This window comes from Mycobacterium sp. TH-M82 (assembly GCF_057473605.1).
This window is the reverse complement of sequence record NZ_JBYCKY010000905.1, coordinates 1-51,480: the sequence shown is the minus strand read 5'-3', so window position 1 is coordinate 51,480 and position 51,480 is coordinate 1. Positions and strand designations below refer to the sequence as shown.

The window sequence follows — 51,480 nt, the reverse complement described above, 5'->3', positions numbered from 1 at the left end:
TGCAGCGAAGATTGACCAGAATCGCCGAGGTACTTTGACAGATACCCGGCGTGTCGCGTACCGGTGTCAAACTAGCTGCCCGCCGAAATCGCCACTCCCCCGGAGCAATTACGTCTCGGCATACCTGCGCGACCTGTTGTTAAACAACACTGGCCACCTTGTCAATCTTAAATGCATCTCGACAACAAAAAAACCACCACACAACAACGCTATAACGCCCCACACCACACCCCGTGCCGGGTGGGGCGTGGGGCCCGGGGGCTGCGGTGGGGAGTTCAGCCAGCGTCCCGAGCTTGGCCGAGTCTGGCGACCTAGGTCGCAATCGCACCGAGCTGGTCCGCCACCTCCCACTCACTCTTCGGCACCTCGTAGACGTGCAATCCGCCGCGATGGCTGGACTGCCAGAACCGCAGGTGAAACATCGACCCGTCGAGGGCCTCGATGACCTGCTCGTTGCTGCTCCATCCTCCCGTCGCCAGCGACAGCCGCACGACCGTCCGCAACTGAGCGTCTAGCCACTCGTCAACGGTCATCAGCGCCGGGGTCCACCACACCTGCTCGAGCAGGTCCACCAGCGCCCGCGGTGAGCCGTAGAAACCACGCATCACCGCAATCCCCCACGCGGTGGGGTAACCGTCGTCATCGACCAGGGCGTGATCCTCGGCAGCGGCGCTCATGCCAGAATCCCGCGGTCGTAGTCGGCCCACAAATCGCTGGCATGCTCCACAGCGGCGTCCTCCAATGCGGCCTCGACCGCCTTCGACTCAAGCCACTCAATCTGCCCTCGAAGCTCTGCGATCTGTTGACGCACGCACTGCGCATGGGCCCAGTTGTACGCACGCACCAAGTCAGCTTCGCTGCGCGACAACATCATTTGCGCCTCATCCAGGCTTAGCTGTTCGACGGCGACCGGCTCGTCATCATCGACATAGACGACCATTCTCACAATCCCCTTCGGGTGAGGTGGGCCCGCCCCCAACGGCTTGCCCGTACACCAGTAACACTATCAATCGGCACCGACAGAAAATTAGCTACGGAACCCGTTGCAGCACAGCGCTATAGCGTCCACTACCCCACCACTGTGCCGGGTGGGTGGTGGGGTCGCTGGGATCACTGAGCGTCGACGACGGCGATGCGGGCCGAGCCACCGGCCGCCTCAAGTTCGTGAGCGCGGCGCGCGGCGGCCACCCGATGCACCCGGCGCGGATAGACCCTGCCGTCGCGCTTAGTCCGGGCCTGCGGGTAGGTCCTCTCAAACGCGTCCTGGTCGTCAAACATCAGCACCACACTGACGCCATCGACCTCAGCCACCTCGAGCTGCTCGGCGCTGGCAGCGATGAAGTCGTCAACGGCCTGCAGTTCAGCCACCAGCCCTGCCGGCGGCGCCGCGGTGCTGCGCTCGAACTTGGCGTAACGCTTCGCATCCACACCGAGTAACCGAGCGGTCTCCTCCTTGAGCAGGCCCGCCGCCAGCCGGCGCACGGTGAGGTCACCGCGCTGCTCACCGCGGTACACCTCAACGACGCGGCCGTGCCGGCTCAACTGCCCGGCGGCCCGCCCCACGGCCACATGCTGCAGCGACAGCGGGTAGGCCGCCAGATCCCGCAGAGTGCGCGCGTCGGGATGGGCGTCTTCAAATTCGGCCTGGTCGACCACAGCCCTCAGCACCACGGTGCCTTCAGCCGGCGCCGCGGCGATAATGCGCGCGGCCTCGCCGGCGACAAACTCCTCCATCGCGATCAGCTCGTCGACGAGCTCCGGACCGACCTCCAAGGCACCAGTCTCCCGCGAACGGTATTTGCGCAGATCGACACGCAGCACCGGCACGAGGTCCTCGACGCGCAGACTCAACGCGTTGCGACGAGCGATCAAGTCTGACCACAGGTACGGCGGCTCGTCGATGTCGTCCTCCCGGATGCAGACAGCGGCGGGCGACACACCCGCCAAATCCACTTTCATGATTCCTTCTCCCCTCCGGAGATCTCGGGCCGGCCCCTTGCTGGCCTGCCCTTCCACGCCGATGCTACCAACGCCATGCGACGCTGGCGGTTATCCACCTCGCGCCTACTGCAGACTGGATGATGACTGGCATGCTCAACCCAGGCACGCCAACGGAGAGGAGGACGCGGGTGAAGAGGAACCGCCTGAACAGCTCAGTCTTCTTCGCAGTGATGGCTGCGCTATTTCTGGCACTCTTCGTGGTAAACGCCATCCATGGCACGTGGCTGGGCTTGATCAGTACGGGGGCCTGGCCGTGTTGATGGGGTACCGGGCATGGTCGGACAAGCGCCGCACGAACCAGCAATAGACCCACAACGCAACACCGACCGGTGCTCAACCCAGTGGACTTCCCCCGCGCGGCGGCGCCTGTAGGTTCTCGCTTTTCGTGTCCTATCGCGCTCCCCTGAGCTGCGGCGATGCGATTAGTCTTGTCTCTACGGTTTATCTCAAATTCGCGTCATTTATAGGCGAGCAAGATCGCCCTAAGTTCAAATCTCGAACTGCAGGGGCAATGCCACCGTCGGCATTCACCGGCGTCGGTGGGTACCAGCGCAGTTCGTAGTGCCAATCGATGCCTTCGGCGCCAAGTCGGTTTCCGGTCACGTTGCCGCTCTCGTCTCGTTCGGCGACGCGGACTCGATGCCAATGGGCGATCCGGATATGAGGCGGGAGCCTCCATCCAGCAATGCCCACATCTCCTGTGCGCTCGCCCGCTTGCCGGCGGTACTGTCGCAGCGCTGCGCCGGTCCGCCATCCCAGATTGCCGATTTCGGCGCGGCGGATCTGCTGCGGTCGAGAAATCTGCTCAGCGGGAGGCCAGTCGATTTCGGGATCACCCGCCGCGGAGTACAACAACAGCGACAACGACAACGGGATGAGGACCGGCAACTCCTCGCCATTGGAGTTCCCAGCCTCGTGCGCACCTTGAATCTGCACCCTGACCAGATCGGCCAGCGTCGTCGCTGCTGCAAGGTCGCCGCGGAGCGGGAAAGTCACGCTCTGGACTTGCGGGGTCGGGTCGCCCTCCTCCTTATACACCCACATGCACCGAACACCCTGCGCTGCAGGTATATTCGTGTAACCCGTTAATACGCCGCGGCCGTCGGCGCCTCGAAGCTTCATGTTGCCCACCGCAGGCGTCGGTCCCGAACCTGTCAAGTTCCGGTACTGACTGACCGTGCCGGCCACGACCATTCCGAGGTAGTGACACATGCGGCGCCCGTCGTGCAGTGACAGCGGGGTGGCAAGGCTGTAAGCGACGGCATCGAACGGGAACCGTGTCAACCAGTCCGGGACGAGCTCCACATCGGTCTTCGCGTTGATCAACGCGCCAGCGAACTCGTCGTCGACGCGCAACACCACAGGACTGTCGGACCACTTCTCGAAGATCATCCCGGCCACGTCTTGAGCCCACTGCGTGGCGGGGTTGCGTGCTGGTGGTCGGTTCGCCCACCACTGGAACGCGGCGATCACCGCGGCCGCATCATCAACCTTGATGTGCCGCTTGGTCCGCAGATCGCGACCTTTCTTCTTCACCACACCCCCATCCTCCCGCACGCCGAGCCGGACAACGCGAGAACACGCACATGGTCAACGCCGCACGAGCGAACCCGGCGCCCTCAAAGGTGATCAGCAGGCGGGAGAGAGGTGTGTCGTTTCCCCGTCGACATCGCCAAAGGACTCCTCGCCCTGTTAACCCTCGGGGCCGACGCCATCGTCCTGACAACCGCGCTAGGAGGAATCGGATGCTTCCTACGCCGGCGCAAACCGGCGATCTAATGCACCATCAATAGAGCTCGGCCACACAGCGTTAGCGCTCCGGCGGAGGCAATCGGCCGTGTCGCGCCGATCAAGCGTTTGCGGCATCCCTCCCCTACGGGGGATCATTGTCGACGTCCAACCATGCGCGAGAGGGGTGGGGGTCGTTGCCCACTGCCTACGGCGTCCGGGCCGACGTCGTCTGGCCCAGCGACCTGGCCTTGCCACCCAGGCCGCCAGCTCTCGTGTACCTGGACACGTTCGCCTGCATCAACCTGGCGAAAGTCGCGGTCGGGACCGCACCACCCGGCTACCGCGACCTGTTCGCGGTCTGTCGGCAGGCTCTGGCCGACGGCCGCGCGATGTTCCCGTTGTCGTCGACGCACATCCTGGAGATCTACAACATCGCCAGCGCCGCCCAGCGCCGGGACGTTGTAGCAGTGATGGAGGAGTTGTCCGACTTCAACTTCTTCCTGGGACGCCCCCAGATCATGGAGCTCGAGTTCGAGGCCGCGCTCAACGATCTGCCGACCATGACGGTCACCTCTCAAGGGCACATCCCGCTTGTGGGAACGCACATGCTGCATGCCTTCGGGCAGAAGGGCGGCATCGTCTTCGAGGGAACCACCGCGGAGGAAGCATCGTGGTGGGCTGAGAAGCTCTGTCAGGACATGGGAATACAGACAGGCGCTGATCCGATGGCAAGTCTGAATCGATGGGCGATGCGCCAACTGGTCACCGGACCCGACGACCACGAGGATCCTGCCTTACTCCAAGCCGGGTACAGCTTGGACGGCTGGCGCGACATGCTCAAGAAGCGGGCCGAGCGGGAGAACGACCTCGTCGGCAAGCTGGATGCGGATCCAGCGCTTCGGCAGTCCAAGTTGCGCGACGTGGTCAACGCCAATGAGCTTTACGCCGAGCTCGGACACCTGGTCGACCGCGCACAGAGAGCCACCGGGCTGTCACTGTCCCAGATCCTCGGGATACAGGATCCCCCGACACCCGAATGCCTCGCCAAAGTACGGAATTTCATCGACGGGATGCCCTCAACCCGCGTGGCCGCTTCGGTGAAGGAGCGATACCACAGCGATAGTCGCCATGAATGGACGACGAACGACATGCAGGACATCGATGCGCTGGCGATCGCAGTGCCCTACTGCGACGCGGTATTCATCGACAAGGCCGCGCGCAACCAGGTGGTTACCAGCCGCGAGCTGAACGTCTTCCAGCCTTTCCTTCCTCGCCGCCCGGCAGATTTGGTCGACTGGCTTACCGATCTGCCAACGCCGTAGGCGGCCTGGCTTTGGCGGGCAATCGTGACGTCGGTTGTTGGCGAAATCTGGTGCCGCTCGGGTTGCCGCCACTCTGATTCTGTTGGTCAATATTGACGCCATTGTGAGATGGGCGTGTCGTGGTGGCCGAGGCGGTAAGAGTCGGTTCCTGTCATTTGCCACGATAATGGGACCACCGCTTGGCCAGTATCTATGGACCACCTGTTTGGCTCATTGGGGATGATCGGTGGTCGTCGGGCTGGTGTCAACTGCCGGGTTTCTGGCGGCGTCGGTAGGACTGTCCTTCGATGATGAGTTCGTGTGCTGTCGAGGTGATTCTGTCGACAGCCGATTGGGCCAGCAGGGGGTCGGTCATGACGGCCAGCCATTCATCGGGGCTGCGGTTGGAGGTCAGCAGGGTCGAGGCCCGTTGGTGGCGGGCCACGACGAGCTCGTAGAAATCGGCGGTCGCGGTGGCGTCCATCGGCTGCAGGGCGAAATCGTCGATGATCAGCAGCCGGATTTGGGCCAGGCGGCGCATCTCGGCTTCGGTGCTGTTGTCGAGTCGGGATGCTTTGAGCCGCTTGAACATTGCATCGGCACGCAGCATCAGTGTGGGGATGCGGCGGCGCACGGCGATGTGACCCAGTGTCGTCGCCAGATGTGTTTTGCCCACCCCGACCGGTCCCAGCAGCAAAGCCCCGTGAGGGCCGTCGAGGAAGCGCAGGCTGGTCAGGTCGGTCCACAGGGTGCGGTCGTAGCGCACCGCGGCGGTGTCGTCCCAGGAATCCAGCCGCATTGCGGTGTCCAGGCCGGCGTCGCGGGCGCGGCGGGCCGCTGAGCTGTTGTCGCGGCGGCTGGCCTCATCGGCGAGGATCAGCTCCAAAAACGCCGCGTGGGATAGGTGCTGCTGGTGGGCCAAGGTGAGCCGCTCGGGCAGGGTGTCGAGCATCCGCCCGAGCTTGAGTTGGCGCATCACATTCTTCAGGTCAGTCGAGATCGGATCGCTGACAATGGGTTTGGTTGCCATGGTGATCACCGCCCCTGGGTTTCGTCGCTGCTGGTGGGGGCTGCGCCGCCGTCGATGATGCTGAGCCAGTCGGGCCGCTGCCGGCCGTGGGGGCGGTATTCACCCGGATCGCGGGCAAACCGGGCCGGTGCCAGCCCAGTGGCCGCCCGCGCCGCCTCGGCTGGGGTGTTCTCGGTGGCTTTTTGCAGCATGGCGGCGATCTTGGATACCGAGACCACGTCGAGTTCCAGGGCACGCCCGCAGGCGGTGTCCACTGGTGTCGCGCCGTAGCGTTTGACCAGCCCCAACAGTCGGTAGACCTGGCGCATCCGGGTCCACGGCAGCTGGTGGTCGAGCAGGCGTTCGGCGTAGATGCCGATATCAGCCCCGTAGCCGGCGGCGGTGGTGATCAGCCGGGTCAGGTCCCGCATGGCGTAGCCGGTCTTGTCGGCGGGCAGATCAGCCGGGTCGGTGGAGCGCCCGCCGGCGGGCTGGCGGGGATGGGTTTTGATCAGCTTGCCGCGGAAAAACGCCTTGACCAACTCACCATCGGCGCGAACCGAAACGGTTTGCCCGCGAAAGTGTTCGGGAATCGAGTACAAGGCTCGATCGACTTGGATGTGGTAGTCACGGTGCACCTTGGCTTGCGCGTAGATCGGCACCTGGTAGACCACGGTCGGGGCGGGCAGCAGCAGCGCAGCCTCACATTCGGCGAACACCACAGCAGGGCGCTGGCAGGTAGTGCCATGGATACGCTGCCCGGCCTTATCGGCACACCACACCTGGGCTCGGGCCTGGGCGTCGGCCAGGTCGGCGAAGTCCTCACCAGCGAAGAAGTTGCCCCGCACGTACTGGACCATGCGTTCCACTCGCGGTTTGTCGCACGGGTGTGCCACCCTGGCCGGGTCGGTGAAAAATCCGCGGGCTTGCGAGTACTCCGTCCACCCCACACTGAACTGCGGATCGGTCGAATCCGCCTTGGGCACAATCGGTGTCATGTTGTCTGGGATCAGCACTTTGAAGACACCTCCGTAGAATCGCCAGGCCGCCTCGCAGCCGGCGATGATCGCCTCCAGGGTCTGGCGCAACGTCAGCCACACGAACATGTGCCGCGAGTACACCGCAGTGAAGATCAACGCGTGCACCACCCGGTTGCGCCCAGATTCGGGATCGAAGACCTTGCCCATCTGACCGAAGTCGATCTGGCACTCCACACCGGGCTCACCGTCGGCAACCGGCACCGTGCCAGCGGACCCACGACCCCGGTAGGCGGTGCACTGCGTGCAGTACCGGTGCAGGGTCCGCTGCGGAACCATAATGCCTTGACGTGCCAACAGGTCACCGATCTTGACCACCGTCAGCCCCTTTTCCACCCACTTGACGATCTGATCGTGGTTGGCGCGCAACAACTCCCACATCGCACCGTGGCCATCTGGCCGGCCTGGCCGCACCGCCTCGATCACCGCCCCGATCAGCTCATCGGTAAGCTGCTCCAGATCGCCGTCACGGACCAACCCCGCCAACTCCGCGGCGTTCGTATAGTCGCGTGCGGTCTTGCGATCGACCCCTGCCAACGCAGCAACCCGGCGCAAGCCGGCCCCCGACATCCACACCCGCAACAGCTCGCGTACCTCGATCACCGAAACCTCCCGATACATTCAGCGGACCTCCTTCACATCGATCGACATGAAGCGATCCGACCCAGTAATCGAGCGACCCCCCGCGACGACACGCCGGTGGTCCCATAACTGGCAAACGGGTGGTCCAATGAAGCTGGCTAAACCCTGGTCAAAGTGGTCCCATCACCATGGCGGTCGACAGTTCCGGTCATCGAAGATGTTGCGGCCGAATATGAATCGGCCGACGATGGCTGCGCAGAGTCGTGAGTCGGTAAAGCCGCGATCCTGCCAACGACGTATTACTTGCCGGGTGTGGCGAAGACAAACAACGCCATGAAGGCGAGGTTGATGAAGAAGACAGCTTCGACCAGGCCCACAGTGATGAGGAAGGGCGCGAACATTCGTTGTTGGGCCTCGGGTTGGCGGGCCACGCCGGCGACTAGTTGAGCGCCGGCCATGCCGTCACCGATGCCGGCGCCGATCGCGCCTCCGGCCATCATCAAGCCTCCACCGGCAAGGGCTCCTGCGGTGATGATTGCGTGGACGAGTTCGGGGTCCGCGGCCATCGGTTACTCCTCTACGTGAATTGTTGGATCAGGGAACTAACTGATGAAACAACTTGTGCAGCACCGTCTTCAGCGCTTATCAGCACGCTGATTTGGCGGGCGTTATCCCTCAGCAGCGGATCGTTGACGGCGATGCGCATTGCCTCGGCAAGGCGTTGCGAGGTGAGTTTGCGCTGGTTGATGGTGGCCGCGCAGATCCCGAGTTCGGTGATGCGCCTGGCCCAGAACGGGCCATCACCATAGGCGGGTAAGGCGATGGTGGGCACTCCGGTGCGAATACCTGCCGCGGTGGTTCCCGCCCCGCAGTGGTGCGCCACGGCGGCAACCCGAGGAAACAGCCAGTCGTGTGGGGTGTCGCCGATGGTCAACATATGGTCCTCGGCGACATGTAGATTGGTCCAGCCAGCTTGCACGATGACCCGGACGTCGGCCAGTTGGGCCGCTCGGCGGATCGTGTCCGATAGCTGCTCGGCTCGCGCCGAGGTGGTCATCATGCTGCCGAGCCCGACAAACACCGGCGGTGGACCGGCAGCGAGGAACTCGGCGAGGTCAGCAGGCGGTTCCCAGATGCCGGCGCTCGCCGGCCACCAGTAACCAGTGACTTCCAATCCCGGGCGCCAGTCCGTAGGCCGGGGCGCCACCCTCGGTGAATACCCGTGCAGGACAGGCCATTGCGCAGTGGTGCGTTGTTGACGCAGCCGACGGGCGGAGGTGCGCGACAGCCCGAGCTGGCGGCGGAATTGCGCGACCACGCCGCCGTATAGGGAGTCCAGTAACCAGGCGCCTGCGTTGGCGGCAACCCGATTTCCGCACGACCCGGCCGACCAGGAACCCACAATCGACGGCGGGTACTGCGCGGTCGCTGACAGTGGCTGCAACCGGAGCCCAAGAGAGGGAATAGCTTTCGCTTCGGCGAGCGGGTGTCCAACCATTTCGGCGAACGGTGATAGCAGCAGGATGTCTGCGGGTTCGTCGGCGACGGCCGAGAGGATGTCGTTGCCCAGGGCGCGCATGCCTCTAGGCGAGGCGAATGCTGCCAAACCTTTGACGGGTGATACCTCGGCGCCATCGGCGGCAGGCTGCAAATCGGCCGGCAGCTCGCGAAACCCCAAACCGCAGCCGGAAATCATGTCCGCGAAGGGGGTGTAGGCGGCTATGGCGACCTCGTGTCCGGCCTGCTGTAGCGCCACGCCCACCCCGGTGAGGGGAGCGACATCGCCGCGGCTACCCACGGCGATGATGACAATCCGGCTCATCGGTTCACCGCCACGGCACGACCGAAGATGGCGACCAGGTCTTCACCGTACGCACGGGCGTCGAAGGCGGGATCGCGCAAGATATTCTCCACCGCGGCATTGACCGCGCCCCGGAGGGCGACCGCCATCGACGTGATCGGGAAATCGCCGAATTGTCCATCCTGTTGCCCCGCCGTCAAGATCGTCGTCGGGTCCAAGACAGCCAGTTCCTGTTGTAGCTCAGCCGTCACTTCGAGTTCCTCGAAACGGCGCCCGTCTGCCGGCTGGTAGCTCGTACCGAGCTGCGTGAGGGCCGCCAGGTGCGAACGGTGGGTATCGAAGTACGCGACGCTGCTTGTGATGTAGGCGGCGAGCTTGTTCGCCGCGGTTGACTGCGCATCGACGGCCGGTCCGACGAACGACAGCGCCGTGCGATACATCTCCTCGACGATCGCGTCGACCAAGTTGTCCTTGGTGCCGAAGTGATACAGCACCGCGCTCATCGCCACCCCAACCCGATCAGCGATCTTGCGGATCGACGCCTGAGCCCACCCGATTTCGGCGATCACCTCGATCGCGGCGGCCACAATCTGCGCCCGTCGCGCCGACTGGGTGAAGGTCGCCGGCTTCTGCAGATCTGATCGCATACTCTGATATTAGATCAAGCGATCAGCGCGCGAAAGCGTGCGCCCACGTACGCGGTTCCTCGGCCTTTACGTGCATGCCGCAGAGCGGTGCGCCAACCGGCCGCCATCTCACGGAATTCGCGACGCCCACATTCGCAAATACTCGACCGGGAAAACGGGCGCCGACGTCAGGATTCACGAACAAACGACGCTGAGATCGGCACACAGGGCCAGCGGCCGGCAATCGCGCCAACGCGAGTAGATAACAACCGCTGTGCCTCTTACCTTATGTCCCATATGCCTTTTGGGGACATTTCAGATGAATTGGCACTGCCACGAGGAGAGGAGGAGGAGGAGGAGGAGGAGGAGGCGCCGCCGCCAATAGCGCAGTCCGACAGCGGCTTTCACGTCCATTCAGTCAGCCGCGGTAGAGCACGACTGAGCCGGTCATATAGATCTGGCCAGCCTTTTTGCAGCCAGGCGATGTGTCCGTTGGACAGCTTGGAGGCGTCGATGATCGAGTCGACGCGGATTTGCTGTTCGGGGACTCCGAGTTCGGCGAGCTTGCGGTAGAGCGGGTTGGGCTCGATGTCGCGGCCGGCCAGGTACTCGAAGACATGCGAGCGTTGCCAGTCCCAGATCGGGCCATAGGTAATGGTGCCGTCCGCTCGGCGCACCACTCCGCCGACTTGCGCGCGTACATCTGACTGCGAACTGTGCTGTCGAGCCCGCGTTTCGGCGCCCAGACCGCGCCGGTACAGCATCCGTCGGCCGTGGGACTCCTCAGCGCGCACTCCCCACAGCGATCCGCGGCCGTAGCGGCGGTGCGCCTCGGCCGCGGGCCCGGTGATCATGATGTCGGCGAGCTGTCCGCGCAACCGACGATCGACTGCGTGATGGTCGAAACCACCGCCGGCGATCAGCACCGTCAGCAAATCTGGGTCAGCGGTGATCACGTGGTAGTTCAGCTGCCATTCCTGCGCCAGGTCCTCCAGATAACGCAGCGTCTCAGGGAACTGCAGCCCGCTGTCGAAGAACACCACTGGGATGTGCGGGTCGACCTGCCGAGCGAGGTCGACTACGACGGTGGAATCCTTGCCGCCACTCCAAGATACGAACCCGTCGTTCTCGTCGAGGTGTTCGGCGATGCGGTCGAGCAGATGCTGGTGGCCCTGGGCCCCGCGCCGGCGGGCGGCGATGCCGCGTAACGTGTGCAGGTCTAGTCCGGCCGGCGTCGTGGTCATCGTGCGTCGCTGACGGTGACGGTGCACCTCGGGAACAGCCGAGCGAGGTATTCGCGGACGTAGTCGATGCCCTCTGGGCCTTCGAGAATCGATTCCACGCTGGTGGTGTCGTCCCACCACCACCACTGTCCGTTGCGCTTGAATCCAAACGGCGGCGGCACGTTTGAGTCGATGTGGGTGCGGACGAAGGTGCGGGCCGCGCCGACGACGAACCACCAGTCGTTGCCGCCGAAGGTAATGGTGCCATCAGCGTCGGCGACGTCGGATAGTCTGCGCGGCAGCCTTACTCGGGCCAGGCACGGTTCGATGGCCGGCTTCCGCGGGCGGGTGAGCGAGCGGTAATGACCGTTGCGGCCGGGCTCGTCGGATCCAATGTCGGATCGGTTGGGGTGCACGATCCATTCGGTGGGGGTCATCACCGCTCCCTCAGTTGCAAGACGACGCGTTCGTTGAAGCCTCCGGATCGGGTTGCATAGGCGACGTGTTCGGCGGACGCTACGTCGAACTGCATTCCTCTCGGGAGGATATGGGTGGTGTCTTCCACGCTGTCGGAGCGACCCAAATACATCCCACGGCTCGTCACAACCTCGAACACCACATGCCGGGAGCTGTCGTGGCCCGGCGTCTCATGCAAGTTGTGTCGAGTGAGGGTGAACTGGTCGAACGCGATGCTCGCACCGGGCCGCAGGTTAGCCGGCAGGTCGGAGGGCTTGGTGATGTCGCCACGGTTATCGGGCAGCTTCACCGCAACGTAGACGCGGTGGGTGCGGTCGTTGAGGCGTTCATACGCCTGGATCGCCCTGTCGAGGCGCTGCACCTTCGCCCGATCAGTGTCCGCCAGTTGTTGGACGTCACCCGCCGAGCGGTGCAGCTTCTCGTTGATGCGCCGCCACTCAGTGGGGTCTTCGCTGGTCAGCATGCTCGCGATCGCGGCGTGCTGCGACGCCGGCGCGGCGGCCATCACCTGGTTCTTGACCGCCGAGCGGATCTTGCGCTGGCGACCGCTCAGCCTTTCCCGGAACTCCTCGCGGGGCGGCAGTTCGCCGCGCAGGCGCCCGGACTCGATATGGCTCCTATCTCGAGGCGTGGCGCGATCACGGTCGCGAGCCGCCCGGGTCAGTGAGGTGTCCGCGTCGCGCAGTTCGTCGGTGATCTGGTTGGCCAGGCGCTGGAAGCCACGCTCTGTCATCGCATCCTCGGCCACCTCGCGGGCGGCCTTCACGTCGCGCGCGGAGATCGGGCCACCTTCGACATCGACGACGACGGGTTGTTCCCGGTTCGGTCTGGCGGTCTTGGCACCCACGCGGTCTCAAACTTCCCTAGCTCGACGATCAAGGGCAGTGTATGGGCCAACCTGGACACCAAGCGGGATTGCTGCGCGCGCCAGACCGAAAAGAGGGAGGCGGCCCCGGATGGACTGATAATCAGCCTTCCGGAGCCGCCTCAGGTGAAACCCTCACCCGACCCCTGTGTGCGTTTCGTGTCGCTCACGATACCAACCGATCCGGCCGTATCGTGGCGCCAGCATGCTTTCCGATCCCGCCGCCGCGGCATGGGTTGCCGCCGGTCGACCCGCCGTGGACGCGCCGTCGCCGGTAGATGGCCGCTGCGGGCGCTGCGGCGAAGAGGGGCCGACCGTGCTGAGCTCGCGCATCATTTCTGAGAAGTTCACCGGTTTCGACGCCTGGCCATTCGGATCCCGCCGGCTCTGTGTGCCATGCGCCTGGGCCTACAGCACCCCTCCCACCACACAACTGGCTTTACTGGTCACTGCGACGACCGTGACGGAGTACTCCACCGGTGCCGCATTGGCTGACGCGCTCGCTGGCGGCGCCTTGCCGACCTCTCAAGCCGCGATCCTTCCGACCGCTCGACGCCGCCACATCCTGCCGACCGCCCAATGGGGACATCTCGCCACCGATGGTCTCGTCGTGCCCTGGGATGCCGCTGCGGCGACCCGGCTGACCGACCTGATCTGGCTGCGCACCACCGTGGGCGCAACCTGGACCCAGCTGAGCCATCCGGCGCCTCCCTCGCGGTTACTGCGCGCTCAGCCGTCCAGCCATTGGGGGCGCATCCTGGCTGCCTGGACAGCACTGCAGATATGGCGCACCGTCCCGCCACTGTGGGCAGCAGCTCGCGCCCTCACCACCATGCCGACGCCTCAGCCCTAACCCGCGCGCCGAGCGATCACCACCCGGTGACTGCCGGGCCATTTACGCTTCACCCATGACGGCAGCTCCCACTCCCACCCAGGCGTGGCGTGCCCTGGTTCCCGAACTGCCCCCCTTCGACGAACCCGCCCCGGACGCCGAAACGAAAGAAGCCGCCCGGCCCAGTCCCGCCGACACCGCTGAACGGCTGCTGCTGCTACTGCACTACAGCATCGACTGGGAGAGAAGCTGGCTCGCCGACCCGCGATACCGCAAAACCTACTGGGACGAGCTGCTGCCCGGTCGAGTTCGCCGTGCCGCCTACCGCGCCGACACCCTGGATCGCTGGTGGTCTGATGTGTCCATACAGCTCGAGGTCTGCGCGCCCCGGCAGCGGGATCGACGCCTCGAGCTAGCCATGCTGCTACGCCAACCGTCGCTACCCGTCATCGCCGTGCTACGTGACAGTCTGCCGGCACTGCTGCTGCGAGTGCGCATCATCGCCGAAGCTGTTGCCGAACAACGGAAAGCGGCCCGCGGGTGAGCTTGATCAGCGTTCACTTCGACATCGACGTCTTGGCCCGATCCTCGATCGTGCACCGCGAGGACTACAGCGCCATCGGCACCGACAATTTCGCCTTGTTCCGCCGAGAAAAAATCATCACCCCTACCGGTGAAGTGATACTTGTCCCGATCGTGTCGGGCAGCGGCTTCCGCGGCATCTTGCGCCGCATCGGAGAGTCACTGACCGCCGCCGTGCTCAACTACGAAGACACCGCCCTGCCCATCCCGGCAGCACACCTACTCACCAACGGCGGCCGGCTGGCCAAATCCGCGCGGCCCCTTACTGACGAGCAAGAACGCCGCCTCAAGGCTCTACTGCCCCAGGTCGCGGTATTCGGCGGGGCGGCGTCGGGCCGCATCATGTCGGGGCTACTGGACGTCGGCAAGGTGCTGCCCGAGATCGCCGAACTCTCCCACATCCTGCCCCGCCCACCGCGATCCAAAGCCTTGTCTGCCGTGCTTGGCGTCGCAGAAGAATCGTTTAGCCACCTGTCCGATCACCGCACCACCACCGCCTGGCCTCCCAGCACGGACTCGGATGAAAACAGCAGTCCGCTCGGACGATTCGGGGTGGAGACGCTGCCGGCCGGAACCCGACTTCAGACCTGGGTTCGACTCACCAACGCCACCCCCATCCAAGCAGCATTTCTGCTTTCCGTCCTGGACGAATTCGCCACCCGAGGACACCTCGGCGGCCGCATCGCCGCCGGCCACGGACAGGTCACCGCCACCGTCACCGCGACCACGCTTCGCGGAAATCTGCCCAGCGACAACATCGACTGGGCAGCGGACCTAACCGCTCACCGCGACGAGGCGATCACCACGCTATCGCAACTGAGTTGACACACACACATGATTGCTCTGCAGATCACCGCCACCACACCACACGGTGTCGTGCTGTCCCGCCCCTGGGGCGTGGCCTTGGATGGATTACTCGCCTCAGTACTGTGGCACCGCCGTAAGTGGGCCGCCCGCACAGCGGGCGAAGAGTTCACCTATCAGCACACCAAAGACCCTGAGACACTGGACCTTCCCCTCGCCAAATGCGGCAATCCCACCTCTGACGCCGACTGGCACTGGATGGCCACCTTCGCCGACCTCCACCCCCATCACGTCACCGACCCCGACATGCGCTGGCGCACCTCACGCACGAATCGGGGCCGGCTTCAGCAGCTGACCCCCGTCATTGGAAGCCAAGCAGTTTCCGACGCCCAGGGCCGCTATCAAAAGCGCATCGTCCCTGTCATGGCGCATCCCGCCGCGACCTTGACCTGGCGCGCCGTCGGCGACGCCGACCTCATCCGTGAGCTGCTCACCGACCTCTTTTCGATCGGCAAGCACCGCGGGGTCGGAGAAGGCCTCGTCACACGATGGGAAGTCACCGAAACCCCCGATATCTCACGCTGGGCCGCCGGCCACGAACACGAGCCCGGCGTACTCGGCCGCACAACGCCGGTGCGCTGCCTCACCCACACCCCCGGTGTCCAGACAGGACAGCTGGGTACCGCCGCCGTCCGGCCCCCGTACCTGCACCCTGCGAGCCGCGCCAACGCCTACCAACCAGCCCGCTAGCAGGCTCGCATCACGGCCACGAATGGACATTCTGCGCTTCTACGGCCTGAGACCAATAACACGTTAGCGGCCCGCTTGAACCCGGCGCCGTGGGCAGTGGAAAGCCTTGCTCGACAAGGGCTAACGCCGCACGAAACGCCGCCTGCCACTCGAGATATTTCAGATCTATCCCTTCGTGCACAGCGTCATTTCGCCTGGCCACTAGATCAGTTTTGAAACCCTCCGAAGGGCCCTGCCCCAATTCCCTCAGCAGTACTGCCTTCCCTCCAAGTCCCTGATGGCTTCGGTCGCGGAGGAGCCTTGCTCGCTCCCCCGACTCGGTTCCCACTAGCAGATCGTCAACCAGCTTGGTCGCAGCCAGCTCTGCTGCAGTGGCTGCATCGATGACCGAGCGGCGGTACTGATCGGCGTTTTGCAGAGCGCGCGCGTCCCGCAACAGAGTCCATGCCAGTGGCGGCTCAATGTGTGCGAGCGCCAAGCAATCCTGCAGAATCGTTGCGGTCACACCGAGGACTCGCTCAGGGCCCTGAACAACAGTGCCGCCGGCCCTCAACGGCTTCCTTTCCCCGCTTTCGTCGACCGTCCATATCGACGTCCGCGTATTCGGGTTTAACCAATCGCTGGCCTCGTGGCCGACTTGTGCGAGGCGTTGGTTAGTTGCAATCTCGAGCCATGTCCTGACATTCTCCCACCAGGTATCAATCGTGTTGAGAATCTCCAACGCTAGAAGGTCCTGCCCCCACTCCGAACGTATGGCGGGCTCCACGACCTCCGGCCCAGCCTGAATGCTGAAGGCAAGACGTTTGATGACAACACCTTTGAAGCCCAGCGTATGGTCCTTGTAGTGGATTCCCCATTCTTCATCGGGCGTGGGTAGCGCTGCCGCCCAATCGCGCGGAGGCGCCAAATAATCCGCAAGCCCGGTTTCAGCGTCGGGCGTCCGTGGCAGACGTACAGTCGCGGCGAAGACGCCGTCCTCTGTAACGAACGACGTCGAGTAGCTTGACCTGGCGGCAAGCAAGTCCACTTCGGCTAGAAAAGGCCGGTCCAGGTCGTACCACCATTCCAGATGCACGCCGTGCTCCGATGCGGCCATTTCTTCGTCAGACACTCGACCACGGTACCTACGAAGCCATGCGCGCACTGAGCGTCGAGTTCGTCTTCGTACTGATGATTGGACCCACAGCGAGCGCTTCACGTGGAGATGTACGCGCCCGCGTTGGCAGCCGCGTACAAGACCCGATGGCTTTGGCGGGCAGTCGTGACGTCCGTTGTTCGCGAATTCTGGTGCCGCTCCGGTTGCCGCCGGTTTGACTCTGTTGGTCAATCTTGACAGCAGGCTCGTCAGCACCGCCACGAACGGATTCTGTTCCCTCACCAGCCCATGTCGCGCGACACTTCTGCTTGGGCCGCCGCGACCTCGTCAGCAGTCGCCGCGGTCACATCCGCATCGGCCGCCCATTCGAACCGGGTCAAAAGATCAGCCAGCGCCTGCTTTTGCGCCGGATGCGTGATCGGCACCGTGTTCAGATCAGTATGGGCCAACCAGTCGAACAAGACGATCGCGTCGGCACGCCACAAACGCACGCTGACGGTAGGCAGGTCTTCCTCCATGTCGGTCAATCGTGCCATCCTCACGTCAGGGCAGTGCCTGGCCGATGGCGATCAGAAGGCCATAATCCGTAGCACCCATCACCTTGCCATGATGGCAGGCAGAGAGTAACTCAGCCGAGTTTGGGCTGATCAGGGGCTCCCTTAATGCCTGACCAGTCTCCAGAGTCCTTGCAACCAGAGTTGAAGTCGTCTTGGTCGAGACCTGCCGCATCACTGCTCTCTAGGGCCAGCAGCAGCATCGTGACGCATCCGGCTGGGTAGCGTGAGTTCTTGTCCTGAAGTCCTGCGTTATGCCCCAAGTTGTATGAACGCATGTCCTTGAAACCATGGGTGGAAACACCCCACACCAGGACAACCACGGCGACGACAGCGGCGATGGCGATTACCAAAAGCTTTCTGTCCCTCGTCATCCTGACCTTCCTATCGTCTTCGCGAGGGCCTAACCCCACCCACGGCCCGTTACCAGTCGACTGCTGAAAGGTATTGCGGGCAATAGAACCTGATCGCTGTCTTGACGAACGCGAACGCGCCGGCGCTGCCCGGAGGGACCACCCACCAACTCCCACTGTTGGCCGATTGCCGGGGGGTCAATCCCTGCATCGATATCCCGTTACATACGTCATGCCCCAACCGGACGGTGGTCGTCGGGCTCGACGTGTGCCACTGAACCTCGGCTAGCGCGTTGATGAACTGCACATCATAGGCGGTGAGAGGATCCGCCTTCGCCAGCGGCGCCAGCGCCAGCAACGCGGCAACCGCGGTGACAAGCGGGGTCGACGTCCACCGCACGGCTATCATCGTTCCACCTTCTATCGGGCCACCGGTCGCCTGGCCAGAAAAAGGTACCCCTGGCGACAGGCCTGCGGAGCGAAATCGCCGATCGTTCTTTTGTCGAAGTGGCCAGTTTTCATCGAGCCGGACTGGCTTCCGGCGGTTTGAGGTGGACGCGAGGCCTCCCTCGGAGGACCGCCTGGCAACCAGACGTGTCCGCAGGCGGGAAAGCCACAGTGGAAGGCCCGCATCCCATCGGCCGAGTTTCGGCACGGAAATCGTTGAGAGAGTTCTCCTCCAGCACTTCCAGAAGTCTCAAGCGGTGCAGTGATAGCCGCTGTGAGAATCGGGTTGAGACCGGGGCCGGCCATCACGATGAATTTGCGAGGGAGCCGGGGTCAGGAACGGTGGCAGGTTGAGATGAGGGCTTGCTGTTCGTCGAGCAGCTCGCTGATCGTGCTCAGATATGCGGATTGGTCGCTGTGGATGGCATCGCTTGGGCGCCCGGCTATTTCGTCGTTGTTGATAGCTTGTCGCCGCGCCACTGCCTGCACGGATAGGTCGGCGATCCGGTGAAGGCGGCGAGCAATGTCGGGGGTGGATGCTTGTCGTGCGTAGGTTTGCAGCTGGTTGGACCAATCTCGGTAGCTGGCCAGATCCACGTCGGTCGCTGTCAGCCGCGCTGTGAGCACGCTATTGGTTTTGAAGTTGAAGTTGGCGACCGAGTCGACGGTCCGGCAGTCCGGGTTGGGGCGATCCGATAGGTATGCGATTGTCACAGTGGCGATTCCAGCCACGATAAACAGCGGGATCGACATCCTTAGTCGCCGCGGCGGCGCAGCATAGTCGACGTCCACCGCCGCGTCGTCAGCTTCTGCGCTTGCGCGCAACGACTCCACGTGCGTGGTCAGCTGATCCTTGCGGTACCCGAGCCATGCGTAGTAGGCCGCGAAGTACAGCGCGAACCCGACAAAGAACACTCCGCGCCGAATATCGTTGGCTAGGAAGGACAAAACTCCGGCGAGGATGAGGAAGGCCGGCGTCAGCCATATCAATGCCCTCGACCCGCGCAGGGCCCTACGCGTGTGCGCCAGCCGCAAAGTGCCCACCTTGACGGCAGCCACCAGCACGCGCGGTTCAGAAGGGATCTCTCCGCGGCGCAATGCCCTGTTGATTTGGGGCAGCTGCTGGCGGCTAAGTCCAGTGAGGGCTGCAGAATAAGCCCGGCGGAACGGGCGCTGGACGAAAGCCAGGCACGCGGATATCAGTAGAGCGAACCCCGCCACGGTGAGCGGTCCCCACAACCATCCGGTGACGGCGAAAAAGTTCGGGTACAGCAACGCCGCGACTGCGCCAAGCGTGATCGCGCCGAACGCGGCGTTCGCCAGCCAGCTCACCCACCAAGGCGCAACAACGATTCGAGCCCACACAGGTTCTAAGTGTCCCAGAAGGGAGGCGGCCCTTGGGAAGAACCAGGCCGATCCAGCATTTGCAACTTGCGCGACATGACATCACATCGGCCCGTTCACGCTGGCACACTGGACGATCATCTGTGCGAGCTGTGGGTCAATCCCGTTGCCTTCGAGACGCGAGATCTCCGCCATCGAGGAACTCCCGTTGTTGCGAATGTTCCGGGAGACTTCTTGTCCGATCGTGTTGTAGACAAGCTGCTTTGCCTGAGGTGGTTCCGGGTTCAAGTGCTGTCTACTCAACAGGATGCAGTTCATGTAGCTATTCATGTCCGCCGCCGCAGGGCTTGCGAGGACTCCCGACACGAGCCCACAGAGCATCATCACGAGAGGAAGCGTTTTCTTCATCTGTTCACCTCCTTTCGCGGTCCGTTCTCGAGACCATCTCAACTGACATCCGAACTCTCGACCACACTTTTCGTGAATATCGTGGTGAACATCGTTGGTTGCACCGCTACCGCCGTCGGTTTTCCATCTCGACGCAGCGCCGCTCACCGTAGGCTTTGGCCATGTCTTCACGTCGTTATCCCGGCGCGGTGATTGTCAGCGTTGTCGCCGCTGGCATAGCCGCGACGGGATGTACCAAGAGCGCCGGACCTGCTGCAGGGACCAGCAGCGGCGTGGACGGCACCACCTCATCGAGCCTTGCGGGCATAACGAAGGTTCTCCAGTTCGAGGAAAGTTCACATGAGGGTGCCGCGGCCGGATGATCACTGGGGGTCGCCGGAGGCTTCGCCGCTGCCGTGGTCTTCACCCGCCGGCCGGCGACCGAAGAGCGGCAAACAGGAGTGGATGCTCGTGGGGGCGGCGGCATTTGCGGTAGCTATCGCCGTCTCGGTCATGGTGACCATCGTCGTTGTCAGGCATTCCTCGCCGCCGCGTCCAGGCCTGGCTAGTGCTAGAGACTCCGCACCGATCAGCGTCATCACCGAAGAACCCACCTGCGGGGGGTGGAGTAGCGTTGCCCATCCCTTGGCGGCCAGCGAGAAAGCCTCTGGCTGGCACGACAGAGACAAATCCATCCCGGCATCTGCCTGGAGTGCGCAGTTGAGCGCCCAATATCGGGCCGCCGGCACGGCAATACGTGAGGCCGCCGATAAGACTGGGATGCTGGCCAGGCAAACCCCGCACCGGGTGGTTCGGGAACTCTACGAGCAGCTGATCGCCTACTGGCGCGCTTACGCAGACCGAATCCCGCAGTACACCTCACCTGATGATCTGCTGTTGCGTGTTACCTATTCGGCTGGCAACGCGATTTTTGCCATCTGCGATGCGATTCGCCACGGGGCGGCCGCACTGCGCGGACCGCTGGTCACCGCGGCGGCCCCACCGACGAACGCGTCACCGCACACGGACGATCCGGCCAACCCGCAGCGATTCCTTCGCGCCAGCAACTCGATATGCGCGGACTTCACCTCGGTGTTTGCTCACTTCAATGACGCCGCCGCGGCGTGGCATGACACGGATGAGGACATCCCCGCGAGCCAGTGGAGCCCGCAACAGAGGGCCCTCAATGACGGCATCCGGCCGGCGATGAGCGCCGTCGACGACGAATTAGACCGATTGGGTCGGCGTAGCGGCAATCCGGTGATGGAAGACTTCGCGGTGCTCACCGCGGTGTATGGCCGCGCCTATGTTGAAGCGCTTCCAACATATGTGGTGGCTGACCACTACCTGTACGACGTCACCGCCCAGGGCACCAGCCTCATCTCGACGGGCTGCAAAGCAGTCTAGGGTAACGCACAGTTACTCACATCGGGATGTAAAGGCAAGGCAGGCAAGGTGCTTGGCTTCGTGATCAGTGCAGTGTCGCGGCGTGTCACGCGCCGGCTCCCGGCACCGGTGAAACGGGTATGCGTGGCGGCCATGGCATGGCTGGCCTTGGTCGTGGCTGCGTGCACGCCTCCTGATCGCAGCGCCGAGGTGCGCCACCTTCAGGCCGAGATCGCCAAAATGCCGGGCGTTGATGACGTTAATCCACTATATACCAACGATTTTGAGAACGGCGCCCAGTTGAATCTGGTAGTCGCGATGCCGAAGGCAAGCGAGGAACAGATCGCGGCGGTGGCCTCACGTATCACCCGCATCAAAGGCGGGGATTTCAACGGCTACCGCCAGTCCACCACCTTCGTCATTGGCGACCGAGTCGAGGTAAAACGCGGCGCAGAGCTCAACCCCGCCCAGATCGCCGGTGACACACATCAGTTACGACAACTCAGGACCCGTGTGCCAGAGGCGTCGATCCTGTGGTCACGTGACAGTGCCACGGTGCGCCTTGAAGTATCAGATATCGACCACACCAACGACGTCTTGAGCGCAGTGTTGGCCACTGTGCAGCCCGAACCGATGACCGTCTATATCCGTTCGGCCGAGCCGACCAAATTCCCCACCTGGGAAGTCGGTATCCCAATCACCGCCGAGCAGCGCGCAAACATCGACGCCCTGATATCGCGGCTGGCACTGCCGATCTATTACGTGCGGGTCGACGACGCCAGAATCACCGCGCTCTCGGTTTACATCACAGACCCTGCTACGGCCTACCGCGACCTCAAATCAGTCATTTCCACCATAGCGCCCACCAAACAGCACCCGCTACAACTGCAATGGCACCTCATGGTAGAGCCCGATAATTTCCACCAGTTCACCGGAGATCTTCAAGTGCCTGACTGCCGCGACGACAGTGGATCGCCGAAACCCCAAGCCCCTCTGGGCAATCAGACGGCAGAGGCGGCTCAATTGCAGCGGCAACTAGCCAGCGACTTTCACGACTGTAGATAGGCACCAGCGTGTCGTCTCATGAGGTGGTCCACTCGCCGGAGGGTCGTCGTGTCCGATGCTGAAGTAGACGGGCCACACCCCGCGGCCCCCGGGGCCACCATAGGGGCGGTTTTCTGGCACGTCGTGGGCCGCCTCGCGGTCGGCGCCCTTGGCCTGATGTTCATCGCCCTATTTTTCGGGGCAGGCCTAGTCGCCTACCAAGATCTGACTGGGCCGCACTGCGATGGACACCGGATGGGCCCGGCCGACACCTGCTCGGTGCTGACCTCCCGCGGGTACCGGTCGATAAGAACGATCGAGAAGTTGAACCGGGCAGGCACCGATCCAGCGGTGCTGACCGCGCCGGTGAACTGGCATGCAACACAGGAAAATATCCACCAGGGCGTGTACTCGCCGGCGAGCATGCGGGATTTTCACCGCAACACCGGCTACACCATGTTGGGCGGCGCGTTACTGATCGCACTGATGTTGGGGTCATGGGCGTACAAGGCCGCCAAAGCACGGTCATCGGCACCACGACGGCTCTGACGGCGCTATCACGACCGAGCCCGCCTCGGGCTGAGGTCGGTCGCTGCGGCAATAACGAGCGAGTTGCAGAGCTCGTCGGAAGTATCCGGCAGTCCCCCTAAACCCGCGCCCCCGCGCGACCGACGCCGAACGAAGCCTCGCCGAGAAATACGCAAGCCAAGAGCGAGGCGTCATAGTGTGGCGCTCGGCAGTAATGCCGCTCCCGCTCGACCGGATTAGGCGTAAGTCATGCTTAAGGACATGCCGAAAAAATCACTAGAGGCACAGACCCAGCCAGAAACCGGCTCCGGTGAGCGCGTCCTCGGTACGTGGCAAGCCGCCGGACTGAGCGTTGCGGTGATTGTGTCTGCGGCGCAGTACGGACTGGGCGCGCTGCTCGGTGCAGCGGTCATGGTCCCGGTCATCTACGCCTTGGCGCGACTGCGCCGCTATGCACCCCATGCGCGCAACACCGCCGAATTGGTTGGTGCCACACTGGGCCCGAAGGCGGGGACTGCAGCCGGCACCGTTCAACTGCTCGCCTATGTGGTGCTGACAGCGAAGTTCGCCACCGCCCTCGGATCGCTGCTGCTGCTGCAGTTTTCATCCGGTGAAGACCCTGCCGAGAACTTTTCGTGGTTACCGGTCGCCGCGGCGGGGACCGCGGTCGTCGTTGGCGCCATTGTCTGTTGGGCGTCGACTCGGGTCATCGCGTCGCTGGTGGCGCCGCTCGTGATCGCCGGGTTGCTCATCTCCGTCTACCTTGCGGTGGCAGTCACTGCGCGCGTCGCCGCAGGCAGTGACCCCGTTGTCATCGGGACGGCCGCTACCCAGGGCCGGCTGTCTGGTCAGTTAGTCGGCTTCGGACTGGGGATGGTGGGCGTTGAACTCATCACGGTCCGAAGCGCGCGCGTAGCCAGGCCGGGGCGATCCATGTCGCTGGCGGTCGCGGTAGTGGCCGCGGCGGCGCTGGTGTTGTGGGTGGGTGATCACCAGGGGGTGGTGGGGCCGTGGCGATGGAGTGCCAAACTCCTGGGCGAAGCTGTGCCGGAGTTCTATGCCGAAGCGGGTCGGACGTGGATGACTATCACCGGCGTCGCTGTCGGGGTGGCCGCTGCGTTGGCCTCGGGGTGGGCAGTGGTGCGCGTCGCCGCGGACCTGGCGGTAACGCGCCAGGCGCGGCCGAACACCATCGCGCGAGTGGTGCTGATGGCGCTTGTCGCGGTGACGGCTGCCGTCTTGTCGGCGCACGGTGCGCGCTGGATCGGGTTGGTCATTCTCGGCGCGGCGCCCCTGCTGCTGATGGCGCTGTATGTGTTTGTCACAGAAGCTAATTCGCGAGTCCCCGGCGACAGCGTGGTGGCCTGGTGGGTGCGGCTGGTGATGCCCGCGGTGGCCGCGGTGGCGGTGGTCAAACCGCTGGTGGACTCCGAGTTCGCCGCGGTCGAGGTGGCGACGGTGGCCGCCGCGGCGATCGGGGTGGGCGCGGCGGGCGCGGCGGCGGCGCTGCTGGCGCGGCCCCGCGACCGCACCGCGAAATCTGAGTAGTCTTACGGATCCCGCGAACGGTCCGCTGCCGCAGGCTTATTGGCATGACCGTTCCCAACAGCATGTCGAAAACCACCGCCGCCTTCTTCGTCCAGGCCGCCGTTGCATTCGCGATCAGCTTCGTGGCCGCGCTCGGCGGAATCTATTTCCTGCCGCTTGACCCCTGGCCGCGATTGTTCCTCGGGGTCACCTTCCTCTTTCTGGTGTCGAGCGCGTTCACCCTGGCCAAGGTGATCCGCGACCAGCAGGAGGCCGCAACCGTTCGGGTGCGGCTCGATGAGGCCCGCATCGAAAGGCTGCTGGCCGACTACGACCCGCTCAACGCCGCGGGCTGAGTAGAACTACTCAGCCTTGTCGCGTAGAAGTGCGCAGGCCCGCGCCCGCGCCACCGGCGATGCTTTCCTCATCGCACGATTCCTGCTCCACCACAACGCTCCGCAGTCACAGCACAGAAGGGCAATTCCGCTCCCATGACCACTCTTGTCCGGTTTCCAGACGTCGCCGAGGTGGCCGCGAGTACGCCGGCCGATCGCGACCGCGTCCTGGACGTCATCCGCATCACGTCGCTGGTCGGCGTGGTGCTCGGCCATACCGTGATGGCGGCCAGCATCATCCGCAATAACGTTTTGATCTGGGACAACCTGCTCACCACCTCGGCGCTGTTTCAGGCGATGACGTGGCTGTTGCAGATCATGCCGCTGTTCTTCTTCGCCGGCGCGGCGGCGTGCGTGTCCTCCTGGGCTCCGGGCACCAATTGGGGTGACTGGCTGATGAGGCGCTGCACCAGGCTGTTCCGGCCGGTGTTTTACTACCTGGCGTTCTGGGCCGTGGTGCTGACGGTGCTGTATCGGGCGCTGCCGCGGCACATCTACGATCCGATCGCCGGCGTCAGCACGCAGCTGCTGTGGTTCCTGGGGGCTTACGTCCTGGTGCTGGCCGCCATGCCGCTGCTGCACCGCGTCAGCACGGCCGGGCGGCTGGCCGCCGGGGTGGCGGCGGTCTACGGGGCGATCGCGATGATCGACGTGATCCGGCTGCACTGGCCGGCGATGATGCCGTTGGGTTACCTCAACCTGGCCGTCTGGCTCATTCCCGCGATGTTCGGCGTGGCTTACCGTCGCGGGCTGCTCGGCGGCCGCGCCGCGCTGGCCGTCGCCGCCGTCTTCTTCGCCGTCGACGTCGCGCTGGTGCGCTGGGGGCCGTATCAGATCAGCATGGTCGGCACCGGTGACCATCATCTGTCCAACACCAGCCCGCCGTCGCTGCTGCTGGCCGGGCACGCAATCATCCTGAGCGCGTTGGCGATCGCGGCCGCACCGGCGATCGCGCGCTGGGCGCAGCGGCCGCGGGTGTGGTGGTGGACCGCCATCGGCAACTCGGGCGCGATGACGCTGTATCTGTGGCACATGCCGGTGCTGTTGGGTGTGCATCTGGTCTTCGATTTCTTTGGCTGCCCGCGCTTTCCGGGTGCGCAGGATTTCCTCGCCATCAGCTTCGCGCAGGTGTTCATCGTGATGGTCGCGGTGGCGGTGCTGTTCGTGGCGCTGCGGCCGCTGGAGAACAACCCGCTGTCCGGCTGGGACGGTGCGCCCGCGGTGACGTCGCGGTGGCGCGGCGCGGCCATCGGCGCCCTGCTGTGCACGTCCGGCGTGGCGCTGCTCGCGGCGATCAGGTGGGGGCTCAAGGACGACGGCCTGGCGTGCATGGCCGTGGTGGTGAGCGCGCTGGTGAGTGCGCGAATCCTGGCCACACTCCCGGTGCGACACCGCCTCGCAACGCGGTAGCCCAAGATCGTTGGCCCGCGGGGTAAGTGTGGTTATCCGGCCGCCCCGCGGGTCACGGCTCTTCGTCCAGGCCGTGCTCGATGGCGTAGCGTGCCAGCTCCACCCGATTGGCGACCTGGAGCTTGCGGAAGGTCGCCTGCACATGGTTTTCCACCGTGCGGTGGCTCAACGACAGCTTCTGGGCGATCTGCTTGGCGGACAGCCCTTTTGCCACGTAGCGCAACACCTCTGTTTCGCGTTCGGTGAGGCTGGGGCGGGCGGGCCCGTCGTCCGTGCTGTCCTTGCTCTGTGCGATGCGCCGGTATTCGCCCAGCACCAGCCCGGCCAGGCTCGGGGTGAACACGGCCCGCCCGGCTGCGGTGGCGGTAACCGCCTGTGCCAGTTCGGCTTTCGAGGCGCTCTTGACCAGGTATCCCGTCGCGCCGGCTTTGACCGCCTCCAGGACGTCGTCGCGTTCGTCGGAGGCTGACAGCACCAGCACCCGCGACGAGGGGGAGACCGCGAGCACCGCGGCGGTCGCCTGGGCACCGTCGCCGTCGGTCAGCTGCATGTCCATCACCACCACGTCGGGCTTGACCACGGCGGCCCGCCGTCCCGCGGCGGCCACGCCGTCGGCGGTGGCGACCACGGTGAAGCCACCTTCGGCCAGGTCGCGCGCGACGGCGTCACGCCAGATCGGATGGTCGTCGACCACCATCACCGTGGTCGGCGTCTCGTCATCCGCCATGGCGTCCCTGTCCGCGTGGCACGCACAACTCCCACTCGGTGCCTTCCCCCGGCTCGCTGTGCAATTCGGCGCTGCCACCCAGCGCCGTGAGGCGCCCCACGATCGATTGGGCGATGCCAAGGCGCCCCTGACGCGTCGCTTCCTCGAGCCGGCCGGCGGCAATACCCACGCCGTCGTCGCGGACGCTGACCACGACGGAATCGCCGAGGTCCTCCACGAGCACGAAGGCGTGCGCATCCGGACCGGCATGGCCGACCACGTTGTCCAGCGCGTTGCCCACCGCGGCATCCAGTTCGGTTGCCGCCCAACGTCCCAACGGCACCGCAGTGCCCGGCAGGCTGAACGACACCCGATCGGACTCCCGGCACCGCAGCAGCGCGCGCAGGTCGATCGTCGCGCTGTCGGCGTCGGGATCGACGTCCGCGCACGCCAGCCAGCGCCGCAACGCGCGCTCCTGCTCGCTGGCCAGGTCGGCGAGTTCGGCTGTCGGGCCGCCGATCTCGTGCCCCTTCTTGGCGACCAGCGCCAGCACCTGGATGGCGCCGTCGTGGACCTGGCGGGATAACCGGTCGCGTTCTTGCACCGCGGCCGTCAACTGCGCCGCGCGTTGCAGCTCGTCGTGCGCGCGGCGCGCGGTCTGCGCGGCCATCCCGATGGCCATGCCGATCGCCAGTTCGATGATGACGGTGGCGTTGTGCCCGAGGTTGAGCGCGAGGTAGTTCTTGACGGCGAAATTGGTGGCCATCACCGCCAGGCCCGTCAGCATGCCGCCCGCGGGGCCGAACTGTATGGCGGCCGAAATCGTGGGATTGCTGGCCCACAACGTCGTCGGCCAGGTCTGGTTGTCGGCCGCCCAGTGCGGGCTCGCGACGAGGTTGTTCGACCACATCAGCAAGACGACGACCGCCAGCTCGGCGAGCACCCACGCCGGTTTGCGGCCGAAGCCCCGCAGATAGGCGATCGCGCAGGCCGCGCTCCAGCCGATCAGCGCGGCGAACAGCACCCAACCCAGCACGGGCCGAACCAGATCCGGGTTGATCGCGATTTGAAAGCCGGTGGCGTAGATGCAGCTCAGCAGGCGGAACACTTGCGCCGCGCGCCACAGCGGCGTGGTGGGATCGGGGCCGTGATTCGCCATCGTGGTCAGCATAAAGGCGCTGGGTCCCGCGGCGGACCGGGCAAACATCAGTCGATTGTTGCGTCGGTGGCGGTCGATGCGAAGCTCTTGGTGGTGACGGTGCCGTCGCTGTGGTTGCTGGTAACGGTGCAGCGGGTGCTGGTCGCGTCGACTGCGCAGGTGCCGGACCAGACGCTGCTGGTGTAGGTCAGGCTGCTGCCTGCGGGCAGCGGGATGAATCCGGCGGCACCGGTGGGTTCGCGGGTGACGCCGTCGGGTCCTACGCGCTGGGTGCTGAGGAACTCTTCGCGCGTGGTCTTCGAAAAGCCACTTGGGGCCGTGGTCGTGATCCGCACGAGGTTGTTGCCTTCGGCGGAGCCGTGTAGCTCGCCTAGGCATTCGATGTAGGCGAACATGCCGCGGGAGATGACCACGATTCGGCACAGTTGGCCGCTGGGCGAGGTGAACTGTGCGCCGCCGCCGCCGTAGGTGTTGAAGGTCTGGAAGGGTTTCGGGTCGACGGGGTGGTAGCCGGTGTAGTTGGATGGATCTGCGGCAGCGGGAGGGGCTGTTAGGCCGGTAAGCGCAGTGGCCACGCCGGCGCAGAGTATGGCGCCCCGCAAGCCGATCAGGTTGCTGTTGTTGTTGCGCGGTTCGCGCTCGGTGATCTGTTTAGCCACAACATCATCCAATCAGTAGGTCTGGCTGACTTGGGGCAGGATCCGGAAGCCATGTGTGCCGTCGTGATAGAGGTTCTGGATTTCACAGGTGATCGAGTCGTCAGTGACGACGGCGCATATTGATGTGTTGAGGTCGTCGTCGCCGCGGTGTCCTCCGGGGACGACAATCTTCTGCCCAGGATTGAGTAGGTGGTAGCTGGCGGGGTCGACGGTTCTTTTCTCGGTCGGGCCGGCGTGGTAGGTCTCTTGCTCGTTGAGGTCGGTGTGGCTGAGCAAGGAGAAGACTTCGGTGTGCCCTGGGGGCGCGGGTCCCCGCGTGATCGGCGTCAAGGTGTCTTTGTCGTAGGGCCACTCGGATACCTTTGCGTAGTTCACCCCAGATGCCACGCCAGGGAGCGGCCCCCAGCAGTCGATTGCGGCGGCGTACTGGAACGAGTGTGGGCCGTCATAGATTCGGCAGCGGATTCCGGCGCGGGTGGCGAACTGAATTCCGTTCCAGCCGTAGGTCGAATAGGTGCGGTAGTCGTCGGTGTTGACGGACCGGTAGTCGTCGAAGTTGACCGGAGGGGGTAGCGGCGGGGCGGCGCAACATGCCGGCTTTTGGTGGCATGCCACGCTCGCGGCGCCGATGAGTATTGCTGAGACGGGGACGGCAAGCGCGCGCACTGCCGGCACCTCCTTCTTCTGTGTCATGTGCCCATCAAGTCGACGATGGACTGGCGAGCTCGCTGGGTCAGGCCTGGGAGATGGCGCCGGTGGTCTTGGCGACGATGTCGCTGGCTTGGCTGGTGGTGTCGAAGCCGCACCACAGGGTGTCGATGATGACGTTGTTGGCCAGCCCCAGGGCGCGTTGGCAGGTGAAACCTTCACCGCTGGCTTGGGTTTGGGTGCTGGTCAAGGTGGTGTCGGTGGCACGCAGCTCGCCGAAGTTCCATGTCACCGGGGCGTGGCTGTGCAGGACGACGGTGAGCGAGTGGTTTGCGCAGCCCGACCAGCGTGTTTTGGCTTGGCTGAAGAATTGTTGGGCTGAGTCGGCGTCGCGGAAGCTGATGAGGGCCTGGACCAGTGCGTGGCGGGCGCTCCCCGGTGTGGTTGCGTCGTCGAGGATTTGGCCTTGCATGGCGGTCCAGTTGGTGCCTTGGTAGGCGTTGGCTTCGGCTGGGAAGTAGGTGTCGAGGCAAGCCGGGGTGGAGATGGTGTCCTCGTCGTGCCACATGTGCGTGATCGGTGTGCGCACGGCCATGCCTGTGGTGTGCGCAGCGGTGTTGATGTCGTTTTCGCTGAGCAACAGGTCTGGCAGGTGTTGGGGCAGGATCGCCGGCGGTTGCCAGCGGCCGAGGTCTGCGGCGGCTGCGGGGTGGCCGGTGGTGGTGGCGGTGCAGCCGGTGAGCAGCAGGCATAGGGCGGTGGCGGCGAGGATTGCCCAGCGGCCGGTGGCGGTCAGCCGCGATGTACGGGTGCTGTGTTTTGGTGCGCTGTTTTCTGTGGTCTTCGCGGGTGGTCTTGAGGCGCTCATTCGGGCGGTTCTCCTTGCTGGGCCTGGTGGATACGGATGCAGACGCTACCAACAAAACCACAGTGGTGCAATGTTATGAACCATTGCGCTATGTTTTTTGCTGTGGTCTAATCCAAAGCATGCATGACAGCGCGGCAGCGTCCGAGGGCTTCACCCCTCGCCTTGGACAAACCCCGGCCGCCATACAGCGACCCACTGCGCACCCCGCAACCTCGCCTATCCCCGAAGGACAGCAGATGCCCCACCACGCGAACCCGCCGCTCAGCACCGCCCAGACCGCCCCGCCATCGGGCAATGCCGCGATGCGCAACGGCTACCAGCCTGCTGCGATGCCGCCCATGGGCCCCGGGCCCGGCGAGGAAGCCACCGTGGTGCTGCCGCGGCGGCCACTCGGATTCGCAGGCGGCCCTCCCCCGGTCCGGCCCCTGCCGCCGGCGCCGTCCTGGGGCGCCGGCCCGGGCTACCCTGCTGCGATCGCGGCGCCGCGCCACCAGCGGTTCCCCCTGTGGGCCCGGATCGGCGCCGCCGCCGCGGTCATAGTCGCCATAGTGGCCGCCGGAATCGTGATCAACGTCGCCAGCAGCCCCGATGACATGGGCAGCGTGGCAGTGACTCGCTCCCCCCGCCCGTCCTCGACGCAGGCCAGCCCGAGCCCAACGCGGCAAGCGGCGGCAACGGTGCCGTTGTCGGCGCTGCCCGGGCTGCTGCTGGATGTGGCGACCATCAGCAGCATCGAGGGCGCGACGAACATCGCGCCAACACCGGACGCCGGTAGCGACGACGTGGCCTACAGCGGCGTGAATACCGACCGGCCCGAATGCGGCGAGATCCAAATCCCCGCGCTCGAGTCCGAACTTGAGGGCACCGGTTGGGTAGGGATACGCACCCAGTCCCTGCAGGACCCGAAAGTCGTTGAGCACCTGGACAACAGCGCCGCGATCTACTTCACGACCGCCACGGCGGCCAGCGACTTCGTGGCCAAGCAGGCTGCGGCCTGGCCGAAATGCAACGGCGCCACCTTGCGCCTGCTCGAGCGGGGTCAACCAGACAGCATCTGGATGGCCAGCACGGTCGCCAACCGTGACGGCATGCTCAGCATCATCAACACCCAGGAAGGTGCGGGGGGCTGGCAGTGCCAACGGGCCATGACCGCCCGCAACAACATCGTCATCGATGTGCGCAGCTGCGGTAATAACCGCACCGATCAGGGCCTCAAGATCGCGACCCGGATGGCCGATCGTGTCAACCCCCGCTGACCAGACCCACCGTTGCTACTCGCGCGAGAAGAGAGGAGCGGCCATGGCTTGGATGCGCTTGGCGCCCAATGTCGTTCGGCTGATCCTGGTGCTGGTGTCCTCGGCGTTGATCACGCTGGTGGCCGGTTGCGCTGATGTCGTCAGCGGCACTGTGCGCGCGGCGCCGGACCTCAAACCGCGCCCGCTGGTCGGCGAAGTCATCAAGCAGGCGATGCTGACCGATGCTGAGTTGTCCCACGTGTTCGGTCAATCGTTCAAACTCGATGACAGTATGCCGCCGAAGTTCGGCGGCCCGGCGGAGATGTACTGGGACTGGCCGGACGCTTCACGCAGCGATTGCGCCTCGCTGGCGCACATCCTGATGGGCGAGGCCTACCGTAATGCGCAGGTGGTCAACGTTGCTCACGAACAGTGGTGGGCCGCCGATGTCGGCGAATTTCCCACGGTGATCGATCTCGTCGAGGGTGTGGTCGCGTTACCGAACACGGCGGCGGCCAATGCGTTGTTTGAGAAATTCGGTTCGCAGTGGTCGCGGTGCGCCGGTCAGCGCCTCGACAGCGGCCTGGGATTTCAGAATGAGATCACCGAGGTGCACGCCGGTGCTTCAGTCGTGGAAGCCACCGTGGAAGAGGTAGACCTGCACACGAAACTGCGGCGGGTGCGCGCGCTCGGTGTGCGGGGCAATTGCCTGGTGGAGGTCGAGGCGGTCTATTTCCGCGACGTGGCGCCCGCGCCAGGCAAGGACGCCAGCGATGTGGCCAGGGCGATGATGGGCAAAATCAGCGATCGAAGCTGACGCCCTGGTAGTAGCGACTACCATTCTCCCCATCGTTGCCGGCGCACACAGGCCGGCCGCGGGACCTGAGAAAAGGAGGGATCGGACGTGCGCGACGAATCGGCGGCTGAGCCGATGGCGACGCTGCTCAACAGCGCGCGCGCCCGCCAGCTGGATGCTGCGGCGCGGAACCGCCTGCACCGCGCCGCGCGCGAGGCCGCACTGCTGTATCCGGACAATCCCGACTTACAGCAGTGCGCGGTCGACGCGGCGATCGACTATCTCAACGACAATGCTGACCTGGACGCTGACGGTGCCGAATGGCATCGCATTCGCGACCAGGAGAAGCGACTCGGTGCCCGAGTCCGCCAACTCGCGGTGATGGCGGTGGCCGACAAGGCTGTCTCGGAACGGCGGGCGGCCAGCGCCATCTTCATCGACCGCATGGCGTTGCGGCGCTGGTCGGGCAAACGGCCCAACAGGCGCCGGAGCGGATCAGCGAAAGCCGCCCGGTGAAGATCCGACACACAAGCATCGCCGCCGCGCGCCGGGGCTTATCGCCGCTGCTGCTCAGCCTCGCCGTAGTGGTCGTCGTGGGCAGCGGCTGCTCGAACCAGGTGACGGGGGTAGCCGTCAAATCCGGCGGCCCGGCGCCCGCGGCGGCCAACGCGGCCCTGCTCGACCCCGGTAACTATCCGCGCCGGCCCCGGCCCCCCCTTGGGCAACGTCGCCGATGACGCCGCCGGGCGCCGCGTCGAGGCCCAGCGGATGGCCGACATGGTGGCCGGACCGTGGCAGATCGACGCCACGTTGATCAGCCCGACGAACGCCGAAATCGCGCCCACGACAGCGTTTCCCGAGCCCACACGGCTATCGGCGCTGGTGCGTGGGGATTCGATCGCCGCGATCGCCGCCGCGCATCATTTCGTGGCCGGTTTCGTCAGTGGGCGCGCCACCCCGCCACCTCCACAGGGACAGGCCGGCGCTGACAAGCCCAAGATCCTGGACAACGGGGTGTTTCGGTTCCCCAGCCCCCAAGACGCGACGGATGCGGCTGCGGCGATGGCCGCCGCTGATGTGGGCACCATCCGCCCGGGCAACATCCCAGCGACCCGGCTGGCGATCCCCAACTATCCCAACACGCGGGCCTACGTGGCCCCGCTGTCAGGAGGTTTTGAAGCCTCAGCGTTCAGCGCGCACGGCCTGTACGTGTTTTTCCAGTTCGCCGGATCCAAGGAAAGCTCCGCGGCGGTCGCCGACATGATCGCCAAAACCCTGGATTTGCAAGGCCCGGCCGCTGACCACTTTCAAGCCACCCCAGTCGATCGGCTGGCCAGCTTGCCGGCCGACCCGACCGGTCTGCTGGCCCGCACCGTGCCGGCCACCGACCCCAACGTCAACCAGGGTGGGGTCTACTCCGCGCACGGCTCACTACATTTCCGATCCGACCCGGTTGCCACCCAGGCGATGTACAACGACGCCGGCATTACCCACGTCGCCGTCGACCGCACCACCATCTACGAGGCCGTCGATACCACCGGCGCCCAGCGCGCCGCTGATGGGCTTGCCCGCATCGACGTGCCGTTCCTGGGCTATCACTCCGCCCCCGGCATCAACGGTCTACCCTCAGCGCGCTGCTTTGACCGCGGGCCCGACATCACCGACCTGGGGGCGGTGCGGTTTGTGTGCATCGCCACCGCAGCGCGCTACGCGTTCAAAGCCACTGCGGCCCAAGAGGTTGAGGCCCATCAGATCATGGCTGCCCAATACCTGATGCTGACCGCGCCATGACCGGGCGCATCCGTTCATGGTTGCGCGCCGCGGCCGTCGGAGTCGCGGCGCTGACGGTGGCCTGCAGTACCACGATCGCCGGCAGCGCGGTCAAAGCCCCCGGGGAGGCCAGCCCCGACGGTGTGAATCTGGCGTTGCTCGATGCTGGGAACTTCCCCACCACCCCCCGCGCCCCATTGGGGTTGGCCGGCGACGCGCTGCGCGGCGGCTGGGCCGAAGGGCGCCGCCTGGCCAGCGTGGTGGTGGGCCCGTGGGAGGTCGACGCCGACCTGATCGACTATGCGCAAATCGAATCCGGCGTGGTCAAAGACGTCGATGCGGTCAACGCGCTGCTCGGGGCCCCCCTGGGGGAGGCGCTTAACGGCCACAACTTGCTGGCCGGGTTTTCCAGCGCCCGTCACACCGACAAGGGCCCCTATAAGGACCTGCTGACCACGGTGTTGGAACTGGCCAGCCCGGCTGATGCGAGCGCCGCGATCACCGCGATGGCAGCCAAAGGCGCTGCCCTGACGATGCCCTTTGACACCAAACCCATCCCGACGCAACTGTTTTCGATTCCCCGATACCCAGCTACGACGGCACTGACCTACCAATGGACAGCGCAATACCCCGACCCCGGCCCGCGGTTCTCGGTGACCGCCTTGACCGCACACGGACAATACGTGCTGGCACAAACAGCGACGTCGGCTGACAAACCCGATACGGCTGCCGGGTTGATCGCCACCACACTGGATTTGCAGCAGCTCCTGGTCGACAAATTCAAGCCGACCCCGCCGGATCAGATGGCTCAACTGCCGCTGGACCCCGATGGGTTGATGGCCCACACGGTGGCCCCCCGCCAAGAAAACGAATCGATCAGCGACGGGATCTATGACGCCCATGGGGCGCTGCACCTGGCCACCGGCGACCCCGTCCACTTGGCGGCGATGTTCAAATCCGCTGGCGTGCAACAGGTCTCCTACGTCCTCGAAACCCGCGTCTACCAAACCCCCGACACGGCCTCCGCGGCGCGCCTCGTCGCCGATGAGACCGGGCCCAACCAGGTCGGCGGGATCAGCGGCATGCCCAAGGCGAAATGCTTCAACGAAACCCTGGGCTACTGGTGCGTGGCCCGCGCCGACCGCTACGCATTCGAGATGCAAAACGAACAAGAACACGCTGTGCACCAGATGATGGCCGCCCAATACCGCATGCTGACAGGGAAATGAGCCGCTGAATGCCCCTTGATGTAGGAACTATCATCGCCGGCTACCGCATCGAAGGCGTGCTGGGCCAGGGCGGGATGGGCACAGTGTATCTGGCCCGCCACCCGACGCTGCCCCGCAGCGAGGCGCTGAAAATCCTGTCCGGCGAACTGTGCGGAGACCGCCAATTCAGGGAGCGCTTCATCCGCGAAGCCAACCTGGCCGCGAGCCTGGACCACCCGAACATCGTGCGGGTCTACAACCGAGGCGAAACCGACGGGCACCTGTGGATCGCCATGGAATACGTCAAAGGAACCGCCGCCAACGATTTGGACCGCGCCAACCTCACCCCGGCCCGTATCGTGCGCATCATCACCGACGTCGCCGCCGCACTCGACTACGCCCACTCGCAGCACGTCTTACACCGCGATATCAAACCCGGCAACTTCCTCGTCGCAGCGCCCGGCAGTGAGCGTGAACGAGTGTTATTGGCGGACTTCGGCATTGCACGCGCTCTCGACGATGCCACCGCCCTGACCGCGACGGGCTCGATGGTCGGCACCGCGGCCTACGCCGCGCCGGAGACCATCGAAGGCCGACCCGCCGATCACCGCACCGACATCTACTCGCTGGGGTGTGCCCTGTTTCGGCTGCTTACCAGCCGCACCCCGTATGAGGACCCCTCCAACAAGTCCCTTGAGGCCATATTGGTCGGACACCTGATGCGGCCTGTCCCGCACCCCAGCGACATCAACCCCACCCTGCCACCGCAGATCGACGAGGTGATGGCTCGCGCGCTGGCCAAAAATCCAGCTGATCGTTTCCAGACCGCTGGCGAACTGGCTGCGGCGACTACTGCGGCGCTGACTAACAATCCGGCACCGCCAACCATCACCGGACCTCGTCCATCCCAGCCGACCAATCCCACCCTGACCTACCCACCCACCGGACCTTCCCTACCGGCGGGCTCCGCACCGGTGTGGCCGGCCTATGATCCCCGCGCAGCATCCGCGAATGGAGCGGCGCCGCAGCCGTTCACGGGCGCACCGCCCCCCTCAACCCCGACCGGTCGCCCAACCGAGTCCGGTCCTAAACCCAAGCGCCGCAACCGCACCCGGCTGATCGTGGGAGCAACCATCGTGGTTGCCGCGTTGGTCGCAGCGACAGTGGTGGGCATTCACCTGTTCGGCACCACCAGGACCGGATTGGGCCCATACCAACCGCAGACCCTGAACACCAAATTCGGCACCCTCAAACTCGAGCACCGCCCGATGGCCATCGCCGCGCTCGGAGCTGGCGACCCCGATGCCGTGCTCTCACTCGGCGCCCCTGTAGTGGTGATGAACGCGCCCGGCGCGACCACACCGAGCTGGCTGCAGCCGCTCATCCATTCCACCCCACCGGTCTTCGCCGCCGCCGACACCGCCGCCATCACCGCTGCCAAACCCGACCTCATCATCGACACCGACAACATCGACCAGACCACCTACAACTCGCTGGCCGCGATCGCCCCCACGCTGACCCAACCCGCCGACAACACCCAAGACTGGAACTGGCAGGCCCAACTGAACTGGATCGCCACCGCGCTGGGCCGCACCGACACCGCCAAAACCTTGGTCGACAAGGCGCAGTCCGAGCAGAACCAGATCCGCTCCGAGCATCGAAGTTTCGGCGGCAAATCCATCGTCGCGGTCAACTACACCGGGACCAACACCACCGCGGCGGCGGTCCCATCACCGCCGAGCAGCTACCTGGAAAGCATCGGCTTCCCCTACAACACCCACTACAAACGCGCCCCCGGCGGCCCACCAACCGTCCCGTTCAACATCGACGACGTCGACTACATCGCTCAACGCAGCGACGTCATGCTGCTGCTGCGCACCGACCCGGGCGCCGGCGGCGGCGGATACGGCGGCCTGCCCGCCAAATACAGCAGTTTCGGCGGCACGCTCGTCATCGTCGATGACCCCGCCACCATCGCCGCCCTCAACGCCGGCGGCCCAGCAGCCACCACCTACCTCAACACCGCGCTGGTCACCAAACTTGGCAACCAAATCCACTAAACCGCCAACGAGACACCGCGCGCCGCGTTCAGGCTGCAGCGCACGACGCGTTAAGAACCAGGCCATCGTTGAATCACGCTATCTGTGCAGTCAGGGGAATCCGTATGGCAATGCCAACCGAGGACAACGGAAACCGCGCCACCCTGGTCGACAATGTGGCGCTGCGACAAGCCGTCGCCGCCTTCGCCGCACAACCCAACCAGCGCGGGGCGCTCGAGGTACTCCGTTTGTGCATGGTCGGTGAGGTGCTTTTCGACATCACCGGATCCGATGCATTTACCGGCCAAACACCGTTCGCGGCCGGGTCTCGCCTCCAAATCCGCGGCGGCACAGGCCCCCACGGCAAAGGGTCGGCGCTGTTCGCTTATACCCGTCATGAGGAGATCGCCCGCCTGCACCCGCCGGGTACGCGCACGCAGTCATTGGTGCAGTCGGCTACCGGGGCCCTGGAGCTGGCCCAAAGCCAAGGCAACGACTGGCTCTATATCGACCCCGCCGGCCCCACCTGTGCATTGTCGGCCGCCGAAATCGATTTCGCCTTGCGCAATCCGAATAACGAGCCGCTCAAACGGGCGCTGGCCGATCACGCTGCCGGCAAGATCGACAGGCACACCGTCGTCGACGTGGTGCGCCAGAACGGACCGTTGGCAATCGCCGCCGACGATTCCCAAGGCAACGGGCACATCGCCGTTCGCAACACCACACATCCCGACGGCAGCTCCAGCATCTTCGGCTTCACCAGCGGCCCAGAAGTTCTAGCTTGGAGCCCCGCTGATGCGGCCGGGCCCCTCACGGTCGAACAAGTGGTGAACATGGCTCGCGCGCAAGGCCACAGCGGGATCGTCATCAACCCGGCAGGCCCATACCTGTGGGTCTCGCTGGCCGAAATCACCCAATAAAAAATGAAGAACGCCAACATCTTTCACGCGCCGAGAACCCGGCTCAAGGATGTTGCTGCGAAACGATCGCTCATATTGATCGCGCTGGCGCTTGCCTGGCCGGCGTTGGTCGGTCTGCCCCTGCATGCGACCGCAGCGCCCGATGACATTGATGCACTGATCGACGACAGCGGGCCACTGCCCAAACAGACCCGCGACCTCACGGCACTACCTGATCTGCTGTTCACCACCCCTAGTGGCCTGCTGTGCAAAAAGACCGTGGTCAAGGTGATGCATGACGTGACGTGCGCGGGTGATCTGCCCGGGGCGCCGGCGGGGACCCGGGTGGTGACACTGCCCACGGTCTACGCCCAGGCCAACGGGCCGGCGCGGTTTCTGCCCACCCCGCCCGAACGATTCTTCGGCGACACCACGGGCCAGGCGCCGGTCCTGCTGCCAGCGGGGCACAAAATCGTGTTCTGGGCGTTCTCGAACACCCAATCGCTGGTCTGCGGGGTGCCGCGATCGGCGGATCTGGTGTGCAGGCTCAACGCGCCGAAGGCCATCGGTGCCGACAACAGCGGTCCACAAACCCATGGCTTCGTGATCGCGGCTCCCCACAGTCACGTCTTCTGACGACAGCCAAGACGCGCGCGGCGCCCCGACAGCATCGTTCGCTCACATCGTGATCGGTTATTTGTCTAACAGGTCGGCGATCAGGAGCTCGATTGCGTCGGCGACATCGGGCGTTACGGGACGTTCGGCTTCGGCGTCTTCAAGGGCTGAGGCGGGCAGCCCGGAGCCTATGGCCGCCTCTTCCAGGCTCAGCTCCGCCCGGTGGCGGGCCCCGTAAAGCCGCTGCCCCAACGTCGCCGACGGCGAGGCGGCGGCGCGCATCATCACATCGTTGTAGGTGCGCCGCACACGGCTCAACGCCTTCATGGCCGCAGCGCCCCCAGTGGGCTGGCGCGCAGCAGTCAACGCCAGGCCCTCGAGCCTGCGCAGATCAGCCAGGATCGCAGTGGCTTTGGCGGTGAAGTCCGGGGCGTTCGGTTCAGGCAAGTCCGCGATGGTCACGCTGACGGCTTGCAGAGCGAGCTCGACCGTGCGCGAAATAGTCGGCGCGTGAATGGAGTCGGTCAACACCTCGGTCGCCTCGTCGCTACCAGCCTCAGGGACGGCCGCTGCTGCTAGCTCGCCCTCGCGTCGCTGCGCCTCGATGTACCCGGCGGGCAAGTCCAATTTCTTTTCCAGTTTTGCCAGCGTGCTGGGATGCGGCCAGCTGCGACCCAGCTCGAAATTGATGAGAGCGGACTGGTTATAGATCCCGTCGTTGTCCAGGCCCCGCTGGGAGATCCCCAACTGCTCACGACGCGCACGGACCGCTTGGCCAGCCCGCAGACGCCCCGCCGCGGCGATTTTCTCGGCTCGCGACGGATGCTCGGTCTGAGCTGACCCCAGTGCCTGGGTCGACTCATCCTGAGTCACGTCGGTGGTAAGGGTCACGGCCACCCCATCTGGGGTCCCGAGGTGCAGGGTCGTGGTAGCGGTAATGGGTACCGGGGTGCGGCGTTCTCCGTCGACGAACATTCCGTTGGTGCTGACATCGACGGCGTACCAACCATCGGGGTGGGGTTCGAGGACAACATGGCGCCGTGAAACCCGCTCATCATCGATGTCGACCGCCGCCTCAGGATCTCTGCCGATGAATACCGCGCCCGCGGCGGCGTGAAGAGTGTGCGTCGCGCGACCGACCCGCACAATTAGCGCGGGCGTCGTCACTGGGCTGGCAATCAATCGTCGCTCCCTTTCCCGGTTGAGGCACTGATGCTCTGCTGTTAAACAAAGCGCTCGGCTAAATGCTACCTCATCCGAACCGTAAAGGTGGGCTAGAAAGCACAGCGCCGCTGTCGAGGGCCTGCGGCGTTCTGCGATTCTCGCGTCGTGCGTACCGATGGGCGACTCACCACATTAATCCAGGTAGACACCCTAGAGTGAGCTGCTGACGCGGTTGCTTCACCGGGCCCATGACTCGCAAGCGGGACGGCCCCACAAGCGTGCTGTGGTTTCTAAACCATTGCGCTATGGGGACTGCTTGGGTTACTGTTCGGGCACGATGCCATTGCGGCCCTCGGCCACGCACAGAGAAAGGTCGCCGATGCAACACCCACAGCAGCCGCCCCTGGCGCCACCGCGCCACCCGTACGCGCCGGGGATGCCGCCGGTCGCTCCCCAGGGCTTCTACGAACCGCCTATCCAGCCACTGCCCCGCCCACAAGCCTTCCCGATGACGCCCCAGGCCGGCCCCTTCCCCTACCCGCATCCTCACCTACCACCAGGCGCGAACCCCTGGGCACCAACCGCCTTCACGGCCCGTAGTCCCCGAGTTGGCCTGCGCGGCAAACACCTTCCGCTCTACCTGGGCGGCGCGCTCACCGCGATCACCGCGGCGGTGCTCTTCGCGGGATTCGTAGCACCCGGTTTTCTCGTCACCAAACAACTCGACGTCCGCGCTGTCGCAGCCGGCGTCACGCACGTCTTGTCCGATCCGAACGGTTACGCCGCCAAGAACGTCAGCGACGTCACCTGCAACGACGGCCACAACCCCACCATTCTCAAGGGAGCCACCTTCACCTGCCAGGCCACCATTGACCACATCAAACACCAGTTCACGGTCACCTTCACCGACGACGCGGGTGGCTACGAGGTCAGCGCCCCGAAGGGAACAAAAATCTGACCATGCGCTTGGACGACATGGGCCAGCCGGCACGAATCCACTGCGGCCAGGCGCCAAAGCCGCCTAACCGCAACCTGTTAGGGGCGTGCCTAGCGCTGCTGGCGATGGTGGTGCTGGCGCTGGTGATCCTGCTGTTGTTCAACGAGTTGAGCAGCCCGGTGTTCGGGGTCAAACTCGAAGAGGGCTATTTCCCCGACAATTCCGCGACGATCGTGCATTCCGCACGAATCGGGGTCCTCACTTCGACCGGGTTGATCGTCGTCGCGACTGGCCTGGCCGCGAGCGCCGTGGCCGTACGCCCGCACCCATTTCTCCAGGTGGTCGCCGTGCTGACCCTGGTGTCCCTGATCCCGCTGCTACTGCTGCTCTTGTTCTGCTACGCCCTTGCCTTCTAAACCTCCTCGGGAGGACAGGAATTCTCCGTCCCGAAGCGCCGCGAGTTTCGTGCGATTGCAGATGGGATCAGATCGTCCCACCGGGATCCATTGCCCATCCTGGCGGGCTGCCATCCGCGCGGTGTCAGCGGGAGAGCTCGACGAGTTCTCCGCTGATTTCCCACCGCGAGCCGATGGGTTCAACGGCCAGCAGCTCACCGGCCACACACCAATCGTCTCCAGGGCTCCACTGGACACCCCCGGCACCGAAAGGCTTGACAAGCCGCGGCACAGCGCCGAGCACGCCGCGTCGTTGATCAAGCAGGTGCGCCTCGATTTCGGCGGCATCGGCCGCCAGCATTGTCGCAAGCCGCGCCACAACTTCAGCAAGCACGGTCGCGTCTGCATGGGTGGCGAACACCGAGATGACGCCATCGAAAATGCCTTTTACCAAACCAGCACCCCACACCGGTGGTCGACCCCCGCGCGGCGGCCGGACCCGGACTCTGACACCAAAAGGTGTATGGGGCGTGCATTCTGGCTCGAATACCTTCACCGGCCCGCGCGCGAGCGCTAGCCACACTTGTTCCAGCTTCTTCTCGCCAGAGAACGCGCCCAGGTCCGTCCAGTCGAACGACGCCAGCAGTCGGCCCTGCCGCCAGTCGGTGAAGGAGGCCGACCGCGGTGCCAGCGCATAGCGGTAGCAGAACGGATACTCGCCACCATCCGGAGGGGCTGGCACGACAGCACCGTGCTCGAAGCGAATCCCGTTACACCCAGCGATCGCAAACGAGCCAATGTTGTAGAGCAACAGGTTTTCCACGTCAGCACCGTCGGGCTTTGCTCCGAAAAACGTGGCGTGCAGCACCTGGCCATCCGAGGGTTTGAGCTGCCTGCAGCGAGCCTGAATCTCGCTGCTTAGGTTCTTCTGGCGGACACGCCGGTCCCCAGACTGGATGTAGGCATCTGCCCAGGCCTCGACGACCGCACGCCCCGGCAATGGCCCGTGGACCACGCTGCGACCCTCATACTCACGGCGTGGGCCTGTTCGCCGGCTCCGCCCTGTCGTGGTGGATTCCAGGTTTCGCGGGCCCGAGTGGCAGATCGCGCACACCGCAAGCGGCTCCCCCAGCTCTTTGATCGCCCACCGCTCGAGTTCGGCCGAATGCTGCGCACAGACCTTCACGTACGGTCCGGTCCAGCTGCCGGCGCGTGGGTTCGTCCCGTTGATCGTTCGGCACCTGGCACGGTGCACACGGGCGCCGGTGGCAGTGTGGCTGCGCGCAATGTTGATCACGAAGCCATCCGGGTGGTCAGTCAGCCAGGCTTGATAGCCCGCATCATCGTCGCGAAACTCCCGTGCACTCATCCCCAGACCTTCATCGTGCCCTGCGGGTCTGCACCCCGAGCCATCACCCGTGTCATCATTCCCACTGCCGCTGTGCTGCAGAGGGTTTCGTAGCATGCGCTGACTTCCCCGTGAAACTCCCGCCGCCGCAGGGGCGCAGTTCTGGCCGGTTATGAGTGGCGGGTGATGTTGTCATTGATCACGCGAGCAAGTGATGCGCCCGTGGTGATGGTGTTTTGCCCGCACGCGCGCACATCCACCACGACGTTGCGCCGCACACCCATCGCGCGCTCGCACTCACTGCCTTGGTGTTCGCTCGCCCCGGCGGGCAGCAACACCGTGCTGGCGATGCCGTCGGTCTCGCTGATGATCGTGATCGTGGCGTGGTCATCGGGTTGGCCGTTGGTGAAGGAAACGGTGACGCCGGTCAGTCGGCACCCTCGCCACGCCGAGAGCTGTTGGGTGTAAAACTGTTGCGCGGCAGCCTCATCGGAGAACGCCGCCACCGCCTGAATCACCTTGTGGCGTCCCGGACTGGCCTCCATCAGTCCTTGGACCGCGACGCCGGTATACCCCGACCCGGTGTAGGTGCTTGCCAACGCCGGGGCCACGGCGCTGGCGCACTTGGCCGGGTCTATCGACACGTCTGAGGCAAGCGACGTCGCCACCTCACGCGGTCGCATCTGCACGTCGTGGAGTACATTGCCGACCTGGTCGGCAGATGCCAGCAGGCTCGGCAGCGCTGCGATGTCTAGCGCCGGCGCCGCCGGCGAAGCGCTCGGTGACGGTGTCGGCGGCGCCGGCCTACTCGAGCTCGAGGCAGGTGCCCGCGTCGATGACGGCGCCGCCGAGTTCGACGTCGTCGTCGAATCGTTGCCGCCCACCACCACCAGCGTGATCACCACTACCGTGATCACGGCGGTGATCGCACCGGCAACCCACCAGGGCCAACGCCGGCGCCGCCGCGGCGGCGGGTATCCGATGGGCGGCATGCCCGGACCGCCCACTGGGTAGGGATACGGCGGCCCACTCGGTGGCCCCTGCCAGTGTGGTGGGGCTTGAGGCGGCTGCCAGGCCGGGCCGGGTTGCGGGAAGGATCCTCCCCCCGGCGTCGGTGGCGGCGCTGGTGGGCGCTGCGGGAGGTTCATCGTCGGCTCATCGCCCTGCCCGGGCCCCCAATCGGTGCTCATTGCTCTAACCCTGCCTCAATACGGTGAAATCCTCAGTGGGATTGCGGATCCAATGCCTCGTCGGCGAGCGGCTGTCGTCGCACCGTGTCGCTGCTCGCTCACCGGGCCCGCATTGATCCAGCACCTGCGTGCGGCTCTGTTCAGGCGTCGGTGAAACGTTGGTAGCACAGGTCGTCGTTGCTGTTGACGACCCCGGAGCGAAATGCGGTGATCCGGGTAAACCCCGCCGGCACGGTCTGCCCGTTGACGTCGCTGGCCACCAGGTGGTTGGTCAACAGCCCGGCAACAGCTTTGTCGAGGTCCCCGGCAGTCAGGGTCAGCGCATTGCCCGACGGCACCGACACCGTGCCAGCCATTTTGCGGTGCGCCAGGCCGGTAAGGCAGGCGGTCCGCAATGCGCTCACCGGTGAATCGAGCTTGAGGCCGCGTTCGTGTTGCACCGCAAGGACATACCGCGACATCACCACCGACATCGCGGTGTCATCACCCTGGATCAGCACATGACCGGACTGCTCATTACCGGGCGCACCCATCTTTTGGAGCTGGGCGAGATCGACAGCGATGGTGTTGGTGGCCGGGCAGTATGAGGCGGGCGGGCTGGCTTGGGCGTCAGCGCAGCCGGCGGCGGTATAGGACAGCTGCGGGGGGCTTTTCAGGGCGAAGATCGCCCCAAGGGTGTCCATCAGCGACGACAGGGTTTGCTCGGTGATCGGCACTTCCCCGGTCTCTAAGCGACCGGATTGGTCGTAGGTCAACGCGATCGGCAAATCCCCGCGACGCTGCTTGACCTCGTTGTCGTCGATCGCGGCACACGCCGAGGCGCCTGAGACAAAACCCATCTGGAAAGCACTGACACGGTCGAGCGCGGTGCCGTGGCCTTCTTCGATCAGCTCCCGATCGTCGGGGGTAAGGATCGGGTCACGCAGGGTGATCAGGCCGGCCAGTACATGGTCGAGCCCGTCACCGGTACTGAGGGTGAAGCGCGTCGACTTGCCTTCGGCAACCCAGCGCATGTAGACACCGCCAAAGCAGTCCGCCTGCTGTTCTAGCACGATCGTCGAGGTGCCGCGGGGGGCGATGTTGGCCATGTCCTGAATGGCGTGACCATACTCGTGAGCGAAGATGCCTGTGACCGGCATCGATCCGAAATATGTTTTGCCGGTGGGGATAAGCACCCCGCGGTCCCAGGCGATCAGGTTGCAGCGCGGCGAGAACAACGCGTTGATCAGTTTGTAGGTTCGGTGATGGCATACGGCAGGGCTGGCCGGATCCTCGGAGTCGTAGGAGACGAGTTCGTCGACGGGCTTGAATTCGCCTTTGAAAAATTTGCTGTAGTTGGAGCGCCAGAAACTTTGAATGTCGTTGACCGACAACAGCACCAAAGTGTCGTCCTCACCATGGTCGGTGTTTTCCACTGTGCCGGTGGGTTGGGGTGCGTCGCTGCGAGGTCCGCTTGGGCCGTCGACCGCCAGCAGGCCCCCGACGTGGAAAGGGTCGTAGAGCATCGAGGCACCGTGTCCTTTGATGATGGTGGTGCACCCCGCGGCGGCGACGGCGATCATCGCGACGACGCTGACCGCCGTCGCCGCAGCGACCGCACCGCGCAGTCGGCTAGTCACGAGGCAACCTTATCGTCGCAAGATCCGCGCGCGCCCCGTTCTGTGTGGCCCATGCGCGGGCCGCACAGAACAGCACATGCGTGCTAGTATGTGCGTATGAACGGTTCGGCGGCGCCCGCGTTGGGTGCCCTATTGGCCAAGCACCGGATTGACCTCTCGGTGGAGGAGGTTCTCAACGAGCTAGATTCCGCGTTTGCGGCGATCCCGGGAGCAACCACGCTGTCGAAGACGGAGGTGGACTTTCTTCGCACCCACGCCGAACCCAGCGCCGAGGCAGTCATCGAGACATGGTCGGCCGACGATGAGCGCCAGGCCCGCGCCCGTGTTGCGTTGCGGCAACTCACCGGCGCGCTTTCTGGATCGGTCAGCATCAAAGAAGCCGCCGCGATCTTGGGTGTCGATCGGTCGCGCGTGTCACGGCGGATCACCGGAAAAGCGCTATGGGCCTTCGATCTTCAGGGAAGCCGACGCATCCCCCGCTGGCAGTTCCTCGGGAAGGAGCTGCTTCCGGGCTTGGACGTAATCGTGCCTGCGATACCACGCGACGCTACCCCCGCGGTCCTGGATGCGTTCATGCACACCGCGCAGCCCGACTTTGACAACCGCACGCCGATCGAGCATCTGGCCGCCGGCGGTGACGCCGAGTTGGTCGCCGGCTTCCTCGAGGATCTCGGACGCTGGTGAGCCCCCAGCCCAAACCGAAAGCGCCTCGAACACCTCCCGCGCAGCTCGTCCAAGAACCGCAAGACAGCATCGACTACACCGGCACGCTATGGCGGGTCCACCGCACCGCCGGCGAGCACGTGCTGCCTTGGAACCAACTGCGCACCTACGGGCCGCTGCCATCGATGCGGTGGGACCCCCACCCGGGCCCTTCACCTGGCGCACGCAGCGAAGGTGTGCTGTATGCCGCAGCCGATCTCGCAACCAGCCTGGCCGAGGTCTACCAAACAACGCGCGTGATCGACACCCGCGCAGGCACTCCGACCCTGACCGCCTGGCACCCCCAGCGGCCACTGCACCTGCTCGACTTGTCCACAACTTGGCTGCTGCGCAACAGCGCCTCGACCGCACTACTGGCCGCGCCACGCTCGGTATGCCGGCGCTGGGCCCGTGCTATCTACACGACTTGGCCTGACCTGGACGGGCTCTACGTCCCGTCGACGATGACCGGGCGGCCCAACATTGTGCTGTGGACCGCGGCCGCCGACTCTATCCCGATGATGCCGGCGTTCTCACGCCCGCTCGCGCACCCGCTCGTCTGGTCGATCACGCAAGCAGCAGCTGGCGAGATTGGCTACACGATCTTATGACCATGGCCTCCGATGATGAGCCCGTCCAGCCGGGGCCAGTGACACCCGAGGGCGCTATCACCGTTCACACGATGGGCGTCCACTACCGGTGGCAAATTCCTGAGGTGGTCCGCCAGCAACTGCGGCTCGCACATAGCCTGCGCGAGGATCTGGTCACCTTGCAACTGGCCTATGACGAAGACATCAAGGCGATCTGGTCGTCGTATCCGACGGTAGCGGCCGCTGAAGCTCACGTCGCGGCGACCGAAGCGGAGGCCATCGCGGCCAACGAGGCACTGAAGGCTGCCCGCTCCGCAGCCAGAGGCAAACGCGTGAACACCGCGATCACCGAGCGACTACACGACGCCAGGACCGCACTCAAAGCCGCACGCCACGCCCGCCGGGAAGCGATCGCCGACGTGAGGCAAGACGCCGCGCAGCGCCGCCGCGACCGCGGCGCACAACTGGCGGCCGAGCAGAAAGCCCTCTACCGCACCTACTGCCAACACGGCGACCCGACGCTGTTCTGGGCGACGTTCAACAGCGTCATGGACGAACATAAGGCGGCGGTGCGCCGAATCCAGCAACAGCGCGCCCAAGGCCGCCCAGCTGCGCTGCGCCACCACCGCTTTGACGGCACCGGCACCCTCGCGGTCCAACTGCAGCGAACCGCCGGCGCGCCGCCACGGACTCCGATGCTGCTCGCCGATCCCGCCGGGCGCTACCATAACGTCCTGCACCTGCCGTGGGTTGACCCCGACCAGTGGGCATCCATGACCCGCGCCGAGCAGCGCCACGCAGGACGCATTACGGTGCGGATGCGATGCGGATCCCTTGGGGGCCAACCACAGTGGATTGACTTGCCGGTCCAAGCCCACCGCTGGCTGCCCCAAGACGCCGATATCACCCGCGCCAAACTCACCGTCACCCGACTCGGCGCCGATCTGCGGGCGCGGCTTTCGATCACCGCGCGGCTCCCCCATCCGACTGTCCCCCGCCGCGGCGATCTCCCCACCCTGGCCATACATTTGGGCTGGCATGCCATCGATGAGGGTGTCGTGGTCGCGCATTGGCGCTCAGACCGACCAGTGGCGATCCCATCCGAACTGGCCGACGTGATCGTGCCCATCGTCGAGGGAATCTCGGGCCGCATCATCGCGCCCGGCTCCGTCGGGACCCGGCTAGAGCGCTACGCCGAGATCGCCTCGGCTCGTGATGCGGCATTGAACGACATCCGGGACCGGCTGAGCACGTGGCTTGCCGACCAGGGGCCGCGGCCGCATCCGATCCGGCCCGACGAACAGATCACCGCCGCCGATGCTGCGCGGTGGCGCTCCCCCGCTCGATTCGCCGCCCTCGCGCTCGCCTGGCGCGGCTCCGACCTCGAGATCGCCCAACCGCTTGAAGCGTGGCGGCGGGCCGACAAACTGTTATGGCAACAGCAAGCGCACGGCCGTGCACGAGCCCTCGGCCACCGCACGGACTTGTGGCGGCGGGTTGCAAGCGCGCTGGTCAGCCAGTGCGGGCGCCTAGTCGTCGATGACACCAATATCTCCGCCGTGATACGAAACACCATGGCGCACACTAGGATTCCTGCCGACCTACAGCGCCAAATCGATCGCCGCCGCGATCATGCAGCGCCTGGCGCTCTGCGGTCGAGCATGGTCGCCGCAGCGACCCGCGACGGCGTCCCGGTGATAGTGGTGCCCGCTGCGGGGTTGAGCCGAATCCACGCCGGCTGTGGATATGAGAACCGGGTAGAGAGCCGACGGCGGCGCCGCAAGATCATTTGCGCCGGGTGCGGTCGCACCTATGACCCCGATCTTTCAGCGACGGCGCTGATGCTCGCTCGAGCGGCGCAACCACCGGTGCAGCCTTGACCCGCCGGCCTAGCGTGCCACTGGCTACAATGACTCACGAGGACTTCGCCCAGCGATCCGGGCCCAAAGGATCGACGGGTCATTCCACGGTTGCCCACGGACTGACAAACAGAGCCCAGCGATCCGGGCCCAAAGGATCGACTCCTTCTCCGGTTGGCAGGCACCCTGCAACGGATATCGCCCAGCGACGCGCTGCCGCGCATTTCAGAGGCGCGGAAGATTCCTGGTGTCCCGCAGTCAGATTCGTGCCGGATAGCGACGGCTCTCATTGCTGCTGTCGGTACCGCTGATCGTCGCGGCGCTCGGCTACGAGAGGTAGCGCCACATCGCGCACGTTTCCAGCAGCGGCTTAACCAAGTCCACAACCTCGCCGTAGCTCATGGAGACGTTTCGCATCGTGCGGTTGCCGCCCAACTGGGGCAGGTAGGGCCGCGGCTCTGCGCCGTTGAGCCGGTCAAGCAGCGCACCGGCCATCTTTTCGACGACTGGCCAGGCTTGTTCTAGTTGGCCCGACCAGTACGGCTCGTTGTCGGGAATGCTTGGGACGACCTGGATTAGACCCGCATAGCAGGCGCCGTCACTGTCAGCCCCGAAGTCGAATTTCTCAGCGACGGTCTGGCGAAATGACTTACCGTCTTCGTCCGTGTCGTCCACTGCGTGCGCTGGCTTACCCCACTGCAAGCGGGCCTCTGCCCACGGGCCCGCGTAATAGATGAACGCGGCCTGCACCGGGTGATCGCTTGATATCAGTACCTTGCTGTTGCCCCCGGACGGACCTCCGTCGATCGTGCCCATGGTGACGGCCATCCGGTCATCAAGTAGCCCGTTGTTCGCAGTCATCAGCGCAGCGACGGTGTGGGCCGCCTCGTGGTGCGCGACCGCAGTCTTATCGGCCATGCCGCGCAGACTACAGACACATACGGTCGGCCCCGGGGAGCCGACCGGTTAGTCGGGTCGGCCCACTTCGTAGTTGCCGTTGTTGTCCAAGAACGTCACGGTGACCTGCCGAGGGGTGCCGTCGACGCTAACCCGGCAGGTGAAACTGGCGCCCTGCCTCACAGGAACATTCGCGCCGTCATTGCATTTGACGTCGGAAACGTTCTTGTCGCCGTAGCCGGTGACCTCGTCGGTCAGTACGCCTTGGACCTCCGCTTCGGCAGCCCCGATGTCGAGTTTCTTGGTGGTTAGGAAGCTGGGCTTGGACAAACCGATAGCCACACCCGTCGCCAGGAGCGCGCCAGCCAGTCCCAGGCCACCCCACAACAGGGCCTTAGCCTGGATTTTGCGCGCAACTTGGGATGACACGGTGCGGGGTTAGCGAAAGTGCCTGTCCTGCAAGGGATAATGAGACTGCTGAAGGTCCATGATTCCGAGCGGGAGGGCACTTTCTAGGTGAAGGGTAGCGCAGCGGTTTCTCGGGTGAAAGTGTCGGCGGACGGGCACGGCGTGGTGTCGCATGCGGGGATGGGGCTGTTGCGTGAGTTGGCCGACCTGACCGGGTTGTCGTCGCAGGTCACGGCCTCATTAGCCGATACGTACCAGGGCCCATGGGTCTACGCACCGGGTGCGGTGTTCGCTGATTTGGCGGCGGCGGTGGCCGACGGCGCGGACTGTATCGACGGGATCGGGCAACTCTGCAGGGACCGCGAGCATGTATTCGGTGCGGCGGCCTCGACGACCACCATGTGGCGCCTGGTTGACCAGCGCGTCGATGCGGCGCACCTGGCGGGAGTGCGCGCTGCCCGCGCGGCGGCCAGAGCGGCGGCCTGGGCCGCAGGAGCCAACCCGCCACCTGGCAAGTGGCTGCATATCGATATTGACGCCACGTTGGTCATCGACCACTCCGACAACAAGGAGAGCGCGGCTTCTACCTGGAAAAAGTCGTTCGGACACCACCCGTTGTTAGCGTTTCTGGACCGCCCAGAGATCGCCGGCGGTGAGGCGCTGGCCGGGCTGCTGCGCAAAGGCAACGCGGGCAGCAACACTGCGGCCGACCACGTCACGGTCCTTGAGCAGGCATTGGCGTCGCTGCCGGCCGATTGGCGTCACGGCCCGCACAATCCCGAGGCGCCCAAGGTCGTGGTGCGCTCGGACTCGGCCGGTGCCACCCATGCCTTCGCCAACGCCTGCCGCGATCACGACGCCGGATTCTCCTTCGGCTTCCCGGTCGATGCCCGCGTGCAGGATGCCGTGGACACCCTCAATCTCGGTAATGCCTGGTACCCGGCGATCGAGGCCACCGGCGACATCCGCGACGGGGCCTGGGTGGCCGAGGCCACCGACCTGGTCAACCTGTCCGCGTGGCCTGCCGGAACCCGGTTGGTCCTGCGCAAGGAGCGCCCGCACCCCGGCGCCCAGCTGCGGTTCACCGATGCCGACGGCATGCGGGTGACCGCTTTTATCACCGACACACCCCCAGGTGTCATCCCGGGGCAGTTGGCCGGACTCGAGCTGCGACACCGCCAACATGCCCGCGTCGAGGACCGCATCCGCGAAGGCAAGGCCACCGGGCTGGCCAACCTGCCCTGCCACGGCTTCGACGCGAACGCCGCCTGGCTGGAAATCGTCTTGACTGCAAACGATCTCGTGACCTGGGCGAAACTACTCGGGTTCGCCGACCAACCCAAGATCGCCCGCTGCGAGATCGCCACGTTCCGCTACCGTGTGCTACACGTTGCCGCCCGCATCACCCGCGGCGCCCGACAACTGCGGCTCCGCATCGACTCCACCTGGCGCTGGGCCACAACGATCACCAACGCCTGGCACCGCATCCGCGCAGCCTTCCCCTGACCCGCCCAACCACCCCGTCCCAACGACTACGAAAGGCCCAAGGCCCTGGAAACCTCGCACACCCCGCGACACGGGGCGAGTAAACATGTCAAAACCCGAAAATACTGAATGCACAAGCCAATCCGCGGCCAACCCGCACCCCGGCCTACCGGTATGCAAAATCGAGGTTAG

General features: G+C 65.1%; 56 protein-coding genes and 1 pseudogene. 27 read left to right on the top strand and 30 right to left on the bottom strand.

All coding sequences use genetic code 11. The features are described 5' to 3' along the window. Positions 1-311: 311 nt before the first annotated feature. From AC2VON_RS26605 to AC2VON_RS26595, 3 genes are all read right to left on the bottom strand, one after another. Positions 312-677: a hypothetical protein gene (locus AC2VON_RS26605; protein WP_036473620.1), complete on the bottom strand. Its 366-nt coding sequence runs from the start codon at positions 675-677 to the stop codon at positions 312-314. Next, on the bottom strand, positions 674-940 hold the full coding sequence (locus AC2VON_RS26600; RefSeq protein WP_081285083.1) for a hypothetical protein: 267 nt from the start codon (positions 938-940) through the stop codon (positions 674-676). Before AC2VON_RS26600 ends, AC2VON_RS26605 begins: the two co-directional genes overlap by 4 nt. A gap of 170 nt (positions 941-1,110) precedes the next feature. Next, positions 1,111-1,959, bottom strand: a complete 849-nt coding sequence (locus tag AC2VON_RS26595; RefSeq protein WP_064942988.1) for a hypothetical protein — start codon at positions 1,957-1,959, stop codon at positions 1,111-1,113. 212 nt (positions 1,960-2,171) lie between these two features. Here AC2VON_RS26595 and AC2VON_RS26590 point away from each other — a divergent pair. Continuing rightward, a pseudogene (locus AC2VON_RS26590) lies at positions 2,172-2,308 on the top strand (hypothetical protein). A gap of 134 nt (positions 2,309-2,442) precedes the next feature. On the opposite strand, the gene AC2VON_RS26585 reads toward AC2VON_RS26590, so the two are convergent. Further along, positions 2,443-3,537, bottom strand: a complete 1,095-nt coding sequence (locus AC2VON_RS26585) for an AcrVA2 family anti-CRISPR protein (protein WP_486955451.1) — start codon at positions 3,535-3,537, stop codon at positions 2,443-2,445. A 389-nt stretch (positions 3,538-3,926) separates the two neighbouring features. On the opposite strand from AC2VON_RS26585, the gene AC2VON_RS26580 reads away from it, so the two are divergent. Then, positions 3,927-5,054 carry a hypothetical protein gene (locus AC2VON_RS26580; RefSeq protein WP_064942985.1) on the top strand — a complete coding sequence of 376 codons (1,128 nt, stop codon included), beginning with the start codon at positions 3,927-3,929 and terminating at the stop codon, positions 5,052-5,054. 244 nt (positions 5,055-5,298) lie between these two features. Here AC2VON_RS26580 and istB read toward each other — a convergent pair whose 3' ends face one another. The 8 genes from istB to AC2VON_RS26540 all read right to left on the bottom strand — a co-directional run bounded on the left by istB (position 5,299) and on the right by AC2VON_RS26540 (position 12,635). Then, the gene (gene istB / locus AC2VON_RS26575; RefSeq protein WP_486955450.1) at positions 5,299-6,063 is read right to left on the bottom strand and encodes an IS21-like element helper ATPase IstB; all 765 of its coding nucleotides are present in this window, start codon (positions 6,061-6,063) and stop codon (positions 5,299-5,301) included. Positions 6,064-6,068: 5 nt separating this feature from the next. Next, positions 6,069-7,700 carry an IS21 family transposase gene (gene istA / locus AC2VON_RS26570; RefSeq protein ID WP_486955449.1) on the bottom strand — a complete coding sequence of 544 codons (1,632 nt, stop codon included), beginning with the start codon at positions 7,698-7,700 and terminating at the stop codon, positions 6,069-6,071. Positions 7,701-7,960: 260 nt separating this feature from the next. Then, positions 7,961-8,227 (bottom strand): F0F1 ATP synthase subunit C, encoded by a 267-nt coding sequence (locus AC2VON_RS26565; protein WP_036473610.1) that lies wholly within the window; start codon positions 8,225-8,227, stop codon positions 7,961-7,963. A gap of 11 nt (positions 8,228-8,238) precedes the next feature. Then, positions 8,239-9,483, bottom strand: a complete 1,245-nt coding sequence (locus AC2VON_RS26560; RefSeq protein ID WP_036473608.1) for a glycosyltransferase — start codon at positions 9,481-9,483, stop codon at positions 8,239-8,241. Next, positions 9,480-10,109, bottom strand: coding sequence for a TetR/AcrR family transcriptional regulator (locus AC2VON_RS26555; protein WP_036473607.1), 630 nt, complete (start codon positions 10,107-10,109; stop codon positions 9,480-9,482). Before AC2VON_RS26555 ends, AC2VON_RS26560 begins: the two co-directional genes overlap by 4 nt. Before the next feature lie 383 nt (positions 10,110-10,492). Next, complete coding sequence (locus tag AC2VON_RS26550; RefSeq protein ID WP_036473605.1) at positions 10,493-11,332, bottom strand: phosphoadenosine phosphosulfate reductase domain-containing protein; 840 nt, start codon at positions 11,330-11,332, stop codon at positions 10,493-10,495. Then, entirely contained in the window at positions 11,329-11,748 is a 420-nt protein-coding gene (locus AC2VON_RS26545) for a hypothetical protein (protein WP_036473603.1), read from the bottom strand. Before AC2VON_RS26545 ends, AC2VON_RS26550 begins: the two co-directional genes overlap by 4 nt. Next, positions 11,748-12,635, bottom strand: coding sequence for a hypothetical protein (locus AC2VON_RS26540; protein WP_036473601.1), 888 nt, complete (start codon positions 12,633-12,635; stop codon positions 11,748-11,750). Before AC2VON_RS26540 ends, AC2VON_RS26545 begins: the two co-directional genes overlap by 1 nt. Before the next feature lie 223 nt (positions 12,636-12,858). On the opposite strand from AC2VON_RS26540, the gene AC2VON_RS26535 reads away from it, so the two are divergent. From AC2VON_RS26535 to AC2VON_RS26520, 4 genes are read left to right on the top strand one after another with little or no spacing between them, the layout of a single operon-like run. Beyond that, positions 12,859-13,506, top strand: coding sequence for a hypothetical protein (locus tag AC2VON_RS26535; RefSeq protein WP_036473599.1), 648 nt, complete (start codon positions 12,859-12,861; stop codon positions 13,504-13,506). 55 nt (positions 13,507-13,561) lie between these two features. Then, a complete protein-coding gene (locus AC2VON_RS26530) occupies positions 13,562-14,029 on the top strand; it encodes a hypothetical protein (protein ID WP_036473597.1) in 468 nt (155 codons plus the stop codon). Then, positions 14,026-14,892 (top strand): RAMP superfamily CRISPR-associated protein, encoded by an 867-nt coding sequence (locus AC2VON_RS26525; RefSeq protein WP_036473596.1) that lies wholly within the window; start codon positions 14,026-14,028, stop codon positions 14,890-14,892. The genes AC2VON_RS26530 and AC2VON_RS26525 overlap by 4 nt, the downstream gene beginning before the upstream one ends. A gap of 9 nt (positions 14,893-14,901) precedes the next feature. Further along, positions 14,902-15,621: a hypothetical protein gene (locus AC2VON_RS26520; protein ID WP_036473593.1), complete on the top strand. Its 720-nt coding sequence runs from the start codon at positions 14,902-14,904 to the stop codon at positions 15,619-15,621. Positions 15,622-15,631: 10 nt separating this feature from the next. Here the strand turns inward: AC2VON_RS26520 and AC2VON_RS26515 are convergent, their stop codons facing one another. The 7 genes from AC2VON_RS26515 to AC2VON_RS26485 form a co-directional block, all read right to left on the bottom strand. Then, positions 15,632-16,732, bottom strand: a complete 1,101-nt coding sequence (locus tag AC2VON_RS26515; protein WP_139813804.1) for a hypothetical protein — start codon at positions 16,730-16,732, stop codon at positions 15,632-15,634. 263 nt (positions 16,733-16,995) lie between these two features. Next, positions 16,996-17,244, bottom strand: coding sequence for a hypothetical protein (locus tag AC2VON_RS26510; protein ID WP_196771085.1), 249 nt, complete (start codon positions 17,242-17,244; stop codon positions 16,996-16,998). A gap of 101 nt (positions 17,245-17,345) precedes the next feature. Beyond that, on the bottom strand, positions 17,346-17,645 hold the full coding sequence (locus AC2VON_RS26505) for a hypothetical protein (RefSeq protein ID WP_139813803.1): 300 nt from the start codon (positions 17,643-17,645) through the stop codon (positions 17,346-17,348). Positions 17,646-17,694: 49 nt separating this feature from the next. After that, a complete protein-coding gene (locus AC2VON_RS26500) occupies positions 17,695-18,033 on the bottom strand; it encodes a DUF732 domain-containing protein (protein WP_064942984.1) in 339 nt (112 codons plus the stop codon). Positions 18,034-18,404: 371 nt separating this feature from the next. After that, on the bottom strand, positions 18,405-19,403 hold the full coding sequence (locus AC2VON_RS26495) for a hypothetical protein (RefSeq protein ID WP_036473585.1): 999 nt from the start codon (positions 19,401-19,403) through the stop codon (positions 18,405-18,407). Between the two features lie 114 nt (positions 19,404-19,517). Further along, complete coding sequence (locus tag AC2VON_RS26490; protein WP_036473583.1) at positions 19,518-19,823, bottom strand: hypothetical protein; 306 nt, start codon at positions 19,821-19,823, stop codon at positions 19,518-19,520. Between the two features lie 362 nt (positions 19,824-20,185). Beyond that, positions 20,186-20,497, bottom strand: coding sequence for a hypothetical protein (locus tag AC2VON_RS26485; RefSeq protein WP_139813802.1), 312 nt, complete (start codon positions 20,495-20,497; stop codon positions 20,186-20,188). Positions 20,498-20,522: 25 nt separating this feature from the next. Between AC2VON_RS26485 and AC2VON_RS26480 the strand changes: the two genes are divergently transcribed. The 6 genes from AC2VON_RS26480 (at position 20,523) to AC2VON_RS26455 (ending at position 26,092) form a co-directional block, all read left to right on the top strand. Continuing rightward, positions 20,523-21,209, top strand: a complete 687-nt coding sequence (locus tag AC2VON_RS26480; protein WP_139813801.1) for a hypothetical protein — start codon at positions 20,523-20,525, stop codon at positions 21,207-21,209. 60 nt (positions 21,210-21,269) lie between these two features. Then, a complete protein-coding gene (locus AC2VON_RS26475; protein ID WP_139813800.1) occupies positions 21,270-22,253 on the top strand; it encodes a hypothetical protein in 984 nt (327 codons plus the stop codon). A 48-nt stretch (positions 22,254-22,301) separates the two neighbouring features. Then, a complete protein-coding gene (locus AC2VON_RS26470) occupies positions 22,302-22,781 on the top strand; it encodes a hypothetical protein (protein ID WP_139813799.1) in 480 nt (159 codons plus the stop codon). Between the two features lie 240 nt (positions 22,782-23,021). Then, positions 23,022-24,308, top strand: coding sequence for a hypothetical protein (locus AC2VON_RS26465; RefSeq protein WP_036473576.1), 1,287 nt, complete (start codon positions 23,022-23,024; stop codon positions 24,306-24,308). A 44-nt stretch (positions 24,309-24,352) separates the two neighbouring features. Continuing rightward, entirely contained in the window at positions 24,353-24,643 is a 291-nt protein-coding gene (locus AC2VON_RS26460) for a YiaA/YiaB family inner membrane protein (protein WP_036473574.1), read from the top strand. Positions 24,644-24,778: 135 nt separating this feature from the next. Beyond that, the gene (locus AC2VON_RS26455) at positions 24,779-26,092 is read left to right on the top strand and encodes an acyltransferase family protein (RefSeq protein ID WP_051641691.1); all 1,314 of its coding nucleotides are present in this window, start codon (positions 24,779-24,781) and stop codon (positions 26,090-26,092) included. A gap of 52 nt (positions 26,093-26,144) precedes the next feature. On the opposite strand, the gene AC2VON_RS26450 is transcribed toward AC2VON_RS26455, so the two are convergent. The 5 genes from AC2VON_RS26450 to AC2VON_RS26430 are packed head-to-tail and all read right to left on the bottom strand — an operon-like array spanning position 26,145 to position 30,132. Then, complete coding sequence (locus AC2VON_RS26450) at positions 26,145-26,819, bottom strand: response regulator (protein WP_036473572.1); 675 nt, start codon at positions 26,817-26,819, stop codon at positions 26,145-26,147. Beyond that, the gene (gene macS, locus AC2VON_RS26445; protein ID WP_036474078.1) at positions 26,809-27,969 is read right to left on the bottom strand and encodes a MacS family sensor histidine kinase; all 1,161 of its coding nucleotides are present in this window, start codon (positions 27,967-27,969) and stop codon (positions 26,809-26,811) included. The genes AC2VON_RS26450 and macS overlap by 11 nt, the downstream gene beginning before the upstream one ends. Positions 27,970-28,004: 35 nt before the next feature. Beyond that, the gene (locus AC2VON_RS26440; RefSeq protein WP_036473570.1) at positions 28,005-28,616 is read right to left on the bottom strand and encodes a hypothetical protein; all 612 of its coding nucleotides are present in this window, start codon (positions 28,614-28,616) and stop codon (positions 28,005-28,007) included. 12 nt (positions 28,617-28,628) lie between these two features. Beyond that, positions 28,629-29,309 (bottom strand): hypothetical protein, encoded by a 681-nt coding sequence (locus AC2VON_RS26435; RefSeq protein WP_036473568.1) that lies wholly within the window; start codon positions 29,307-29,309, stop codon positions 28,629-28,631. 40 nt (positions 29,310-29,349) lie between these two features. Next, complete coding sequence (locus AC2VON_RS26430) at positions 29,350-30,132, bottom strand: sensor domain-containing protein (protein ID WP_036473566.1); 783 nt, start codon at positions 30,130-30,132, stop codon at positions 29,350-29,352. Between the two features lie 236 nt (positions 30,133-30,368). Here AC2VON_RS26430 and AC2VON_RS26425 point away from each other — a divergent pair, with 236 nt between their 5' ends. The 8 genes from AC2VON_RS26425 (at position 30,369) to AC2VON_RS26390 (ending at position 38,715) form a co-directional block, all read left to right on the top strand. Continuing rightward, on the top strand, positions 30,369-31,388 hold the full coding sequence (locus tag AC2VON_RS26425) for a sensor domain-containing protein (protein WP_051641690.1): 1,020 nt from the start codon (positions 30,369-30,371) through the stop codon (positions 31,386-31,388). A gap of 151 nt (positions 31,389-31,539) precedes the next feature. Further along, positions 31,540-32,184, top strand: a complete 645-nt coding sequence (locus AC2VON_RS26420) for a sensor domain-containing protein (protein WP_486955448.1) — start codon at positions 31,540-31,542, stop codon at positions 32,182-32,184. 87 nt (positions 32,185-32,271) lie between these two features. Next, positions 32,272-32,679 (top strand): hypothetical protein, encoded by a 408-nt coding sequence (locus tag AC2VON_RS26415; RefSeq protein WP_036473556.1) that lies wholly within the window; start codon positions 32,272-32,274, stop codon positions 32,677-32,679. Between the two features lie 201 nt (positions 32,680-32,880). Beyond that, positions 32,881-33,954 carry a DUF7373 family lipoprotein gene (locus AC2VON_RS26410; protein ID WP_083063901.1) on the top strand — a complete coding sequence of 358 codons (1,074 nt, stop codon included), beginning with the start codon at positions 32,881-32,883 and terminating at the stop codon, positions 33,952-33,954. Next, entirely contained in the window at positions 33,951-35,162 is a 1,212-nt protein-coding gene (locus AC2VON_RS26405) for a DUF7373 family lipoprotein (protein WP_036473554.1), read from the top strand. Before AC2VON_RS26410 ends, AC2VON_RS26405 begins: the two co-directional genes overlap by 4 nt. 8 nt (positions 35,163-35,170) lie before the next feature. Continuing rightward, positions 35,171-37,201 (top strand): serine/threonine-protein kinase, encoded by a 2,031-nt coding sequence (locus AC2VON_RS26400; protein ID WP_036473551.1) that lies wholly within the window; start codon positions 35,171-35,173, stop codon positions 37,199-37,201. Positions 37,202-37,305: 104 nt separating this feature from the next. Continuing rightward, complete coding sequence (locus AC2VON_RS26395) at positions 37,306-38,100, top strand: SseB family protein (protein ID WP_232232243.1); 795 nt, start codon at positions 37,306-37,308, stop codon at positions 38,098-38,100. Between the two features lie 3 nt (positions 38,101-38,103). Continuing rightward, complete coding sequence (locus AC2VON_RS26390) at positions 38,104-38,715, top strand: hypothetical protein (protein ID WP_231122301.1); 612 nt, start codon at positions 38,104-38,106, stop codon at positions 38,713-38,715. Positions 38,716-38,772: 57 nt separating this feature from the next. On the opposite strand, the gene AC2VON_RS26385 is transcribed toward AC2VON_RS26390, so the two are convergent. After that, a complete protein-coding gene (locus tag AC2VON_RS26385) occupies positions 38,773-39,876 on the bottom strand; it encodes an FHA domain-containing protein (RefSeq protein WP_036473549.1) in 1,104 nt (367 codons plus the stop codon). Between the two features lie 361 nt (positions 39,877-40,237). On the opposite strand from AC2VON_RS26385, the gene AC2VON_RS26380 reads away from it, so the two are divergent. Together AC2VON_RS26380 and AC2VON_RS26375 are read left to right on the top strand one after the other, a co-directional pair. After that, entirely contained in the window at positions 40,238-40,816 is a 579-nt protein-coding gene (locus tag AC2VON_RS26380) for a DUF4333 domain-containing protein (protein WP_231122300.1), read from the top strand. 2 nt (positions 40,817-40,818) lie between these two features. Then, entirely contained in the window at positions 40,819-41,211 is a 393-nt protein-coding gene (locus AC2VON_RS26375; RefSeq protein ID WP_036473545.1) for a hypothetical protein, read from the top strand. 124 nt (positions 41,212-41,335) lie between these two features. Here AC2VON_RS26375 and AC2VON_RS26370 read toward each other — a convergent pair whose 3' ends face one another. Continuing rightward, positions 41,336-42,205: a hypothetical protein gene (locus AC2VON_RS26370; RefSeq protein ID WP_064942981.1), complete on the bottom strand. Its 870-nt coding sequence runs from the start codon at positions 42,203-42,205 to the stop codon at positions 41,336-41,338. 503 nt (positions 42,206-42,708) lie between these two features. Next, complete coding sequence (locus AC2VON_RS26365) at positions 42,709-43,278, bottom strand: sensor domain-containing protein (protein ID WP_254902468.1); 570 nt, start codon at positions 43,276-43,278, stop codon at positions 42,709-42,711. Between the two features lie 7 nt (positions 43,279-43,285). Between AC2VON_RS26365 and AC2VON_RS26360 the strand changes: the two genes are divergently transcribed. Further along, a complete protein-coding gene (locus tag AC2VON_RS26360; RefSeq protein ID WP_036473540.1) occupies positions 43,286-43,552 on the top strand; it encodes a hypothetical protein in 267 nt (88 codons plus the stop codon). 316 nt (positions 43,553-43,868) lie between these two features. Here the strand turns inward: AC2VON_RS26360 and AC2VON_RS26355 are convergent, their stop codons facing one another. After that, positions 43,869-45,290 (bottom strand): neutral zinc metallopeptidase, encoded by a 1,422-nt coding sequence (locus AC2VON_RS26355; protein ID WP_051641723.1) that lies wholly within the window; start codon positions 45,288-45,290, stop codon positions 43,869-43,871. Positions 45,291-45,443: 153 nt separating this feature from the next. Here AC2VON_RS26355 and AC2VON_RS26350 point away from each other — a divergent pair, with 153 nt between their 5' ends. From AC2VON_RS26350 to AC2VON_RS26340, 3 genes are all read left to right on the top strand, one after another. Next, positions 45,444-46,031, top strand: coding sequence for a helix-turn-helix domain-containing protein (locus AC2VON_RS26350; protein WP_036473535.1), 588 nt, complete (start codon positions 45,444-45,446; stop codon positions 46,029-46,031). Beyond that, a complete protein-coding gene (locus AC2VON_RS26345) occupies positions 46,028-46,660 on the top strand; it encodes an RES family NAD+ phosphorylase (RefSeq protein WP_036473533.1) in 633 nt (210 codons plus the stop codon). Before AC2VON_RS26350 ends, AC2VON_RS26345 begins: the two co-directional genes overlap by 4 nt. Before the next feature lie 71 nt (positions 46,661-46,731). Next, the gene (locus AC2VON_RS26340) at positions 46,732-48,519 is read left to right on the top strand and encodes a hypothetical protein (protein WP_486955447.1); all 1,788 of its coding nucleotides are present in this window, start codon (positions 46,732-46,734) and stop codon (positions 48,517-48,519) included. A 306-nt stretch (positions 48,520-48,825) separates the two neighbouring features. Here the strand turns inward: AC2VON_RS26340 and AC2VON_RS26335 are convergent, their stop codons facing one another. Continuing rightward, entirely contained in the window at positions 48,826-49,416 is a 591-nt protein-coding gene (locus tag AC2VON_RS26335; protein WP_036473529.1) for a hypothetical protein, read from the bottom strand. Between the two features lie 48 nt (positions 49,417-49,464). Beyond that, positions 49,465-49,824: a DUF4333 domain-containing protein gene (locus AC2VON_RS26330; protein ID WP_486955446.1), complete on the bottom strand. Its 360-nt coding sequence runs from the start codon at positions 49,822-49,824 to the stop codon at positions 49,465-49,467. An 87-nt stretch (positions 49,825-49,911) separates the two neighbouring features. Between AC2VON_RS26330 and AC2VON_RS26325 the strand changes: the two genes are divergently transcribed. Next, positions 49,912-51,309 carry an IS1380 family transposase gene (locus tag AC2VON_RS26325; RefSeq protein WP_065132487.1) on the top strand — a complete coding sequence of 466 codons (1,398 nt, stop codon included), beginning with the start codon at positions 49,912-49,914 and terminating at the stop codon, positions 51,307-51,309. Positions 51,310-51,480: the final 171 nt, after the last annotated feature.

Bases quoted from the DNA above. Each gene is read 5' to 3' on its own strand.
- AC2VON_RS26595 (WP_064942988.1), bottom strand. From the start codon at position 1,959: ATGAAAGTGGATTTGGCGGGTGTGTCGCCCGCCGCTGTCTGCATCCGG.
- AC2VON_RS26390 (WP_231122301.1), top strand. From the start codon at position 38,104: ATGAAGAACGCCAACATCTTTCACGCGCCGAGAACCCGGCTCAAGGAT.
- istB (WP_486955450.1), bottom strand. From the start codon at position 6,063: ATGGCAACCAAACCCATTGTCAGCGATCCGATCTCGACTGACCTGAAG.
- AC2VON_RS26375 (WP_036473545.1), top strand. From the start codon at position 40,819: ATGCGCTTGGACGACATGGGCCAGCCGGCACGAATCCACTGCGGCCAG.
- AC2VON_RS26380 (WP_231122300.1), top strand. From the start codon at position 40,238: ATGCAACACCCACAGCAGCCGCCCCTGGCGCCACCGCGCCACCCGTAC.
- AC2VON_RS26405 (WP_036473554.1), top strand. From the start codon at position 33,951: ATGACCGGGCGCATCCGTTCATGGTTGCGCGCCGCGGCCGTCGGAGTC.
- AC2VON_RS26500 (WP_064942984.1), bottom strand. From the start codon at position 18,033: ATGATAGCCGTGCGGTGGACGTCGACCCCGCTTGTCACCGCGGTTGCC.
- AC2VON_RS26395 (WP_232232243.1), top strand. From the start codon at position 37,306: ATGGCAATGCCAACCGAGGACAACGGAAACCGCGCCACCCTGGTCGAC.
- AC2VON_RS26605 (WP_036473620.1), bottom strand. From the start codon at position 677: ATGAGCGCCGCTGCCGAGGATCACGCCCTGGTCGATGACGACGGTTAC.
- AC2VON_RS26490 (WP_036473583.1), bottom strand. From the start codon at position 19,823: ATGAAGAAAACGCTTCCTCTCGTGATGATGCTCTGTGGGCTCGTGTCG.
- AC2VON_RS26350 (WP_036473535.1), top strand. From the start codon at position 45,444: ATGAACGGTTCGGCGGCGCCCGCGTTGGGTGCCCTATTGGCCAAGCAC.
- AC2VON_RS26430 (WP_036473566.1), bottom strand. From the start codon at position 30,132: ATGAGCGCCTCAAGACCACCCGCGAAGACCACAGAAAACAGCGCACCA.
- AC2VON_RS26530 (WP_036473597.1), top strand. From the start codon at position 13,562: ATGACGGCAGCTCCCACTCCCACCCAGGCGTGGCGTGCCCTGGTTCCC.
- AC2VON_RS26550 (WP_036473605.1), bottom strand. From the start codon at position 11,332: ATGACCACGACGCCGGCCGGACTAGACCTGCACACGTTACGCGGCATC.
- AC2VON_RS26455 (WP_051641691.1), top strand. From the start codon at position 24,779: ATGACCACTCTTGTCCGGTTTCCAGACGTCGCCGAGGTGGCCGCGAGT.
- AC2VON_RS26545 (WP_036473603.1), bottom strand. From the start codon at position 11,748: ATGACCCCCACCGAATGGATCGTGCACCCCAACCGATCCGACATTGGA.
- AC2VON_RS26560 (WP_036473608.1), bottom strand. From the start codon at position 9,483: ATGAGCCGGATTGTCATCATCGCCGTGGGTAGCCGCGGCGATGTCGCT.
- AC2VON_RS26400 (WP_036473551.1), top strand. From the start codon at position 35,171: ATGCCCCTTGATGTAGGAACTATCATCGCCGGCTACCGCATCGAAGGC.
- AC2VON_RS26485 (WP_139813802.1), bottom strand. From the start codon at position 20,497: ATGGATTTGTCTCTGTCGTGCCAGCCAGAGGCTTTCTCGCTGGCCGCC.
- AC2VON_RS26520 (WP_036473593.1), top strand. From the start codon at position 14,902: ATGATTGCTCTGCAGATCACCGCCACCACACCACACGGTGTCGTGCTG.
- AC2VON_RS26450 (WP_036473572.1), bottom strand. From the start codon at position 26,819: ATGGCGGATGACGAGACGCCGACCACGGTGATGGTGGTCGACGACCAT.
- macS (WP_036474078.1), bottom strand. From the start codon at position 27,969: ATGCTGACCACGATGGCGAATCACGGCCCCGATCCCACCACGCCGCTG.
- AC2VON_RS26600 (WP_081285083.1), bottom strand. From the start codon at position 940: ATGGTCGTCTATGTCGATGATGACGAGCCGGTCGCCGTCGAACAGCTA.
- AC2VON_RS26360 (WP_036473540.1), top strand. From the start codon at position 43,286: ATGTCTAGCGCCGGCGCCGCCGGCGAAGCGCTCGGTGACGGTGTCGGC.
- AC2VON_RS26435 (WP_036473568.1), bottom strand. From the start codon at position 29,309: ATGACACAGAAGAAGGAGGTGCCGGCAGTGCGCGCGCTTGCCGTCCCC.
- AC2VON_RS26425 (WP_051641690.1), top strand. From the start codon at position 30,369: ATGCCCCACCACGCGAACCCGCCGCTCAGCACCGCCCAGACCGCCCCG.
- AC2VON_RS26335 (WP_036473529.1), bottom strand. From the start codon at position 49,416: ATGGCCGATAAGACTGCGGTCGCGCACCACGAGGCGGCCCACACCGTC.
- AC2VON_RS26355 (WP_051641723.1), bottom strand. From the start codon at position 45,290: ATGATCGCCGTCGCCGCCGCGGGGTGCACCACCATCATCAAAGGACAC.
- AC2VON_RS26465 (WP_036473576.1), top strand. From the start codon at position 23,022: ATGCCGAAAAAATCACTAGAGGCACAGACCCAGCCAGAAACCGGCTCC.
- AC2VON_RS26565 (WP_036473610.1), bottom strand. From the start codon at position 8,227: ATGGCCGCGGACCCCGAACTCGTCCACGCAATCATCACCGCAGGAGCC.
- AC2VON_RS26535 (WP_036473599.1), top strand. From the start codon at position 12,859: ATGCTTTCCGATCCCGCCGCCGCGGCATGGGTTGCCGCCGGTCGACCC.
- istA (WP_486955449.1), bottom strand. From the start codon at position 7,700: ATGTATCGGGAGGTTTCGGTGATCGAGGTACGCGAGCTGTTGCGGGTG.
- AC2VON_RS26340 (WP_486955447.1), top strand. From the start codon at position 46,732: ATGGGCGTCCACTACCGGTGGCAAATTCCTGAGGTGGTCCGCCAGCAA.
- AC2VON_RS26555 (WP_036473607.1), bottom strand. From the start codon at position 10,109: ATGCGATCAGATCTGCAGAAGCCGGCGACCTTCACCCAGTCGGCGCGA.
- AC2VON_RS26505 (WP_139813803.1), bottom strand. From the start codon at position 17,645: ATGACGAGGGACAGAAAGCTTTTGGTAATCGCCATCGCCGCTGTCGTC.
- AC2VON_RS26460 (WP_036473574.1), top strand. From the start codon at position 24,353: ATGACCGTTCCCAACAGCATGTCGAAAACCACCGCCGCCTTCTTCGTC.